Consider the following 57,671-nt stretch of genomic DNA (forward strand, 5'->3'; position numbering starts at 1 on the left):
TAGTCAGTGAGAGGAGTGAAAATAAATGGAAATCGTTAAAACGATTTTAAGACGAGTATCAATGACGGCTTTGTTTAGTCTTGCGTTATTTACAACATTTGAATCAATCTCAGGAGTGAGTGCAAATCAGTTAGCAAATTGGGGTGCACTAGATAGTTATTCATTTCCTATTAAAGCAGAGGAAGAAAAAAATAGTTTTAATGCCAACTTGAAGAAATTTACGATGAGATTTAGAAGTTTGCCGATGTTCAGTGATGAATCAAAGATGTTAAGTAGTCAAGAAGTAGTAGAATCTGCTCCATTGTCTTTAGAGGAAGCTATCGATTGGAGCCAATATCCATCAAAGAAAGTAGTAGCTACTGGCTATACGGCCGGTTTTGAGTCGACTGGGAAACGGCCTGGTCACCCTGGCTATGGGATAACTTTCTCGGGAGTAACTGTAAAACGTGATTTATATTCAACCATTGCTGCGGATACGAGAGTGTTTCCAATCGGATCGATCCTCTTCATTCCTGGTTATGGATACGGAGTTGTCGCTGATACAGGATCCGCAATTAAAGGGAATAAAATAGACCTATATTACGAAACAGTTCAAGATGTTTTTCAGCAATGGGGCAAAAAAGAAGTAGAAGTATATATTGTTGAAGAAGGTACAGGTCGTTTAACAAATGAACAATTACAAAATTTAAATGAAGCCGAAGCAGTTCAAGTATTTCGTAGACAATTATCGTTCGCGAATTAAAATGAATCGCTAAGAAGAGAATACTACTTAAAGTTAAAGTGAGCCTGCCCCTTAACTAGGGGGCAGGCTCTTTATCTAGTTTAATATTTGCACTAATTTTTTAATTCCTTCAATAAGTCTTGGTGAAGGTCTGCAAAATAATGATTCTTCTAGGATGTAAAGATTATGATTTTTTACGGCATTAATTTGTGTTGCACTTTCGCGTTTTAGTAATGCGTTCATATTCATTTTTGCTTCTTTCACTCCAACCCACACCATACAAATGTGGTCAGGATTTTTTTGGACAACTTCCTCCCAATTTATTTGAACGCTTGCCTGTTCGTAATGGTCAAAACAATTAGTTCCCCCAACAATTTCACTTACTTCTGTTAACCAATTTGTTTTCCCAGGTGTAAAAATTGGTTTCGGCCACCATTCCCAATAAATACTTCCTTTGTTTTGAGTTCTGTTTTGTTCTTTATAATAATTTACATCCTGCAGGAATTGTTCAGCTACTTCCTTCGCTCGATCAGAGCAACCAGTTTTTTCACCAACAATCAGAAAATCTTCGTATATGTCTACTAACGAATTGGGATTTAAGACAATATGAGGGATGTTTCGCTCCTGTAATTGTTCAATGTTCTTTTCCATACCTGGTACGCTTAAGGATGCAAGAACTAGGTCTGGGCTGAGTTGTTCAACCAGGTCCATATTAATGTTTAAATCAGGCCCTAAACGCGGTAGATTTTTCACAGCATTTGGCCAATCAGAATAATCATCGACGGCTACTAGTTTGTCTATTAATCCTAAGTAAGCAAGCATCTCTGTATTGCTAGGGCATATTGAAATAAGTCTCATGACTTTCCTCCTATTTCTTTTGTGGGCTTTAAAGGATAAAAAAATAACATGGAGTACATCTAATGATGGTCCATGTCGCAGTTGTCATTACGTTATAAGATTAGAATATTAATGCGTGTAATAATAAAGTTAATAATATCCCTGTTAATCCACCGAAAAACACTTCGATGGGTTGGTGACCTAATAATTCTTTAAGTTCTTTTTGTTTTTCTTTTTCTTCTTTTTCTGGCCAGGTTTTCACTTCTTCGACGAGTTTATAGAAATCATCAACTAAACGGTTAAGTACAGTAGCTTGTTCACCGGCATGTCTACGGACACCTGATGCATCAAACATTACGATAATTCCAAATATCGCCGAAATTGCAAAGTAAGGTGAGCCTAAGCCTTCCTCAAGAGCAATGCCTGTAGCTAACGCAGTTACTGCGCCAGAATGAGAACTAGGCATTCCGCCTGTACTTGTTAAAAGCGACCAATCAAATCGCTTCGTTGCAAGATACTGCAGAGGTACTTTAATAAATTGTGCAAAGCCAATCGCTATTAATGCAGCCCATAATGGGAAATTCATTAGTAATTCCATAATAGCTTCCTTTCTAATTCACTCAAGTAGATACTGTTATTGTACCCGTTTCTGAAATTTGTTTCTATACTATTTTTTCTTACCCGTAAATCAAATAGAGTAATCCTAGTTTAAAACGTAATGAAAAAAGATTTTTATTTGAGTAGAATGGAAGAAAATTCATTAGTTAAAAGTGTAAAAGTTGCTTACATTATAACAGATAATTTCTCAGTATAAACATTAGATACTCGAAATAAATAGTTAGACAAGCTATAATGATAAGTGGAAGATTATTCTGAAAAGAGGAGTGGAGTTATGCAATATAAAGTTAAAGATGGAGACATTTTAGGTAAAAAGCTAGGCGCGATCGTTGTTGGTCTTTTTGAAGATGATAAAAAACCGGAGGGGCTAGTCAAAGAGATTGATAAAAAGTTGGATGGTTATCTAGTTGAGCTAGTGGCAGAAAAACAACTATCGGCATCTTTTAAAAAGGTTAACAAAATACATACTCTAGGAAAGCTTGAGGCGAAAGCTATTTATTTCGTTGGCCTTGGAAAAAAAGCAGAGTTAACGTTTGATAAAGTGCGTGAAGCGTTTGCGGTTGTTGCTAAAGTCTTGGCAAAAGAAGAGCAAGAAGAAGTTGCTTTTGCCCTAGATACATTTTTAACTGGCGAAAATGCTGGTGAACTTTTTGCGAAGGCATTAGCTGAGGCGATTGGCTTAACAAGCTACCGAACTGAAACTTATAAACAAAAGAAAGAATCAACATCAGCAATTGAAAAAGTTGTTGTTTATACAGAACTAAACCAAGACATGGTGGAAGAAGCTCTTACTGTCGGTTACACGTATAGTGCGGGAACAAATTTAGCTCGTGCCCTTGTGAATGCTCCAGGTAATTATATGACACCAACGGATTTAGCTGCAAAAGCAAAAGAAATTGCTGATCGATATGGGATGGATTATTCAGTGCTTGAGCGAGAAGAGATGAAAAAACTTGGGATGGGTGCGCTTTTAGCTGTTGCTGAAGGGTCTGACCAACCACCAAAAATGATCGTACTTAAGTATCGCGGCAAAGAAAAGTGGGAAAATGTATTAAGTTTTGTTGGGAAAGGCTTAACATTTGATGCTGGCGGAATTTCGATCAAACCGGCATTGAACATGCATGAAATGAAGATGGACATGGGAGGAGCTGCTACAGTTCTTGGAGCAATGGAAGTAATTGGAGCTCTAAAACCTGACGTCAACGTCATGGCGGTAATCCCTTCGACTGAGAATCTTATTAATGGTAGCGCCTTAAAACCAGGTGATGTCATTACCTCGTTAAGTGGTAGAACTATTGAGGTTCGAAATACAGATGCAGAAGGCCGCTTAATCTTAGCTGATGCTGTGACTTACGCGAAACAATTAGGCGCAGATTACCTTGTCGATGTTGCAACTTTAACGGGAGCAGTAATTGTTGCTTTAGCTGGAGTTTCTACAGGCGCTGTAACGAATGATGAGGAACTGATGGAAGACGTTTTATTAGCAGCGGGTGAAGCAGGTGAATATTTATGGAGATTGCCAAACTTTGAACCGTACAAAGAAATGTTACGCTCAAGTGATGTTGCTGACTTAAACAATTCGCCAGGTCGTGAAGGTGGAAGTATTACGGCAGGATTATTTATTGGTGAATTCGCCGAAGACACACCGTGGGTTCATTTAGATATTGCGGGAACGGCTTGGTCTAGAAGTGATAGTGTTTTTGGTCCTAAAGGTGGAACTGGTGCCATGGTACGTACACTTGCAACCTTAGCGAGAAATTTTTAATAAAAAAATGAAACAACGTTAGGAACTTCTATTCCTAACGTTGTTTTTATTTAAAGATTAAGAATGTATAAAATTTCAACGTAATAACTGTCTAGCTCCAAGACACATCAATGAGGTTACTTCATTGCAGGTTTTGCGACGAGTAAACGTAGTGACGCAGGAGCAGCGCCCAGCCCCTCGAAGAACATTTGCTAGTCGGGGCTTAACAGGGCGCCTTGCGCTTTTCTTATGTAGCGCAGAGATGTTTAGGATATGGGAGGACTTGGGAGGATCTTTCTATCTAAGCTTTATCATGACAGTTAACAGCAAAATACCAATTTATATCCAAAAAAATGGGCGGATATCATGTTTGAGTGGATAAAAATAATGGGATAAGATGGATATACGGACTTTATGGGGAAAAAATCGTGAAAATGTTTTGTTAACTGAATGAATTATACATTTCCCCAACACTAGGAACGACTTGATGCTGAATAAATGAAATTATGAAATCGCTCAAAAAAACTGTTCGTCAAATAAGTATTAAACCGACTAAAAAGGGATGGATAGTTGTATTAAAGGAGGTGCTAATTTGTTTGTTTTAAAAAAGTTGGACCAGTTCATTATGAAAGTTGAAACGTTTATTTTGAGTTATGCAATTATACTAATAGCAGTCATGGTTGTAGGAAACGTCTTAAGTAGGGCTTTGATTGGGAAGAGTTGGTCTTTCTCTGCAGAGATTAGTCAATTTGCAGTGATTATCGCCACCTTTATGGGGATAAGTTATGCAGCGAGAAAAGGAAGACATATTAGGATGAGTGCATTTTTTGACTTAGCTCCAAAGGTAGTAAAAAGATTTTGACGATTGTGATCTCGTTTGTAACGGCGGGTGTTTTACTTGTCTTGGCATACTTTGCCTTTCAATATGCTGTTTGGATTAAAGATATGGGAAGAGTCACGACAGCTCTACAAGTTCCAGCGTATTTCCTAGTAGCGATTATCCCAGTTGGTTTAACACTTGGTGCTATTCAATTTTTAAGAAACCTATGGATTAACATTAAAGAGGAAGAAGTATACATTGCAACAGACAAAAAAGATTTTTCAGAACAAGGTCCAGTAACTGAAAAAATTTCATAGAGGGGAATTACATATATGGTTGCAACATTGTTAATTATCATGGTTGTATTACTTTTACTAGGATTTCCAATGATGATACCGTTAATCGCAGCTCCGTTAGTCGTGTTATTCATTTACTTTCCGAATATTGACCCAATTTTTATGATCCAACAAATGATGGAAGGGATAAGTGGTTATGTTCTACTAGCGGTTCCGCTGTTTATCTTTGCAGCAGATATCATGTCTACGGGACAAACATCGAAACGGCTACTAGATTTTGTTGGATCTTTTGTTGGGCACGTCAGAGGTGGCTATGCCATCACAACTGCAGCTGCTTGTACTTTGTTTGGTTCAATTTCAGGTTCAACTCAGGCAACAGTTGTTGCTGTAGGGAAACCGATGCGGCAGCGATTACTTTCAATTGGATATAAGGATTCCCATGCGATTGCGTTAATCATCAATTCTAGTGACGTTGCTTTATTAATTCCGCCGAGTATTGGAATGATCGTTTATGCGGTCGTTTCTGGAACATCAGTTGGTGAGCTATTTATTGCTGGAATAGGTCCGGGTGTCCTGATTTTCATGTTTTTTGCGATTTATAGTTATCTATATGCAAAGCGCAAGAACATCCCATTAGCTGAAAAAGCGACTTGGAAAGAGCGATTTGATTTCACTAAAAAAGCGTTACTTCCATTAGGTTTTCCGATAATAATTATTGGTGGAATTTATTCAGGGGTATTTACGCCTACTGAAGCAGCTGGGATATCTGTTTTATATGCATTAATTTTAGAAGTACTAGTGTTTCGTTCGATAAGGATGAAAGAAGTTCCTAACATTGCTCTCTCCACAGGTCTAGTGACCTCAGCTGTTTTTGTACTGGTGGCAGGGGGGCAGGCATTTTCTTGGGTGATTTCGTATGCCAGAATACCACAAATGGTTACTAATGCCGTGTTACCAGCAGACCCAACGGCACTTCATGTCCTTATTATTGTAGCGATTTTCTTTTTTATTGGCTGTATGTTTGTTGATCCAATCGTCGTTATTTTAATTTTGACGCCAATTTTTTATCCGGTTGCCATGGCAGCTGGGGTGGATCCAGTTCATCTAGGAGTTGTCATTACATTCCAGGCGGCGTTAGGTTCAGCGACACCACCTTTTGGTGTTGATATATTTACGGCAAGTGCGGTCTTTAATAGGTCATATTTAGATGTTATTAGAGGGACTCCACCCTATATTGTCATGCTGATTATTGTAGCGATTTTGGTTATCCTGTTTGAAGAAATTTCATTGTTTTATCGTTACTTAATTTAATTCTCCGGATTTTTCCGGTGTAATAAAAAAATAAGATGGGGGTATTTGATGATTTTTAAAAGGAAGAATATATGTCTACTAGTTTTAGCTTTAGTACTTAGTATGGTTATGGTTGCCTGTGGAAGTGATTCAACAGGTGGTGAAGGTACGTATAATTGGAAGTTTGTTACGGAAGAACAGCAAGGTCAGGTGCAATATGAATACGCACAAGAATTTGCTAATCGTCTTCATGAAAAATCTGGCGGACAAATCAATATGGAAGTATATGAGTTTGGTGGTTTAGGTAGTGAAGTGAACCAAGTGGAATTATTGCAAAGTGGTGGTGTTGAATTTGCCATCGTATCTCCTGGATTTACTGGAACGATGGTCAGTGAAGGACAATTGTTTGCATTACACTTTCTATTTACGGATGACATGGAACTAAATCAAAAAATCTTAGATGAAAGTGAAGCGTTAAATGTTCATTTAACAGACAAATATGAGCAGTATAATATTAAACCGCTAGCCTATTGGACAGAAGGAGCGATGCAATGGACAGGGGATCGCCCGTTGACAACCCCTGAAGATTTCCAAGGATTTAAAATGAGAACACAAACATCACCTCTCATTCTTCGTTCATATGAAGCGTATGGTGCGAGTCCAACAGAGTTAAGTTGGGGAGAATTATATACAAGTCTTCAGCAAGGAGTTGTTCAAGGTCAAGAAAACCCAATCTTCTTTATAGAAGATGCAAACTTCCATGAGGTACAAGATTATATGATGATCTCTGAACATAATATTTACGTTGCGATGACAACGGTAAATACAGACTTTTTTGCAGATCTACCTAGTGAAATTCAAGAGATGATCCTAGAAACTGTGGAAGAAATGCGTCCAGTAGCATATGAAATGCAAGAAAGAATGAATGACGAGCTTTTAGGTGCGATTGAAACCAATGACCGCCATCCAACTGAAATTATCGAATTAACAGCAGAACAACGGGAAGCATTCCGTGAAAAAGCTTTACCAGTTCGAGACTTCTTTATTAATGAGGTAGGAGAAGATGGCAAAAAAATCTTAGAAATGCTTGTGGAAGAAATCGATGCAGCAACAAACTAAACGATAAAAGTAAACCTAGTTAAGTGGATAAAACTTAACTAGGTTTTTTCATTTCTTAAGGCGATTTTCGTAAACAGTGTGGCTTTATCATTTACAATATAGGATCCGATTTTTTTGAAAATCCTTTCTAAATAAAAATTCAAGAGATCATACTGCTACGACTATGTTTTTTATAAAAATAATATATTGACATAATAGTAGCTTTAATGCTAAATTAGTTTAATAATTTACCACGTTATCAATTTAGAGAGATAAAGCGAAAGAGGAGATAGATATTTATGAATGCTGTTATAATTGCAGTTGCTGTTATGCTTTTACTAAGTCTACTTCGGGTTCATGTTGTCATTGCGTTACTAGTAGGAGCGATTATTGGAGGTTTCGTCGGAGGGTTTTCTGTTACAGAAACTATGACTATTTTTACTGAAGGGCTTGGTGGTAGTGCCACGGTAGCGTTAAGCTATGCGTTATTAGGTGGATTTGCGATTGCGATATCAAAAACAGGATTACCAAGAGTGGTAGTTGATTTTGCTATCAAAATCGTCGGGAAAGAAGGCGAAAGTAGAAAGAAAAGTCTTTCTAAGGTGTTGCTACTTCTCGTCATTTTAATAATTTCAAGTTTTTCACAAAATGTGATCCCGATCCATATTGCGTTTATACCTATTTTAATTCCGCCATTAGTACAAGTATTTAATGAGCTGAAGTTAGATCGTCGAGCCGTTGCGACAGCGATTACCTTTGGTCTAAAGGCGCCATACATTCTTATTCCGGCAGGCTTTGGGTTAATTTTTCATGAAATTATCCAAATTAACATGGCTGAAAGTGGTTTAGAAATTCAGATGGTTGATATTCCAAAGGCATTATTGTTACCTACTTTAGGTATGGTGCTAGGATTATTGATTGCTTTATTTGTTACGTATCGAAAAAATCGAACATACAAAAATGGTACAGTCAATGAAGAGGTTGCTGTCACTGAAGAACCTATATCAAGACGCGCGGTAATGATAGCTTTACTAGCCATCATTGGGGCGTTAGTCGTCCAATATGAAACGAAGTCAATGATCTTAAGTGCATTATTTGGGCTAGTGATCCTCCTGTTAAGTGGAAAAATGAATGTAAAGAGTGCTGATGAATATCTAACTGACGGTATGCGAATGATGGCGTTCATAGGTTTTGTTATGATTACAGCCTCAGGGTTTGCTGCTGTCATTCGCGAGACGGGACATGTTGCTTTACTTGTAGAACAATCAGCTGAATTAATTGGAAATAACAAAGGGATTGCAGCACTACTTATGTTACTAGTAGGGTTGTTTATAACGATGGGAATTGGTTCTTCGTTCTCAACGATCCCTATTATAGCCACCTTGTTTGTTCCACTTTCATTAGCTATCGGATTTAGTCCACTAGCTACAATTGCTTTAATTGGGACAGCGGGTGCCTTGGGTGATGCAGGTTCTCCTGCTTCTGATAGCACCTTAGGACCGACAGCTGGTTTAAATGTTGATGGTCAGCATCATCACATTTGGGATACTTGTGTACCGACATTCATTCATTTCAACTTACCGCTTATATTATTTGGATGGATTGCAGCGATGGTTTTATAATTTTTGACGGAAGAATGTTTCCTTATAATTTGATTTAATTAAAATGATAGAACGAAAATAGACCTACATTATTCTGTTCGTGGAATTTTGTAGGTCTATTTTTATTGAAAAATAGTTGCTAGTTTTAACTTTATCGAGAGGGGAATAAGAAAAATAGTTTGGTTATTAAAAAAATTGAAACTTTTCTTTTTGAATTTCGTCTAATAGATAGAGAGTAGGGGGTGTTATTTTGAAAAAAATGGGTGCTTGGATAGTAGTTATTATGTTCCTCTTCCTTATAACAGTCGTGGGTAAGGATATATTTAATGAGGAAAAACTAAAAGCTGACTACTACGAATTGATTGTAGCGGTAAGTGAGCTGTTTAAAGACCATGCTCAAGAAGAAGAGTATTTTTATAACCGTTCATATTCTAATCAAGAAGCAATCGCCAAACTGTTAAATGGTAAAGTAACAGAAAATGGTTTTTTCTTAGTGGTAGAAACACTGTTTGAGGAGTACGATGATTTATTCGTATATAAGCCTAAGTACCAAGACTATATTAGTGACACTCGAGACTTTAGATACCCCCAAAGGGAAACTAGCTTCTATGAAACAGTGAGAAATACGCTTTTGAACCCGGCAATAGGTTTAATTCCGTTTAATGAACTAGATATTGAGAGAGAAAAAAATCGAATTACGATCGCAGCCCAAGAAATAAAGGTAAGGTTTTATGGGGATGAAGAGCGTTTAGCTGAATATCATCAGTATGCCAGATTTGGATTCCCTCCAAAGGATTATATAAGTTTTACACTGTCATTCATTTTGAAGATGGGAAGTACTTATTAGATGATTTTAAGGTTGGTAGGAATGATAAATTGTAAAAAGGTCTACCGCAGTTCTAGCGATAGACCTTTTACAATTAATTTAAGAATTTAAGCTGCGGGTTTAGAAGTGTGTTGGATTGATTTATTAACAACCTTATATATTTTTGGACATAGTAAGGAAGCGAGAATTGTTACAACGATATCTTTATAGAGGAAGATGAGCATCAGTTTCCAAGCGCCTACATAGGTTAAGTCTTCCATACCTAAAAAGTACTTTAAAGAAGCAAATAGATAGGTTGTACCAATTACGTAGTTAAGAATTAAACCGACAAAACAGGCGACGAAGAATGTGATTAATGTTGGTTTTGGCTTTAATTCGATTATTTTCCCAGTAACGTATGCAAGGATAATGAATGAAATAATAAAACCGAAAGATGGTTTTGTTATAGCTGTAAATCCATTATGTAATTGCGCAAATACAGGGACTCCAATAAAGCCAACTAGTGTATACACGAACATCGACAAGCTTCCTAGGCGTGAACCTAACAGGGCGCCTGCTAAAATTGCAAAAAATGTTTGTAAAGTTAATGGGATTGTGCCAATCATGATAAAGGAAGTTAGATTTGCTCCAATGGCCATTAATGCAGCGAACATTGCTACATAGGTAATATCTACTGCACGAAACTTTTGGTTCTTCATTTAATTGTCCACCTCTCCGAGAAATAAGTTTACATTTATCATAAAAAACAGACAATTCATTGTCAACTATAAAATAAATTAAGTTAACAAATGGACAAGGAAATTAATTTATAATGAAGGAAAGTCACTTCGGTTAGGAAAATAACCTGCTTAGCGTGGCGGAAGATAAATCTTTTGAATAAACAGTTAGAAATATAGAGAGACTTAAACTGTTTCCTCAAAAGTAGTTAAAAATATTAACAAAGAACATATTGACTTCAAAACTAAAAGAAGGTAGAATAAATTTCTGTTAGCAAGAACGACAAATTAAGACAAAAAATATTTAAAAAAAGTTCTTGTCAACAAAAAGTTATTGTGGTATATTAATAAATGTCGCTGCTAGCGACGAAAAAGTATTTCAAAAAAAGTAATTGACACTAACTTGTTAATTATGTTATGATTAAAATCCTGTTGTTTAGAAACGACAGTGACATTGCTCCTGCGGTTACTTGTTGCAAAAAATTGCACGATGTACTTTCAGATAGTGATATTGTTCTTTGAAAACTGAACACACAGCCAAGCGAATTAAAGAGATAGTAAATATCTCGTCAATGTAACAAAATTTTTGAGCTATATCAAACACTTTTATGGAGAGTTTGATCCTGGCTCAGGACGAACGCTGGCGGCGTGCCTAATACATGCAAGTCGAGCGGACAATTGAGAGCTTGCTCTCAATTGTTAGCGGCGGACGGGTGAGTAACACGTGGGCAACCTGCCCTGTAGACTGGGATAACTTCGGGAAACCGAAGCTAATACCGGATAATCTTTTGAGTCACATGGCTCGAAAGTAAAAGTTGGGTTTACCTAACACTACAGGATGGGCCCGCGGCGCATTAGCTAGTTGGTAAGGTAATGGCTTACCAAGGCGACGATGCGTAGCCGACCTGAGAGGGTGATCGGCCACACTGGGACTGAGACACGGCCCAGACTCCTACGGGAGGCAGCAGTAGGGAATCTTCCGCAATGGACGAAAGTCTGACGGAGCAACGCCGCGTGAACGATGAAGGCCTTCGGGTCGTAAAGTTCTGTTGTTAGGGAAGAACAAGTACCGTTCAAATAGGGCGGTACCTTGACGGTACCTAACCAGAAAGCCACGGCTAACTACGTGCCAGCAGCCGCGGTAATACGTAGGTGGCAAGCGTTGTCCGGAATTATTGGGCGTAAAGCGCGCGCAGGCGGTCTCTTAAGTCTGATGTGAAAGCCCACGGCTCAACCGTGGAGGGTCATTGGAAACTGGGAAACTTGAGTGCAGAAGAGGAGAGTGGAATTCCATGTGTAGCGGTGAAATGCGTAGATATATGGAGGAACACCAGTGGCGAAGGCGACTCTCTGGTCTGTAACTGACGCTGAGGCGCGAAAGCGTGGGGAGCAAACAGGATTAGATACCCTGGTAGTCCACGCCGTAAACGATGAGTGCTAGGTGTTAGGGGTTTCGATGCCCTTAGTGCCGAAGTTAACACATTAAGCACTCCGCCTGGGGAGTACGACCGCAAGGTTGAAACTCAAAGGAATTGACGGGGGCCCGCACAAGCAGTGGAGCATGTGGTTTAATTCGAAGCAACGCGAAGAACCTTACCAGGTCTTGACATCCTTTGACAACCCTAGAGATAGGGATTTCCCCTTCGGGGGACAAAGTGACAGGTGGTGCATGGTTGTCGTCAGCTCGTGTCGTGAGATGTTGGGTTAAGTCCCGCAACGAGCGCAACCCTTGATCTTAGTTGCCAGCATTCAGTTGGGCACTCTAAGGTGACTGCCGGTGACAAACCGGAGGAAGGTGGGGATGACGTCAAATCATCATGCCCCTTATGACCTGGGCTACACACGTGCTACAATGGATGGTACAAAGGGCAGCAAAACCGCGAGGTTGAGCCAATCCCATAAAGCCATTCTCAGTTCGGATTGTAGGCTGCAACTCGCCTACATGAAGCCGGAATTGCTAGTAATCGCGGATCAGCATGCCGCGGTGAATACGTTCCCGGGCCTTGTACACACCGCCCGTCACACCACGAGAGTTTGTAACACCCGAAGTCGGTGGGGTAACGCAATATGCGAGCCAGCCGCCTAAGGTGGGACAGATGATTGGGGTGAAGTCGTAACAAGGTAGCCGTATCGGAAGGTGCGGCTGGATCACCTCCTTTCTATGGAGTTAAAACTCTAGTCGATGCTTTTCTTAGGGAAAGTACGCTGACGCTGTGTTTCAGTTTTGAGAGAATGATCTCTCAACTAAATAGTTTAGAGTGTATAGTTTAAAGTTTTGAGTTGTGAAAGCAATTCGTAATGAAGCTTTAAATAAGTTACGACTTTAAGCCGGAGGCAATTTAGAAGCAAGAAGTTCGAGGAAGCGAACGAGACAATCACCGGAGTGTACATAGACGTACATGAGGATGATTGACGAGTGAAGCTGACGAAGAAATTCGCCGCTTATCAATTGCCGACTTGTTCCTTGAAAACTAGATAACAACTAACACATTTAAGTTTTACCGGAAAGTTTGTAAAAACTTTATGAGTAAACTTGAGTAGTCAAGAATTCAATTCGACGTAAAATCCTTATAACTAGGTATTTTTTCGAGAGAAGCGTAAGCTGATTGAAGAAAAAATTAGGTTAAGTTAGAAAGGGCGCACGGTGGATGCCTTGGCACTAGGAGCCGAAGAAGGACGTGACGAACAACGATATGCCTCGGGGAGCTGTAAGTAAGCTTTGATCCGGGGATTTCCGAATGGGGGAACCCACCATCCGTAATGGGGTGGTACCCATAGCTGAATACATAGGCTATGAGGAGGCAGACCTGGGGAACTGAAACATCTAAGTACCCAGAGGAAGAGAAAGAAATTATCGATTTCCTGAGTAGCGGCGAGCGAAACGGAAACAGCCCAAACCAAGGGGCTTGCCCCTTGGGGTTGTAGGACACTCTACACGGAGTTACAAAGAAACGAAGTAGACGAAGCGATCTGGAAAGGTCCGCGAAACAAGGTAACAGCCCTGTAATCGAAACTTCGTTTCCTCCAGAGTGTATCCTGAGTACGGCGGGACACGTGAAACCCCGTCGGAATCCGGGAGGACCATCTCCCAAGGCTAAATACTTCCTAGTGACCGATAGTGAACCAGTACCGTGAGGGAAAGGTGAAAAGCACCCCGGGAGGGGAGTGAAAGAGATCCTGAAACCGTGTGCCTACAAGTAGTTGGAGCCCATTTACGGGTGACAGCGTGCCTTTTGTAGAATGAACCGGCGAGTTACGATTACGTGCAAGGTTAAGCTGAAGAGGCGGAGCCGCAGCGAAAGCGAGTCTGAATAGGGCGAATGAGTACGTGGTCGTAGACCCGAAACCGTGTGATCTACCCATGTCCAGGGTGAAGTTCAGGTAACACTGAATGGAGGCCCGAACCCACGCACGTTGAAAAGTGCGGGGATGAGGTGTGGGTAGGGGTGAAATGCCAATCGAACTCGGAGATAGCTGGTTCTCCCCGAAATAGCTTTAGGGCTAGCCTCGAGGGAAGAGTATTGGAGGTAGAGCACTGATTGGACTAGGGGTCCCCACAGGATTACCGAATTCAGTCAAACTCCGAATGCCAAATACTTATCCTCGGGAGTCAGACTGCGAGTGCTAAGATCCGTAGTCAAGAGGGAAACAGCCCAGACCATCAGCTAAGGTCCCAAAGTATACGTTAAGTGGAGAAGGATGTGGAGTTGCCCAGACAACCAGGATGTTGGCTTAGAAGCAGCCACCATTTAAAGAGTGCGTAATAGCTCACTGGTCGAGTGACTCTGCGCCGAAAATGTACCGGGGCTAAACGTATCACCGAAGCTATGGATTGACACCTTAGGTGTCAGTGGTAGGGGAGCGTTCTAAGTGCAGCGAAGTCAGACCGGAAGGACTGGTGGAGCGCTTAGAAGTGAGAATGCCGGTATGAGTAGCGAAAAGAGGGGTGAGAATCCCCTCCGTCGAAAGCCCAAGGTTTCCTGAGGAAGGCTCGTCCGCTCAGGGTAAGTCGGGACCTAAGCCGAGGCTGAAAAGCGTAGGCGATGGACAACAGGTTGAAATTCCTGTACCACCTCCTCACCGTTTGAGCAATGGGGGGACGCAGAAAGGTAGGGTAAGCGCACTGATGGATATGTGCGTCCAAGCAGTTAGGCTGAGAAGTAGGCAAATCCGCTTCTCGTGAAGGCTGAGCTGTGATGGCGAGCGAAATTTAAGTAGCGAAGTTCCTGATCCTACACTGCCAAGAAAAGCCTCTAGCGAGGTGAGAGGTGCCCGTACCGCAAACCGACACAGGTAGGCGAGAAGAGAATTCTAAGACGCTCGGGAGAACTCTCGTTAAGGAACTCGGCAAAATGACCCCGTAACTTCGGGAGAAGGGGTGCTCTGATAGGGTGTTAAAGCCCGAGAGAGCCGCAGTGAATAGATCCAAGCGACTGTTTAGCAAAAACACAGGTCTCTGCGAAGCCGCAAGGCGAAGTATAGGGGCTGACACCTGCCCGGTGCTGGAAGGTTAAGAGGAGGGGTTATCCGTAAGGAGAAGCTCTGAATTGAAGCCCCAGTAAACGGCGGCCGTAACTATAACGGTCCTAAGGTAGCGAAATTCCTTGTCGGGTAAGTTCCGACCCGCACGAATGGTGTAACGATTTGGATACTGTCTCAACGAGAGACCCGGTGAAATTATATTACCTGTGAAGATGCAGGTTACCCGCGACAGGACGGAAAGACCCCATGGAGCTTTACTGTAGCTTGATATTGGATTTTGGTACAATTTGTACAGGATAGGTAGGAGCCTGAGAACCCGGAGCGCCAGCTTCGGTGGAGGCGTCGGTGGGATACTACCCTGATTGTATTGAAATTCTAACCTAGGACCGTGATCCGGTTCGGGGACAGTGTCAGGTGGGCAGTTTGACTGGGGCGGTCGCCTCCTAAACAGTAACGGAGGCGCCCAAAGGTTCCCTCAGAATGGTTGGAAATCATTCGTAGAGTGCAAAGGCAAAAGGGAGCTTGACTGCGAGACCTACAAGTCGAGCAGGGACGAAAGTCGGGCTTAGTGATCCGGTGGTTCCGCATGGAAGGGCCATCGCTCAACGGATAAAAGCTACCCTGGGGATAACAGGCTTATCTCCCCCAAGAGTCCACATCGACGGGGAGGTTTGGCACCTCGATGTCGGCTCATCGCATCCTGGGGCTGAAGTAGGTCCCAAGGGTTGGGCTGTTCGCCCATTAAAGCGGTACGCGAGCTGGGTTCAGAACGTCGTGAGACAGTTCGGTCCCTATCCGTCGCGGGCGTAGGAAATTTGAGAGGAGCTGTCCTTAGTACGAGAGGACCGGGATGGACACACCGCTGGTGTACCAGTTGTTCCGCCAGGAGCATAGCTGGGTAGCTACGTGTGGAAGGGATAAGTGCTGAAAGCATCTAAGCATGAAGCCCCCCTCGAGATGAGATTTCCCTTGGAGTTAATCCAGTAAGACCCCTTAAAGATGATGAGGTTGATAGGTCTCGGGTGGAAGCACGGCGACGTGTGGAGCTGAGAGATACTAATCGGTCGAGGACTTATCCTATAAATAGTTTAGAGTTATGATTGTTGAGTTTTGAGTTGCGTGAGTAACTCGAAGCAGTAAATACCAAATTCTAAATAAACGGATTGAATTTTACTCAAGTCTTAAATGTGTGTTATCTAGTTTTGAAGGAATGAACTTTCTTCATATAATCTAGTAGCGATAGCGAAGAGGTCACACTCGTTCCCATGCCGAACACGACCGTTAAGCTCTTCAGCGCCGATGGTAGTTGGGGGTTTCCCCCTGTGAGAGTAGGACGTTGCTAGATTATTAATTAATTTGGGGCCTTAGCTCAGCTGGGAGAGCGCCTGCCTTGCACGCAGGAGGTCAGCGGTTCGATCCCGCTAGGCTCCACCATATTAATTAATCGTAAATTTATTTTTCATGGCGGCGTGGCTCAGCTGGCTAGAGCGTACGGTTCATACCCGTGAGGTCGGGGGTTCGACTCCCTCCGCCGCTACCAATTTAGTTTTTTTATATGACATGGAGGAATACTCAAGTGGTTGAAGAGTTCGGTCTTGAAAACCGATAGGTCGTGAAAGCGGCGCGGGGGTTCGAATCCCTCTTCCTCCTCCATATAAACCTGGACCCGTGGTGTAGCGGTTAACATGCCTGCCTGTCACGCAGGAGATCGCCGGTTCGATCCCGGTCGGGTCCGCCATTTTTTTGAACTTATATCAATACTAACTATATGTGGAGGGGTAGCGAAGTGGCTAAACGCGGCGGACTGTAAATCCGCTCCCTCCGGGTTCGGCGGTTCGAATCCGTCCCCCTCCACCATTTATAATTAACTGCCTTTAGGGGCATAGTTTAACGGTAGAACAGAGGTCTCCAAAACCTCCAGTGTGGGTTCGATTCCTACTGCCCCTGCCAAAAAAAATAAAATTATGGCGGTCGTGGCGAAGTGGTGAACGCACCGGATTGTGGCTCCGGCATTCGAGGGTTCGATTCCCTTCGATCGCCCCATAATTATCTTTAAAGTATTGGGCTATAGCCAAGCGGTAAGGCAACGGACTTTGACTCCGTCATTCTCTGGTTCGAATCCAGATAGCCCAGCCATTTATATGCGGAAGTAGTTCAGTGGTAGAACACCACCTTGCCAAGGTGGGGGTCGCGAGTTCGAACCTCGTCTTCCGCTCCAATATTATCAATTTTATATTGAGCAATAGAGTGCTTGGCGGCATAGCCAAGTGGTAAGGCACGGGTCTGCAAAACCCTTATCCCCCGGTTCGAATCCGGGTGCCGCCTCCAAGAGCTCATATAAGTCGTTTTGTTATGCCGGGGTGGTGGAATTGGCAGACACACAGGACTTAAAATCCTGCGGTAGGTGACTATCGTGCCGGTTCAAGTCCGGCCCTCGGTACTTTAATTTTATATGCGCCCTTAGCTCAGCTGGATAGAGTGTTTGACTACGAATCAAAAGGTCGGGAGTTCGAATCTCTCAGGGCGCACCAAACCAACTACCTCGAATAAACTTCACTGCAGGTTTGCGACGAGCAAACGAAGTGGCGCAGGAGCATTTTTGGTTGGTTAGTAAAACTAATTTTTATCTCGGGAAGTGGCTCAGCTTGGTAGAGCACCTGGTTTGGGACCAGGGGGTCGCAGGTTCAAATCCTGTCTTCCCGACCATTTATTTTAATCATGCGGGTGTAGTTTAGTGGTAAAACCTCAGCCACGAGCGAAACATCTCAGAAAATGCTACGAGTTGCCTCGACGGATACACTCCTATGAGTAATCTTGAAGAGGAAGAGGCATGATAGAAGGCGTTTAATTTTAAGTTAACTTTATTTAGATAACGCGGGTGTAGTTTAGTGGTAAAACCTCAGCCTTCCAAGCTGATGTTGTGAGTTCGATTCTCATCACCCGCTCCAAATCTACTACGTCGAATAAGCATCTTCGCAGATTTAAGTAGATGTATTATTTTGGACAAGTATTTATTAAATCAATGTATGGGCCTATAGCTCAGCTGGTTAGAGCGCACGCCTGATAAGCGTGAGGTCGGTGGTTCGAGTCCACTTAGGCCCACCATACTTTTATTAATATTCCACAGTAGCTCAGTGGTAGAGCAATCGGCTGTTAACCGATCGGTCGTAGGTTCGAGTCCTACCTGTGGAGCCATTTTTATTTGGGGAAGTACTCAAGAGGCTGAAGAGGCGCCCCTGCTAAGGGTGTAGGTCGTGTGAGCGGCGCGAGGGTTCAAATCCCTCCTTCTCCGCCAGGAAACTTAAAAAAATGGCCCGTTGGTCAAGCGGTTAAGACACCGCCCTTTCACGGCGGTAACACGGGTTCGAATCCCGTACGGGTCACCATTTTACTTTAAATAACATCAATACATCGGAGGATTAGCTCAGCTGGGAGAGCACCTGCCTTACAAGCAGGGGGTCGGCGGTTCGAACCCGTCATCCTCCACCAAAGTTTTTTGCGCAACAAAGTGGAGCAAAATAACTTACCTTATTATGCCGGCCTAGCTCAATTGGTAGAGCAACTGACTTGTAATCAGTAGGTTGGGGGTTCAAGTCCTCTGGCCGGCACTCGTAGTCTTTTTTACTAAGAGCCATTAGCTCAGTTGGTAGAGCATCTGACTTTTAATCAGAGGGTCGAAGGTTCGAATCCTTCATGGCTCACCATTGTTTTTTGCATATGCGGGTGTGGCGGAATTGGCAGACGCGCTAGACTTAGGATCTAGTGTCTTTGACGTGGGGGTTCGAGTCCCTTCACCCGCATTATTCAATTCATAAGTTGAAACGTATGTTACTTTTTAAAAAGTAACATACGTTTTTTTTATTTGTAATCCGAACAATTAAATGGAATATAAAGAGGCTGAAGGTATATGGTAACGGGTTCAGTTTTGGGAGAGAAAATAACAAATGACATTAGAAAAAGAACAAGCGTACAAATTATCAGTGATTTTGTACGCTTGTTTTTTATTGGTACGTCTTGGTACGTCAATGTTTGATTAGAATTCAACCTAAAATTAGCAGTTTTATCATACCTATTGGTGAAACCCCATAGACTTATGTTCCCCGTTTATTTCATACGCTAAAAGTTATGCTGATTATTTTGTTAGTTTTGGGGTTATTAATATTCGTAGGAATTTTGGAATTTAATGTTAAAATAAGTATAAAGAAATTCTTTGTTCAACGAGCAGAAGTGTGTTGTTTACTTTTTGTTCAACAGTGGGGACATTTTGAGGAAAAGGGCTCATTGGATTAAGCAACATTTCTTCTTTTAGATAAAGTCGTAAACAGGTTTGCCGCATTTTGAAGGAGAAAAAGTAGAGGAATTACTAGAAGACAAATAAACAGCCCTGTTGTTTCTAAAGAATGAAATTAACAAGGCTGTTTTTTTACCAGAAAATTTACATAGGTTACGATAAAGAAAGAAAAAAAAATAAACGGGTCAAAACCACCGTTACATTCGTCTAATTTTTGGAAGGGAGGTTGAACGGTGTTTACTCAAGTAAGTAATGATATAGAAAAAAATAAGGATGTCCTCTTGTATCAGTTAATGCAGAAGTATGGATCAGAGTTAAAACGGATCGCCTATTTGTATGTAAACGATAAAGAAGAATGTGAAGATATTATTCAGGAAGTTTTTATTTCTTGTTATCAAAACTTAGACCAGTTTCGGAATGAAGCTAGTTATAAGACTTGGCTTATACGAATCACCATTAACAAATGTAAAGATTATCGGAAGCGATGGAGCATTAAGAATTTAATTTTTAAACCAGAAATCAATCCATTGAATACAAGTCAATCAACCGAAAAAGAGTATATTCAGCAACACAATTCCGATGAGATAATTGAACAAATTGCTAGTCTTTCAGGAAAATACAAAGAAGTTCTCATTCTATATTTCTATCAGGAAATGAATATGAAGGAAATAAGCGATGTCCTCAATATTAGTATAAATACGGTTAAATCAAGACTGTTACGCGGAAAAGATGCTCTAAAAAGAAAACTTGAAAGGGGGTGTAAACTTGAATAACACTGATAAGAAGATATCAGAAAAAGTGAAAAGTTATTTAGATAAGAATGTTGAATTTACGACTGAAGAAAGCGAAAAGATTCAAATGAAAATTCAACAAGGTATTCATAAATCAAGAAAGTTTAATCGGTTCTATTGGACAGCATTGGCTTCTGCTGCTGCTATTTTTCTTATATTAAGTATATCTTTTCTAAATGGTCCCCTTTTAGGTCCGGAAAACGAGCAGGCTGTACAGAGTTCTGGTAATGAAGGTGAAGAATTATCCGTAGACCTGTCTGACATTCCACATATGAATATAGGTTCCGAAATGCCCCGACTTTTATTTGCCGATGACAACATAGCGGTTATTCAAGGTACATTTGGAGTCATTGTATATAATATGCAGGATTCAATGGTTACAAATCGAATTTCATATGAAGTTATGAAGGCATATGACATCTCTATGATGTTGGCATCTGTATCTCAAGATGGTACAACAATCTATATTGGAAATGAGGATATGTCTATGTCTAATGAATTTATATATACTCACCAATACAATATTAGTACTAGAGTAATAACAAAAACTACACAACAGCCATCAGGCTTGTATAGTCCTATAAATATCGAAACACCTGGTTACAATGAGCAATACGATAAATATTTCGATTTACTATATCTTACGGGTGACAAAATTGCAGAATTGGATAATTCTTTTATATACCTACGCTCTTCAGACTGGAATATAAAAATCTACAAATCGTTATTTGCCAGTATGAAGATGGTGAAAGCCAAGTTTTTGATGTGTTCAAATGAGAATTATAGTTGGCTGTTACATTATTCTTAAATATGGATTAATTTCATTATTAAGAGACCTTGCTGGAATAACTAAAATGACAACGATAAACTAAAGTGATCTTTATGCTTTTTGGTCCCCGAAAATGAAATACCTATTTTTGCTTCATTCGCTTTAAAGTAGTTTCAAATTATGCAGCAACTGCGCATCCTTTACTTCGTAGGTCAACAAATAGAGTAAAGAAGAGAAGGTGCTTTTTGAAATAACGGAAGCTTAAGTGGAACAACAGGAACAGTCAAAAGAATGGTTTTTCCTGTTTACTTTTATTCAACTCTTGAAGCAGGATTGTTGAAGAAGGATAACATATGGAAATAGACTAACTTAAGCAAGAACAGAATTGGAGATGTCTTTTGGTTTTATTAAAACTCCCCCCTATTCGCTGGACAATTTTTTGTGTGATTATTTTAGCACTATTATTTTCAAATTATTTAGGTGTTTTCACTTTTTTTGTATTAAGTGCAGGATTTTCAGTTTTAGAGATTTATTTATTAACTAAAAAGAACTTTGATAAAAAGACAGGTAACAAGATATTTGATTATGGATGGATTGTTTTTTACCTAATTACATTAACTATTGTACTAATCTTCTTTAAGTAATCGGATAGAATGTGAAGCTTTTCCTTTCCAATTATAATTATTTGAGTATATAATCCTTCTTTTAGACGTAGCCAAGCTCATGCTTGGCTTTTCACGCAGAGCGTGAAACTTTTGAGAATAAAATGACCCAGAGACAAATGAATTTGTTTCTCAAAGCTCATTTTATTCTCAAAAGACGATCTAAAAGAAACATTTCTATTATATATATCTATCCAAATCTCTTTTTATATTTGTAACAAATTGGTTAGAAAAGTCGACTAACAATAGAAAGGGGGCATTTCTATGATTAAAATGATTTTACTACTAATTATTAGTAGTCTATTAGTTTCATGTGGTCAAATAAATTCAGAGTTAAAACCAACACTGTCTTTCACAAATGAGGATGTACATAACGAGGTTGTTACTAATACGAATGAATTTGCTTTTCAGCTATTAAAAAGCTTAAAGGAAAGAGACGAAAGTATTTTGATTTCACCATTTAGTATTTCATTAGCATTAGCTATGACGGTTAATGGTGCAGATGGTGATACAAAAACGGCAATGATTGAGGCAATGCAACAAACTAGTGTTCCTTTAGAAGAAATTAACCAATCGTTCCAAGCATTAATGAACATCATGACAAATGCTGATCCGAAAGTACAACTTTCAATTGCGAACTCACTGTGGGGTCGAGAGGATAAGAATTTCTATGAGGACTTTGTAGCTACGAATAAGGATTTTTATGATGCCAAGTTAACTTTACTCGATTTCCAGGCAGCAGATGCAGTAGAGACAATAAACAAGTGGGTTAACCAAGAAACGAGTGGGAAAATAGAAAAAATTATTGAGGACCCAATCGACCATGATACAGTTTTATTTTTAGTAAATGCAATCTATTTTAAAGGAGATTGGAAACTACCATTCAGTAAAAATCGTACAGTTGATAAACCATTCTTTACAAAGGATGGTAAGCAGCAAACGGTTAAGATGATGTCAAATGAGGGTGCTTTTCAATACTTCGATAAAAACGGTCTTCAGGGAATACGCCTTCCATATGGTGATGGAAGGTTCGCCATGGATTTGTTTTTACCAACTCAATCGATGGATCAATTCTTAGAAAACACCACAAAGGACGAATGGTTAAAGTGGATGACAAGTTTTCAAACGATGAATGGTTATTTGGAAATGCCACGTTTTTCGCTTGAATATGAAAATAGTTTAGTAGAAGTCTTAAAGACCTTTGGTATGGAAGTTGCATTCGATGAACACAAGGCGAATTTAAGCAAAATCGCACCAGTACCTCCAAACCTATACATTAGTGAGGTTCTTCATAAGACCTTTATTGATGTAAATGAAGAAGGGGCTGAGGCTGCCGCAGTGACATCTGTTGAAGTGAAAGAGGAGTCTGCCCCGATGTACGATTTTTATATGGAAGTTAATCGACCATTTTTATATGTTATACACGATACTGAGACTCAGGCCATATTATTTATTGGAGTTACAGAAGAAATAAACGAATAATAGTGCCTATGTACGGGAAAAGGTTTCTTTGCTATAGTAGCTGTTGTAGGATGCCACAAACATGTGAAGGAGAAGGTTCATTTCCTTTTCTTAGAATTATATATGTTTTTAATCTTTATCTTTCTATCCCTGGATAAAACGCAGTCACGCAGTAAACTATGGCAATGAAATTGAAACTTTTGGAAATTACTCACGTAGATATGTCTGAAGTCAAAATTTTGGAGGACAATTTTATGTTTAAAAGTTTGAAAGTATTTGCGGTTTCTTTAATCTTTCTGTTAATGTTAGCTGCATGTAATGAGGAAGTTGCTACGAATTTAACGGATGCTGAAGAAATTCTTAAGCAATCGTTAGAGGCAATGGAAGGATTAAATAGTTATTCAATGAAGATGGAAACTGAACAAACAATGACCATTAACGATATGGAAACTATTAATCTAACTATGGGCATTGACGCAGATATGACGTTAGAACCAATGGCGTTTTATCAAAAGCTTTCAATGGAAAGTGATATGGAAATGATGGGCAAATATGAAACGGAAATGTATTTGGTTGGAGATCAAATTTTTATGTTTGAACCAATGATGAATGAGTGGATGGAGCTTCCACTTGAGTTAGTTGGAGATATTGGTGCTTTATCGGAAATGCAGATCAGCCCTGATCAACAGTTATTATTATTACGAAGCTTTTTGGATGATATTGAGCTATCAGAGAATGGGAATGAATATGTGTTAAAACTTACGGGTGAGGGTTCAGAATTCATGGAAATAGCGCAATTCTTTGGTGGTGCAGGAAATGAGCTTGAAGCGATGTTTGAACTTTTTTCAGAGCTTCAGTTAAATAAAATAGAGTATGAAATTTTTATTGATAAAGAGACGCTCTATCAAACTAAACTTAACATGACAATGGATCTCACAATGGAAATGGAAGGTGAGAAGATCCATACTTTCCAATCAATAAGAGCAACCATTAGTGGTTATAATGAGATCGGAGAAATTAAGCTACCTGACGAAGTAGTTGTTAACTAAATTCCTAAAGGACATCCGCTTTGGATGTCCTTTTCATTTTAACGAATTTTTTGTGAGATTGGTCACCGAAATAACAAGAGGATTTTATTATAATATAAAGGTTTCCCTTTAGTTACAGGGACGTAAATTGTTTAACTGAAAGGGCGGCTTTGTATTGTATATACCATCAAGGTTTAATGTGGTTACTGAAACAGAAGCAAAAGAGTTACTTATTTACAATAGCTACACAGGTGCTATTGCACTATTTGATATAGAAGAAGCTGAAGTAGTGAGGAAGGTTTTGGCCAACATCTTAGACATTGACGGCGTCTTAGAAGAACAATTAGTCACTCATGGATTTCTAGTCAGCAATGAGGTTGATGAAAAAGCAAGGGCAACCTTTTTACATCAATCACTGCATCGAAATGATTCCCTCCATTTAGTTATTTTGCCGACAGAAGCCTGTAATTTTCGTTGTACATATTGTTATGAGAATTTTCCAAGGGGAAAAATGACGGAGAGTGCAATAGAAGGTCTTAAATCCTATATTCAGAAGCAAGGAAAGTCATTAAATCAACTAACAGTAAGCTGGTTTGGTGGAGAGCCGCTTTTAGCAGCTGACGTGGTTAATGAGCTTTCAACTGTCTTTTTAGAGGTGGCAAACCGCCATAAGATAAATTATTCTGCAGAGATTGCGACAAATGGGTATTTATTGACAAAGGAATTATTTCAACAAATGCTTGCCAATGGGATCCGTCAATTCATGATTACGATCGACGGACAAGCAGATGACCATAATAAAAAGCGAAAGCTAGCCAACGGGGAAGCAACGTTTCAGCAGATTATCGATAACCTTAGTGACATTAAAGAAATCGAAGGAGATTTTGAAATCACACTTCGAACAAATTTTGATGAAGAAAATTTAAAGAGGATTCCAGAGTTCATCTTAGGCTTGAAAGAATTATTTGGTGATGACCCGCGTTTTAAACCATTTTTCCGTCCAGTTTCGCGTTGGGGTGGAACTAATGATGAGTGCCTAGCAATCTGTGATCAACGAACAGTAGATCAGAAGATTTGGGAGTTTAGTGAGAGAGCAATCGATGCCGGATTATCTATGAGTTCTCTGATCACTGCGACCTTACAGCCAACCGCCTCAGTTTGCTACGCAGCAAAACCAAATTCATTTATTGTAGCGAGCAATGGTAGCCTTCATAAGTGTACATTGGCATTTGATGATGAGGACAACCAACTCGGTAATCTTAATCGGGATGGTACACTTCAGATTGATTACGATAAATTAGCGAAATGGACAACATCAGGAGAAGAAACTGATGAAAATTGTCAATCTTGTTTCTTTCGCCCTGCTTGTCAAGGTAACCATTGTCCATACTATCGCAAAACAACAGGAGACCGGCCATGTTCTCATGAAAAGCGCAATATTAAGAAGGTACTTCGGTTAATTGCGAAGGAAAATGTAAAGTGTAAAATGTAGAATGCAAAATGACGCGAGTAATACTTCGAAGCTAAACGTAAAACAATTATACATTCTACATTCTGAATTCTACATTTTAATAGGGAGGTGACAAAGATGAAAGTCATTCAACAAGGTGTTTCACCACTTTCAGCAACAACGAAAGGACAAGTGATCAAATCAGTTCCAGGTAGTTTAAGATAATAAGAAACGACAGCCTTAGTTTGGCTGTCGTTTTTAAATTTTTTAGTAGAATTTCTAATTATTCATTTAAGTTATCAATAATTTCATTGGTCCAACTAATCGACTTTTCGTAGTAAGATGCTATTTCTGTCGGAGAGCTACCTTCTAAATGAGCGTTAAGTTTTTCCCAATCAGCTTTCTCAATCGCTTCGATAACCTCGATAATTACTCGTAATTCACTAGTCTCTTTTACTAATGCATTTTTTACTGCATCTGATAAAGGAAGAGTCTCTAAAACATTTTCCATTGGCCTTTGTAAAATTGCATCAAGTAGCGAAAACATTCCTAACATAAAACATTCAGCTTTTCGACGATCACCGAAAAGCTTTGAACCAAATTGCTCCGCAAACTTCCCACGAATAAGTGATTGAGCCAGGATTTCTTTGGCTAATGGTGTTTTCGATTGTTGCTCCTTTAACGAGATAATAGTAAACCAACGAACTAATTCATTTAAGCCTAAAATGATAATTGCTTGTTTAATAGAGGTGATTTTCACCTTCGTGTAATAGGCTAATGTATTGACGATTTTCAAGATTTTGTACGACAGTGAAAGGTCGTATTCTATTAAAGAAACTATTTTATCAATGTCTGGTTCAGGTTTATTTAGTTCTTTTAATATTTTGAAATGCCCATAAGCTTGAAACGGGATATCCGTAGTCGATACAACCATTGGTTTACTAAAGAAATATCCTTGAAAGTATTCAAAACCCTCTTCAAGTGCTACCTCAAAATCTTCCCTTGTTTCAATTTTTTCAGCCAACAACTTAGCTTTGTATAACTTCGCAATTTTACCAATAGATTGCCGTTGTTTCTTAGTTGTCGTGAGAAAATCAATTTTGATGATGTCGGCGTAAGGAAGCAAGTTGATGTTAGATTCTTTTAGAAGATAATCATCTAGTGCAATTGTATAACCAAGTTTCTTAAGTTCAGCTATTTTAGCGATTATTTCCTCGTCACCTTCAATATCTTCCAACACTTCAATAATAATCTTCTCTGGTGAAAATAAGGTTGGGACTTTTTTTAATAGCAGGTTTCTAGTGAAATTAATAAAGAGCTTCTTTCCACTAGATAGTTGTTCATTACCTATACCTAAGAAACTATTTAATAACACGTCGGTTGTAGCTACATCACCATCTATTTCGCTAAAATAGTTTTGTTCACTGTTGCGGTATAGAAGTTCATAGCCGATTACGTTTTCCTCTTTCGTTAAAATCGGTTGCCTAGCAACGAAAATATCCATCAGTTCACCTCGGGTAGCAAATTAAAAATGTCAATTGGTTCTAAAAATTACGAAATAAGTACTTAGGAAAATATATGGAATATTAAATTCATGTAGAATTTTGCTAACTTTTAAGTAATTATGTATATTTTACCATAGAGTGTTGTTTGAAGGACATGGAATAATAATAAAATTTTATGGGGTAAATGACATTATTATTAAAATGTTACATATTTGGTAACTGTTGTTATTTGTTATCAAAAATGAAACTAAAAATATCATAATCACGTATAATTGTAATGAAATCTTTTTATATATGATGAGGGGATGTGGAGTAATGGATTTAACCATTAACTGGGCATTGATTGCCCCAATTATTGTCATTCAGCTTATATTAATGATTATTGCTCTTATCGATTGTGTGAGAATTGAAAAGACGAATGGATCAAAAGTCATGTGGATCTTTATTATTATCCTTTTTAGCATGATTGGACCAATAGCTTACTTCTTGTTCGGAAGGAGGGCAGATTGATGGCATTAGTAACGATTACTGGCTTAACGAAAAAATTTAAAAGTAACGTTGCCGTAAACCACTTGGACCTAGAATTGCAAAAAGGCATTTGTACGGCTTTATTAGGACCAAACGGTGCGGGGAAAACAACTACATTAAGTATGTTAGCTGGAATTATGAAACAAACTGCTGGATCAATTTCTTTTTCTGGGGCATCTAGTGAAGATTTCCGTCAGTACATTGGCTATTTGCCACAATATCCAGTTTTCTATGGTTGGATGACAGGGAAGGAATACTTACAATATGTAGGTCAACTAGCATCATTATCTAAAAAAGAAGCGTCAATGAAGGCTGATGAATTATTAGAACTTGTTGGAATAGCAGAGGCAAAAAAACGAAAAATAAGTGGATATTCTGGTGGTATGAAACAACGTCTAGGGATTGCCCAAGCGTTAATTAATGATCCACTCCTACTCATTCTAGATGAACCAGTGTCAGCGCTAGATCCAATTGGGCGTAGAGAAGTACTGACCTTGATGAAGAAGTTAAAAGAGAAAACAACCATTTTGTTTTCGACTCATGTTCTTCACGATGCCGAAGAGATTTGTGATTATATCTATATCATTAAGCAGGGCGAAATGGCTATTAAGGGAACGCTAGAAGAATTGCAAACAGAACACCAGCAGCCAACGATCTATATTGAAGGAGAAAAGGAATTAGAGGATTGGATTTCGACGATAGAACAATACCCTTTTGTTTCTGAGATAGTATCGAATTCATCTAAATCATTAACGATAACAGTCACAGATGTGGATACTGCAAGAAGAGAACTCTTAACCTATTTTGGAAATGTAAATGTTCCAATTCGGAAGTTCGAGCTTGTTAGAACCTCTTTAGAGGATCTTTTCTTAAAGGTGGCGAAAAAATGAAAATGAAACAGTGGTTAATTCTATTCTCAAAAGAACAAAAGGAAATGTTGAAAAATTTCAAATGGATCTGGGTACCACTCGTCTTTTTGATATTAGGTATGATGCAACCAATTACCTCTTACTATCTTCCTGAACTACTTGAAAAATTGGGAGGTTTACCTGAAGGTGCTGTATTTGAAATCCCTGTACCAACCGCTCCAGAAGTATTAATGGCTACCTTAGGACAGTTTTCTCAAATAGGTATTTTAATTTTAGTACTAGCGACAATGGGGGTTGTTTCGAGTGAACGGAGCTCTGGCTCATATGTGATGATCCTAGTTAAGCCAGTTTCATTTACGTCCTATATCACAGCAAAATGGGCAAGTATCTCCCTGTTTGCGATCGCAAGCTTTTTTCTTGGCTATTTGTTTTCTGGTTACTACACGTACATACTAATGGGGGAATTTGTAGTGGTAGATATGCTAGTGGCAGCAGGTGTTTACGCAATTTGGCTCACATTTATCATGACTCTTGTCTTGTTGTTTAGTTCAATAATGAAGAGTATTGGGGCAATTGCATTCTTAACTCTAGGAACAACGATGCTTCTTTCAATCATAACTAGCCTCTTTAGTAAGGTGATGTACTGGAGCCCAGCTCGTTTATCGACTCATAGTAATTCAATCTTGCTAACAAGTAGTGGTGCTGACCATTTTTGGTTAAACCTAGCAGTAACAATTTCCCTCATAGTCATTCTTTTACTAGTAACTATTCAATTGTTTAAAAAGAAAGAGTTGGTTAGTTAGTTGGTTGGTTTAACAAAAAAATTATACTAGAAAATCTTTTTCGAAGCAGGATTTCGTACAGTGGTGCTAAGGTGAAATTAAAACTGATGATGAAAACGGTCTTTGGGAAAGATGATGATGTATCTAATTGTTTGAGGAGGCTAATTGTGAAGGGTGTAATCGATCGAATTGTTGATAGCAAATGGGCAGTTATTCTAGTAGGAGAGGAAGAAGTTGAGCATAATGTGCCAATAGACAAGTTACCAGCAGATAGTAGAGAAGGTAGTATTGTCGAGGTTGAACTCTTAAATGGCACTATTGTTAATGTGATAAATTTACCGAATGAAACCGCTATTCAGCAGGCACAAATTACGGATAAAATGAATTTACTAAAATCACGAAAGCGAAGCAATTTTAAACGAAACTAAAAGCAGGTTTCAGCGTGGATAAGCCTGCTTATTTCTTTAGGTCCCCGAGGAAAAGCTGCAAGTAGTAACTCTAGAAGTAACACATGTTTTGAACGAGGTCAGTAGCTTTTGTCGGGGCTAAACGGGGAAAAAAGTATCCTTTTTCCTAGGTCGCTTGCGCTTTTCTAAATAGACAAACGATTTCGAATACTTTATAATATTAATGTGATAAAGTAATTTTAAAGGGACGTGATGCGAAAATGCCTTCAGTAGAAAGTTTTGAATTAGATCATAATCTTGTGAAAGCTCCATTTGTGAGACATTGTGGGACCCATAAAGTTGGAGTTGATGGTGTTGTGAATAAGTTTGACCTACGCTTTTGTCAACCAAATAAACAAGCAATGCAACCTGAAGCAATACATACGCTTGAGCATTTACTTGCGATAAATATCCGACGTTTTACAGAAAAATACGATCATTTTGATGTTATTGATGTTTCCCCAATGGGGTGCCAAACTGGCTTTTATTTGATTGTGAGTGGAGCACCAGCTGTTAATGAGGTTATCGATGTTATGGAGGCTGCGCTTACATATAGCCTTTCAATAGAAGTAGTACCAGCCGCAACAGAAAAAGAGTGTGGTCAAGCAAAACTGCATGATTTAGAAGGAGCAAAGAGGTTAATGAAGTTTTGGCTTAATCATGACAAGGAAACACTTCGTACTGTTTTTTAGTTCACTATTGTTTAAGTTTCTCGAATAAAGAGAGGTTTTTTGGCATATTTTTTACAAGTTAAAAGACTAGTAGTAAAGAGGCTTCTAAGATTAGAAGCCTTTTTTATTTTAAAAAAAGCTTTTTTGTAGTTTAAGAAAGCGTAAAATTTCAACGTAATAACTGTCTAGCTCCACCGCCCAGCCCCTCGAGGTCAAATAACCTTCGAGAATAAAAGTGAAAGAGCACACTTTTTTTCTCGAAGAACATTTGCTTGTCGGGGCTCCCAGGGCGCTTGCGCTTTTCTTAATAGGTTCTTCACGCTTTATGTAAAGTTATTGAGAAGAAAGGGTCTATGATAAAAAGTACACAAAATAGACATAATTTCACCTATTCTAAACAATTATATTTTAAAACTAATAAAACCTTATTTATTGGGGTTAAGGCTGTAAAAGAGATGTTTGGAAACTGAGTTTTTGAAAAAATATTATATAAATGTAGGATTAATATTTGCAAAACTGTTAATCGCTACAATTTATGGTTGTTGAAATGCAGTAAATTTGGTATAAATAAACTAAGTAATCGCTTACAAAACCAATTTTGAATGTCTTGTAGCCTTTTAAGTGTAAATATTGGTAGTGAATGATCTTATTGCACTTACTAGAATACTAGCGATTTCTTCATGGGGTTGACATATTTAATCATACCCTGAAAGGAAGACTTGTTGTTTTCCTTCCTGTTTAATTAAAAAATATGATTTATACGGCTGGGAGGAGGTTAGCAGCTAGAGAGATTTTAACGACCCTCGTATATAGTATTGGTCACAGAACATTGGAACACAGTTTAGATTGATGAGCAATCGATCAATCAATTTCAACATGAAAAAGTAAGTGAACTACTGAACTTACTTATACAACACGAACTTTTCGTACTATCAATTAATTACTAGATTGGTAGTATAGAGTAACATTGTTTTTGCTTCCGAAGTGCTTTAAAAAAATCTTTATTTAACAGAGTGAATTTCCTTAATTAAGCTATATCAAACTATATGCAGTTACGAATGGTTTTACGCAACTACATATAGAACATAATAGCGAAAATAATGGATGATGAAATTCATTAAACAACTAAATATATTAAATAAGGTAAGTACACGTTAGGAGTGTGAGTCAATGCATATAGTCGTTTGTATTAAGCAAGTACCAGATACAAAGATTATTAAAGTTAACCCAAAAACGAACACGCTAGATCGTTCAAGTGCACCTGCTATCTTAAATCCTTATGATGCTCATGCAGTTGAAGAAGCGGTACGTTTGAGACAACAACACGGTGGAAAGGTTACAGTTCTTTCAATGGGACCACCTCAAGCTGTGAATGCGATAAAGAAGTGTGTTGAAATTGGTGCTGATGAAGGTATTCTTATTTCTGACAGGGCCTTTGCAGGAGCAGACACATTAGCAACAAGTTACGCTCTAACAAAGGCGATTGAAAAAATCCAAAAGCAAGAACCGATCTCTTTAGTTTTATGTGGAAAGCACGCAATTGATGGTGATACAGGTCAAGTAGGTCCTGGTATTGCACGTCGTATGTCCATTCCACCAATAACAAATGTTATTAAGATTGAGAATGTAGATGTTAAAGAAGGAAAGGTTGAAATTCGCCGTAAAATTGAAAACGGCTATGAAATTATTCAATCACAAACTCCTTGTTTACTAACAGTAGAAAAAGAGATAAACGAAGTCTCTTATTCACCTATGCCTAATATGATAAAAGCTGCTAGATACCAGCCAACGGTTTGGATGGTTAAAGATCTTGATGATGTTGATATGAATCAGCTTGGTATGAAAGGTTCTCCAACAATCGTAGGGAAAATGTGGCCACCTGCAAAAAGTGAAGGAGCAAAGCTAATTGAAGGCGATGCAAAGTCACAGGTAAAGCAACTTGTTTCAGTAGTTCTTGAAAAACGTGAGCTATTTGAACAGAAAGGTGGTAGGTAATATGAACATTGAAGAATACAAAGGCGTCTGGGTATTTATTGAACAAATTGAAGGTAATGTTGTTGGAGTTTCATTAGAATTACTTGGAGCGGGTCGTGCTTTAGCTGATAAGCTTGAGGTTGATCTTTGTGGAGTACTACTAGGTGAGAATGTGAAAGAAATTCCTGCAGAACTTTTTGAGTATGGCGCGGATAAGGTCTATATGATCGACGACCCAATTCTGAAAGATTACCGTTCTGAAACCTATATGAAGGCAGTAGGGGATCTTGTTCGAAAGTATAAGCCAGAAATTTTCTTATATGGTGCAACTGCTAACGGGAAAGATTTAGCTAGTGCGGTAGCGACAGAAGTTATGACCGGTCTTACTGCGGATACAACAATGCTTGATATTGATTTAGATAAGCGTTTATTTGAAGCAAGCCGCCCAGCATTTGGTGGAAACATCATGGCTACTATTCTTTGTAAAAAGCACCGTCCGCAAATGGCAACGGTTCGTTCGAAAGTAATGAAGGCGTTAGAGCCACAACCTGGTCGTACAGGTGAAGTGATTGAAGAAACAATTACGTTAAAAGAAGAAGACTTAAGAACAAAAGTTTTACAGATTGTTCGTGATACGAGCAAAAAGGTAAATTTAGCAGACGCTGAAATTATTGTTGCTGCAGGTAAGGGAGTAAAGGATGCAAAGGGCTTTAAGCTCGTTTGTGACTTAGCTGATGTTCTTAACGCAACAGTTGGTGCAAGTCGTGACGTTGTTGAAGCTGGACTAATTGGTCATGCTCATCAAGTTGGGCAAACTGGTGAAACAGTGACTCCGAAACTCTACTTTGCCATAGGTATTTCTGGAGCTGTTCAGCACGTTGTTGGAATGAATAACTCTGAAACGATCGTTGCCATTAACAACGACCCAGAAGCGCAAATTTTTAACGCTGCCCATTATGGATTAGTCGGTGATTTATTTGAAATCGTACCACTTCTAACAGAAGAGTTTAAAGCAGCATTAAAAGAAGTCGGAGGTGTCAAAGTCCATGCCTGAAAAATTTGATGTAATCGTCGTAGGAGCGGGCCCAGCAGGAGCAGCTTGTGCAAATGTTTGTGCTAAAAATGGTTTAAAAGTATTACTAATCGAACGCGGTGAATATCCTGGATCTAAAAACGTTATGGGTGGTATATTGTATCGCAAGCAAACGGAGGAAATCGTTCCTGAATTTTGGAAGGAAGCACCGATTGAAAGACCAGTCGTTGAGCAGCGCTTTTGGTTATTAGAAAAAGAATCAATGGTGTCTATGGGCTATAAAGGCAAAGAATGGGCTCAAGAACCTTACAATAACTTTACCGTTCTTCGTGCACAGTTTGACCAATGGTTTGCCAAAAAGGCTGTTGAGCAAGGCGCATTATTAATTAATGAAACCGTTGTTTTAGAGTGTATTGTTGAAGGTGGAAAAGTAGTGGGAGTTCGTACTGACCGTCCAGATGGAGACATCTATGCTGACGTTGTCGTATTAGCAGATGGGGTTAACTCATTACTTGCTAAATCTTTAGGCTTCCATAAAGAATTTAAGCCAGATCAAGTAGCTCTATGTGCTATGGAAGTATTGAATATGCCAAAAGGTAAGATTAACGACCGTTTTGGTTTAGAAGGAAATGAAGGTTGTTCAGTTGAAATTTTTGGAGATGCAACCCAAGGCCAATTAGGAACTGCATTCTTGTATACAAATAAAGATAGCATTAACATCGGTGTAGGAACGACACTTTCTGGAATGATCCGTGCGAAAGTTAAACCTTATGAATTACTTGAGTATGTGAAAAATCATCCAATGATTCGTCCTTATATTCATGATGGCGAGCCAGCTGAGTATTTAGCTCACTTAATTCCTGAAGGTGGGTATTATGCAATTCCGAAGTTAACAGGCAACGGAGTTCTTGTTATTGGTGATGCAGCGCAACTAGTAAATGCTATTCACCGTGAAGGATCAAACATGGCGATGTCTTCTGGTAAAATGGCAGCAGAAGCCATTATTAAAGCTAAGCAAAACAATGATTTCTCTGAAGTTGGCTTAGATTCTTATCGCACAAGCATCTATGATAGCTTTATTGGGAAAGACTTAAAGAAATACAAGGATCTTACTCATACGTTTGAGGCAAATCCTCAATATCTAAATGAGTATATTCCGTTAATGAATCGTGCAGCTAGCCAATTCTTTACAATTGACGGCACACCTAAACGTGAAAAGCAAGCGAAAATTATGCAATCCTTCACAGCAGGCCGAGGCAAGTTAGGCGTTGTTAAAGATATGTATCAAGCTTGGAAGGTGATGAAATAATGGCTAAAACAATTGAAGAAAAACAGTATCTCGTCCGTTATAAAGCAGACAAAAAGTCACACTTAACAATTTTAAATCATGAAAAATGTGCGACTGAATGCGAAGGACAAATTTGCACACTCTTCTGTCCAGGAGATGTATACAAATGGGAAGGCGACAGAATGTTTGTAGGCTATGAAGGTTGCCATGAGTGTGGAAGCTGTCGTATCGGCTGTCCAAATGATAACATCAAATGGGAGTATCCATTAGGCGGTCACGGCATCGTTTTCCGCTTAGCCTAATAGATAATTGTTTATAGACAAAATAGTAAACCTCAGGGAACCACGAATTCCTTGGGGTTTTTTATACTTTAGATACACGGCTAAAGTATAACCGAATATACTTTCACATTAGTAAACATATTCGTATTTATACTATCATTATAGTGTAAAATGACTAAGTTGCCAATAAAAAAGTTCGTTTTTTTAGGCTCTTTTCGTAAACATTGCTCCTGCGGTTACTCGTCGCACAAAAAAACTTGCTCCTGCGGTTACTCGTCGCACAAAAAAACTTGTTACTTTTTAACCGAAATAATAAAAAAAAAACTTAGATGAAGAATTGACCAAGTAGAATAAGTAAGAAAAGAGCAATGCTTACTAAATAAGTAGTGATATCTTAGTGTTTACTTAAGCAACAAACTTTATGAAAACAGCTTTTTTTTACAGCCTTTCCTGAACGGGAAAGCCCACTCCTTCAGGTGTGGGATGAAAGTGAAGTCAAATACGGAGTGCCACTGGTAAACCGAAGGTTTGTGGTGCTTCAAGTATTTGAAAGTTTAATTCTTTTTCTGAATTTCCGTTGCAGTTAAAAAGATAAACTGATACGATATTATTATGAATAATTATAGAAAAACAAACACAACTGTCTCATTAATTAACTATCATTTTGTATTTTGTCCTAGATATAGAAGGAAAATATTCCTACAAACAAATGTAGAAGAACGTTTTAAAGAGTTGGTGCGAGAAATATGTGCCGATTTAGAGATAATCATTGTTGCATTAGAATGCGATAAAGACCATACACACATGTTCCTAAATGCACTACCAACACTTAGTCCTGCTGATATTATGGCAAAAATTAAAGGAGTGACTTCAAAAAAGTTAAGAGAGGAATTCCCTCACCTTCAACATTTGCCTAGCTTATGGACGCGATCCTACTTTGTATCTACCGCAGGAAACGTATCGAGTGAAACAATTAAACAATACGTTGAAAATCAAAAAAAACGACAATAGGAAGGAGTTCAAACCTATGACAAGAAAAAGTACACCAAGCTATACAATTGAGTTCCCTTTGCACATACCCGTTTGGCAACAGAACCGTTTAGAAAAGAGATTCAAGATCGCTAGAGTGGTCTACAATTCTTGTCTAGGTGAAGCTCTTAAAAGACACAAAACTGTAAAATTAGATAAAAAATATCGTTTTCTCCTTAGCGAGCCTAAATCAAAAGAACGTGACAAGCAACTAGCAGAAATACGGTTAACCTTTGGTTTTTCTGAATATAGAATGCATCATTTTGTAAAATCGGTTCAACAAAAATTCAAAGAGAACATTGGTAGTTTAGAAGCGCAAAAGCTTGCTACTAGGGCTTTTGAGGCAGTCGAGAAACTTCATTATGGTAAAGCGAAAAGAGTTCATTTTAAATCATTTCATGATGATATTTCTGTTGAAAACAAATCCAATTCTACTGGGTTGCGATATTTGGATGGAAATATTCTTTGGGGAGATAAACCAACAAAGAAAAATCCTAAACCGAAAAAATGGCTTTGTATGCCTATTGAACCGAAAGTCGACGATGAATATGCTCATTTAGCTCTATTGGATAAGACAAAATATGTACGCATTCTAAAACGTGAAGTCCGTGGTAAGGTTCGATACTATGTACAACTCGTTCAAGAAGGATACCCACCTAAAAAACGCAACCGAGAGGTTGCTGATGATGAAACCAAACGAATTGGTATCGACATTGGTACATCAACTATTGCAATTAGTTCAGAAGATAAGGTGGAACTTCGTGAACTTGCACCAGAATGTAATACCGATGAAAGAGACCTTCGTCGCATTCAACGCAAAATGGACCGTTCGAAACGAACTACTAATCCTAATAATTTCAAAATCAATAGAACAGTTAAGAAAGGTAAATTAACCTGGTACTATTCCAATCAATACAAAAAAATGCGTCAAAAACGAAAAGAATTATATCGAAAAATCACTATTAAACGAAAAACAGCGCACGAAATTTTAGCAAATGATATTCTAACTCTCGGTTCTGATATTCGAGTAGAAACCATGCGGTTTCAGTCACTGCAAAAACGCGCGAAAAACACTAGTAGAAATAAGAAGAACGGAAAAATCAATCGTAAAAAACGATTTGGTAAATCAATTGCGAACCGTGCTCCTGCCATGCTACTCACAATCATTGACCGAAAACTTGCGTATCTGGGACGGTCTATTAAGAAAATAGATACTTATGCTACAAAAGCAAGTCAGTTCAATCATATAACTAACGAATACAACAAAAAACAACTTTCGGAGCGTTGGAATGATTTTGGTGAACTTGTCATCCAACGCGATTTATATAGTGCTTTTTTAATAGGTAACACAAATGAAACTCTTAATTCTGTTGATGTGGACCTTTGCAATGCGCAATGGGATAACTTTGTTAAGTTGCACGAACGTGAGATTGCACGACTAAAACAATCATCAAACAAAACATTGCGGTGGTTTGTCGCGTAAAATACAAACCTGATTGGTCGTGATAACGCCCAAGAGAAGTCGGAACGATAAGCACATCAAGAGTCTTTTAAGGCTTGTTGAGAGAAGTGCCTTGCTATACGCAATACGTCCGTTAATGTTCTAGGAGAACGTACACCAGTGTTTTGGCAGAAACTCTTTCCGCAAGGAAAGATAAGGGTGCTATTAAGAAGTGTACTAGAATCTATTAAGGTTCCATGTTTTTATGTATCTTAGAACCCCACTCCTTCAGGGGTGGGAGTTATCAGAAGTTTATAAGATGAGAAGGGGTCGTATCAGCCTTGAGAACAGTTTCCATTTGTTCTAGGGCAGCTCTGTTTGCCTCTATCGTGTTTGATGCCAGGCAATCAGAAGGAATATGAAGCTTGTATTTTAACATGAAAGCGTCATTGGCAGTGAATTGCACACACATGTTTCCGGCAATACCTGTGATGATGACGATCTTAACATTTAGATACTCAAGCAACAAATGCAGCGGTGTCGCGTAAAATCCAGAGTAAGAAGGTTTTAGGATATGGTAATCACCTTTTTCAGGTTTTAATAACTCGACAAACTCTTTTCCAACGTTATCTTCCTTTAAACATTCCAAGACAAGGTCTTTAAAGTCTGCCTGCCAATTCTTAAAGTTATCGTTAACGTAAATAACTGGTATTTTATGTTTGTTTGCCCGTTTTTTTAAGTTAGCAATGTTTTGCGCAATTGGTATTGTTTGTTCATATAGTTTCTCACCATCATCGAATTGAAAATGATTCACGACATCGATCAGTAATAGAGCGGTGTTTTCTTTTTGTTTCAAAAAAATCCCTCCTGGTTTTATTGTTTACAATAAATACTAAGTTCATCTATTTTTCCAGTGAAAAATTAAGGTTTAAAATTTCTGAATAGAAATATTATTTAGTCGTTGGTTATGGTATGATATTCTGCATAAAATATTTTCAGTTGTTGATATGGGGGGACTTCTCTTGAAGGAAAAAAAGCTTGAAATTCTACATTTGATTGAGGGAAATGCAAGGATTTCTGTTGAGATATTGGCAAAAATGGTTGATCTGTCTGTTGAAGAAACTGAGGCCATTATTAAGGAATTAGAAGAACAAAAGGTCATATTAGGCTACTCAGCCGTTATCGATTGGCCAAAAATTACAAGTGCAGAAACAGTAACGGCGATGATTGATGTGAAAGTAACCCCGAAACGTGGCGTAGGGTTTGATGATGTGGCTGAACGAATTTATCGTTTTCCCGAGGTAAGAGCCCTCTATTTAATGTCTGGTGCCTATGATCTATCTGTCGTGATTGAAGGAAAGACAATGAATGAGGTAGCTAGTTTTGTTTCACAAAAGCTTTCAACTCTAGATTCAGTCATCTCGACAACTACTCATTTTCAATTGAAAAAATACAAGCATGATGGAGTTGTATTTAGTGATGGTGAAGAAGATCATAGGATCGTGATTACTCCATGACATCTTGCACAAAAGGAAGAACTTCAAAGCTAGTTAACGCAATCCAACCATCAGGGATTCGTAGATTTTTTGATTTAGCCTCATCGATGGATAACATTATTTCTTTAGGAGTTGGAGAGCCGGACTTTATCACACCTTGGGTAGTACGTGAAGCCTGTATCTCCTCATTAGAGAGAGGATATACAGCCTATACAGCAAATGCTGGTATGCTGGAGCTCCGCGTCGAAATTGCGAATTACTTAGAGAAACAATTTCAATTGTCATATCATCCAAAAGACGAAATCATTGTAACTGTCGGCGCTAGTGAAGCGTTAGATATTGCTTTACGGGCTATTGTAGATCCTGGTGATGAAGTCATCGTCGTTGAACCTACCTTTGTTTCATATGCCCCACTAGTCACGTTAGCTGGAGGTAAGCCTATACCCGTTGGAACAACGGTTGAGACAAACTTTCGGTTAATGCCTGAGCAACTCAGAAAGGCGATTACCCCTAAGACGAAGGCAATTATGCTTAGTTTTCCTAATAATCCGACAGGCTCAACAATGTCTAAGGCTGAACTCGAAGCGATAGCCAAAATTGTTGAAGAGCATGACTTACTCGTTCTTTCGGATGAGATCTACGCTGAAATGACCTATGACCAGGAACACTCGAGTATTGCAAATATTGCTGGTATGAGAGATAGAACGATTATTATATCCGGTTTTTCAAAAGCCTTTGCGATGACTGGTTGGCGTTTAGGTTTTGTAACAGCACCAAGTGATATCACGAGTGCGATGTTGAAAATTCATCAATACACGATGATGTGCGCATCTACAATGGCTCAGCATGCGGCAATTGAAGCGCTGCAAAATGGAATGGATGATGTAAAAAAGATGGTGCAAAGCTACAAGCAACGCCGTAACTTTATTGTAAAATCATTTGCAGAAATTGGTCTTCCTTGCCACAACCCCGGAGGTGCGTTTTATGCGTTTCCTTCTATAAAAACAACAGGTCTTACTTCAGAACAATTTGCTGAAAAACTGCTCCTATCTGAACGAGTAGCTGTTGTACCAGGAAATGTCTTTGGTAGCGGAGGAGAAGGTCATATAAGATGCTCATACGCTACTTCCTTAGATAACCTAAAAGAAGCAGTAACGAGGATTGAACGGTTTATGAAAAACTTATAGCAACTAAAAACGACTAGCTTAAAAGCTAGTCGTTTTATGATTTTAAGTTTAGAAAATAGTCGAGTTTTAATGATATTTCTTGCTGAAAGTTCCTTCAAAGTTTCAGCTTACAAAAAAATAGATGAAACTCTAAGGGGAATTGTCATCTTTAAATAGAGCTGAAACACTTATCAAAAAAAAATAGACGAAACTCTATTGAGTTTCGTCTTTAAATAGGGGGAATACTAAATTGTATACATCTATATCTTTTCCTCAAAAAATGATTTTATTCATGTTTTATTAAAATTTTTGAAAAGATAGAGAATGGAAAGTTACCAATTTTTAATTACGTTTGTTTCTTAGTGAAGTTTTAGGTATAGTAACAAGTAGATTGAAACCACGGATTGAAAGGTGAATGCAATGGAAAATGGATTTATGCAGTTCGAACTTGCTCCTTTTTTACAAAAAGGATTAGAAAAAATGCAGATTACAACCCCGACACAAATACAAAGTGAAGCTATCCCAAAGATATTAGAGGGTAACAATGTTGTTGGTAGGTCAAAAACAGGTTCTGGAAAAACGTTAGCGTATTTACTGCCTCTTTTGACAAAGATGGATGAAAACAATAAAGAGCTACAAGGAATGGTGCTAGCTCCAACCCATGAATTAGCGATGCAAATTTATCGTGTCATGGAGGAGCTAGTGGCTGAAACGAATTTCCAAATAGATGTTTTTATTGGGAGTGCAAATGTTAAAAGGCAACTTGAGAAGCTTAAAAAACAAAAACCACAAATCATTGTTGGAACTCCGGGACGAATTTTAGAATTAGCTCAACAAAAAAAGTTGAAGATTCATCAATGTAAGATGGTAGTGGTTGATGAGGCAGATCGAATGCTGCAAGAGCGCGAAACGAGACAATCATTTGTGGAGATATCAAAACGAATGGATAAAGAAACGAACTATATGTTCTTCTCAGCGACAATTCCAGGGAGTTTATTGGATGATATCGAAACGCTTATTCGTGGCACCGTCACTTTGGTGTCTAGCGATGAGAAACTTGAGACTGAAAAAGTAGAACATGCCTTTTTGAAATGTGAAGACCGTGAGCGAATTGATGTTGCCAGAAGACTTGTGCATAGTTTGAAAATTAAACGTGGGATCATCTTTGTTAACCACTTGGATAAAGTAGCTGAAACAACTGAGAAGTTTTTATTTAAAGGAATGAAAGCTGCCGCACTTTCAAGTGACAGTGATAAACATCAGCGCGCAAAAGTCTTACAACAATTACAAACGGGAGAAATTGAAGTAATTGTTGCCTCGGATGTTGCAGCTAGAGGTCTTGATGTTGACGACGTAACCCATATTATTAATCTTCATCCACCTGTAGACGCTGATGCATATGTTCATCGTGCCGGAAGGACTGGACGCATGGGGAAAAAAGGTGTAGTTATTACGCTAGTAACCCATAAGGAATTTTTTATCATTGATAAATTCCAAAAGAAATTAGGATTAAAAATGACGGAAAAAGAACTGGCATTTGGAAAGGTCTCGGACAAATAGTATTAATAAATGGCATAAAGAGAAGATGGTACTAACTATATGTTAGTGCCATCTTTTTGGCTTCACTGGGTCTGGCATAGGTTGTTTTAAAAGATTAATCTAGCAAAAGCGTAAAATTACACTTCAAATTTAATCATAATTATAGATGGGCTCTATCAAATTGAAAATGAACTTTGTAAGAAAAGTACCAAATCCCCATTGTTTTCGATACCAATTATGTTATAATTTTCCTTGTAAGCGCTTTAGAGGTTAGACCTCTTACATCATTCGGTTCTAATCTACCGTTTTTAACTAACATTACAAAGGAGGGTGAGAGGTAAGTATTTTCTTAGATTTTGAGATATTATGAGGAGGAATTATATGTTTATTCGAAAACACAAAAGGCATGTTTCACTATTCTTAATTTTTATCCTTTTATTTTCGCAATTTTTTACTTTTCCAGTTGGACAAGCTTCGGCAGAAAACAGCAATTATGTTTTAAAGGTGCTTCATACCAATGATACTCATTCCAAAATCGACGGACTGGGCAAAGCGGCTGCTTACTTAAAGGCAGAGCGCGCTAAAGTACAACACTCACTTTACTTAGATGCAGGAGATATATTTAGTGGTAACCCTGTTGTCGACTTGCAAAATGGGAAACCAATTGTCGAAATATTAAACAAAATGGATGTAGCTGCGATGGCCATTGGTAATCATGAATTTGACTACGGCCAAGCGGCATTTGCTGCAAATGAAGAGTTATCTAACTTTCCTTGGTTAAGCGCCAATATGAAAGTTATCGATCAAACTATTCCTATTAAACAACCAGAACCTTATATAATAAAAGATATGGGAGAGTTTAAAGTAGGAATTTTATCTTTAACTCAAGCTCCACCAGCAACAGCGCCAGCAGGTGTTGTTGGAATAGAGTTTCATCCTTATAACCAAACTGTTGAGCAGTATAAATTTTTACGCCAAGAGGTAGATGTGTTTATCGCGTTAACTCACATTGGCTATCCTGATGACCGTAAACTTGCACAGGACTTTCCGGGTTTATTTGATGTTATCATTGGTGGTCATTCTCATACACAATTGAATACACCAAATACTGACTTCGGTACGCCAATTGCTCAAGCAGGTGGAAACCTTAGTCATATAGGGAATTTAACAATTGAGATTGATAAAGACACTAAGAAGGTAGTTAAGGTTAATGGTCATTTACAAGCTGTTTCTGCTCTTACTGACACTGACGCAGAAATTCAAGCTTTAATCAACAAATATAACGAAGAAAGCAACGAGCTACTGGGTGTTAAGATTGGTTATACAAACACTGGCCTTAATCGATCTGGAAGCGGAGACGTTACATTAGGGAATTTCTGGACAGATGCAATGCGCGACTTTACAGATGCAGACATTGCTTTAACAAATAGCGGAGGCCTTCGTGCAAACATAGAACCAGGTGATATCACGAAACGTGACATTTACACTATTGAGCCTTTTGCAAATGAGATTATGGTTATTGAAATGACAGGTGCAGCTCTCAAAAATGTCATTCATTATTCATATACGAGATCAAATCGTAACCGTATTGACCTGCAATCATCTGGCTTACATTACACAATTAAAACAGATGCAGCAGGTGGTTACCTAGATTCAGAGCTTTTCGTTGCTGGAGAGCCGGTTAACCCTACTAATCTGTATAAAGTAGCTGTAGGCGATTATATTGGAACCGGTGGTTCAGGTTACAACTTCGAAGGAACTGTTTTATCAGGGCTATCAGGATTTATGACTGATGCAATGATTAACTTTGCCGAGAAACTAACAGCCCAAGGAAAGGCAATAGACTATACAGTTGAAGGCCGTATTAAAGTTATTATTGATTCAAATGCACCAGTACCTGGTACTGTAATTGGAACAACTACAAATGGTTTATTTTCTCAAAATAAAGATAAAGTCGATGTTGGTTTAGGAAACCTATATACTGACTCAATTCGTGCAATAGGAAATACCGAAATTGGTATGCTAAATGCGTCATCAGTTAATGGTGAAATTCCAGCAGGAAATATTACCGATAAACAAATTGAGAGTTTAGATCAATATGCAAACGAAGTTGTTGTTGTAAATGCGAAAGGTGAAGACATTGAGAAAGTAATTCTTTCACAATCCAATCACCATAAACGTGTAGATTTACAAGTTTCGGGATTGAAATATAAACTTATTGAAAACGAAGAACCTACTCCTAAGTATAGTGGAGTGGAAATCGTTCTCGCAGACGGAACAGCATTCGATAAAAATGCTGTATACAAAGTTGCTTATAACAACTACATGCACGGAACAACATTTTATGGTTTAGGTTCTGACGTAGTTAGTGAAAACGGGAAGGTTTGGGAAGCTGTTGTTGAGTATGTTAAAGCTCAAACTAGTGCAATAGATTATGTTGAGGGAGAAAGGATAACAATTCAAAGTGCGGGTGGAGTAGTAGATCCTGACCCAATTAATCCAGATTATTTAACAGTTGCACAAGCGATAGCTAACAATAGTGGGAAAGGAACTGTTAGAGGTTATGTAATTGGGCATACGACTTTAGGTCCTAACTTCCACTTTACACCTCCATTTGCTGATAATAACAACTTAATTTTAGCAGATAGTCCTGACGAGCGGGATCCAAGTAAATTCTTACTCGTTCAAATTACAGCAGGATTTAGAACTGAATTTGGTCTTTTGACGAATCCAGAGATTATTGGTGGGAAAATTGAAGTAACTGGTAATCTAGAAGCCTACTTCTCAAGACCAGGCTTAAGATCTCCTACTTCTTTTGAATTTGTTGTAGAAGCTCCAAGCCAACATGAATTAGTGATCATGGGTACAACGGACATTCATGCCCATATCATGCCATACGACTACATGGCTGATGCAGTGGACCAAAAATTTGGTTTAGCAAAAGTGTACACATTAGTGAAACAATTAAGAGAGCAACACAACAATACGTTACTAGTTGATAATGGAGACATCATTCAAGGAAGTATCTTAGGCTACATTGAAGCAGTGGTAGATCCTCAAGAGAAAAACTCAATCATTGAAGCAATGAACATGATGGGTTATGATGCTGGAACAATCGGTAACCATGAGTATAACTTTGGTTTACCATTCCTTGATGGCGTTGTTGAGGCTTCAAACTTCCCATGGTTAAGTGCCAACACGTACAATGTAAGTGATGACAAACACCGTTACGAGCCATATGTCATCCTTGATAGAATGGTAGATGGCAAGCCAATTAAGATTGGTGTCATTGGGTTTGTCCCACCACAAGTTATGATTTGGGATAAAATGCATTTAAACGGCAACATCTATGTAAATGAAATCGTAGAATCAGCGAAAAAATATGTTCCTGAAATGAAAGCAAAAGGCGCAGATGTAATCGTGGTTACTGCACACTCAGGATTTGACTTATCTGAGAATGCAAGTGAAAATGCATCTTACCAATTAAGCCAAATTGAAGGAATTAACGCATTAGTTACAGGACACCAACACTATGTGTTCCCAAGCTCTAGATACGCAGATACACCAGGGGCTGATCTTGCAAAAGGAACACTAAATGGCGTACCAACAGTTATGCCAGGTGCATGGGGAGATCATTTAGGGGTTATTACACTAGAACTTCAAAATGACAACGGTACATGGACAGTGGTTGATGGCGGAGCGAAAGCAATGCCAACAGTTAGCTATCAAGCAGATCCTGAAATGGTTGCTTTAGTAAAAGATCGTCATGAACAAACGATTGAGTATGTAAACAACCCAGTAGGTAAAACGGCAACACCGTTAAATACGTTCTTCTCGCGTGTCGCACCAAACAAGGTTGTCCAATTAGTGAATGATGCTCAAATCGAGTTCGCTACTAAGCATTTTGCAGGAACAGAGTATGAAAATATGCCACTTCTTTCTGCAGCAGCACCATTTAAAGCAGGACGTCATGGCGCTTCATACTTCACAAATGTAGAAGATGGAATTGCGATTAAAGATATCGCAGATATCTACATCTACAACAACACATTACAAATTGTAAAAGTAGATGGAACAGACTTATTGAGATGGTTAGAAGGAAACGCAAATAACTTTAACCAAATCGATCCGAATAAAACGGAAGATCAAACTTTACTGGATTATAACTTCCGCGGCTTTAACTTTGATACGATTGCAGGAATTGAGTATCAAATTGATGTAACAAAACCAAAAGGACACCGTATTGTTAATGTCACGTACGAAGGAAAGCCAGTGACAGCGGATATGGAATTCTTAGTTGTGGCAAATAACTACCGTGCTTCTGGTGGTGGAGATCATCTTCTAAACGCACCAAGCGTAGAGATCGTATACTCCGGAACAGAAGAAAACCGTGAAGTTATCATTGACTATGTAAGCTCTCGTGATGTCATTAATGTAGAGTTAGTGAACAACTGGTCAATCGTTCCGGTAGAAACAAAAGGAAATGTCGTTTTCAGAAGCTCACCTCTAGGAAAAGATTATATTGAAGCAAATAACTTAACATTTGTATCATATATCGGTGAAGGTACAGATGGTTGGGCAATGTATAAGTTTAACTTTGAATTCCCGAAACCAACAACTCACGAACTAGTCATCATGGGTACAACAGACATTCATGCTCACATCATGCCTTACGATTACATGGCAGATGCAGTGGACCAAAAATTTGGTTTAGCAAAAGTGTACACATTAGTTAAACAATTAAGAGAGCAGCACAACAATACGTTACTAGTTGATAATGGAGACATCATCCAAGGAAGTATCTTAGGCTACATTGAAGCAGTGGTAGATCCTCAAGAGAAAAACTCAATCATTGAAGCAATGAACATGATGGGTTATGATGCTGGAACAATCGGTAACCATGAGTATAACTTTGGTTTACCATTCCTTGATGGCGTTGTTGAGGCTTCAAACTTCCCATGGTTAAGTGCCAACACGTACAATGTAAGTGATGACAAACACCGTTACGAACCATATGTCATCCTTGATAGAATGGTAGATGGCAAGCCAATTAAGATTGGTGTCATTGGGTTTGTCCCACCACAAGTTATGATTTGGGATAAAATGCATTTAAACGGCAACATCTATGTAAATGAAATCGTAGAATCAGCGAAAAAATATGTTCCTGAAATGAAAGCAAAAGGCGCAGATGTAATCGTGGTTACTGCACACTCAGGATTTGACTTATCTGAGAATGCAAGTGAAAATGCATCTTACCAATTAAGCCAAATTGAAGGAATTAACGCATTAGTTACAGGACACCAACACTATGTGTTCCCAAGCTCTAGATACGCAGATACACCAGGGGCTGATCTTGCAAAAGGAACACTAAATGGCGTACCAACAGTTATGCCAGGTGCATGGGGAGATCATTTAGGGGTTATTACACTAGAGCTTCAAAATGACAACGGTACATGGACAGTGGTTGATGGCGGAGCGAAAGCAATGCCAACAGTTAGCTATCAAGCAGATCCTGAAATGGTTGCTTTAGTAAAAGATCGTCATGAACAAACCGTTGCTTATGTAAACAATCCAGTTGGTGCAACAGCTACACCGTTAAACACATTCTTCTCACGTGTAGCACCAAACAAGGTTGTCCAATTAGTGAATGATGCTCAAATCGAGTTCGCTACTAAGCATTTTGCAGGAACAGAATATGAAAATATGCCGCTTCTTTCTGCAGCAGCACCATTTAAAGCAGGACGTCACGGCGCTTCCTACTTCACAAATGTAGAAGATGGTATTGCGATCAAAGATATCGCTGATATCTACATCTACAACAACACATTACAAATCGTCAAAGTAAATGGTTCAGACTTATTAGGTTGGTTAGAAGTAAATGCATATAACTTTAACCAAATTGATCCGGAAAAAGAGGAAGATCAAGTTCTACTTGATTATAATTTCCGTGGCTTTAACTTCGATACAATTACAGGAATTGAGTATCAAATCGATGTAACACAACCAAAAGGACAACGCATTGTCAATGTAACGTACCAAGGCCAACCGGTAACAGCGGGGATGGAATTCTTAGTCGTTACAAACAATTACCGCGCTTCTGGCGGTGGGGATCACCTCCTTAACGCACCAAGCGTAGAAGTTGTGTACTCAGGAACGGAAGAAAACCGTGAGGTCCTCATCGACTATGTAAGTTCACGTGACTTAATTGACGTTCAACTAGTGAACAACTGGTCTCTTGTCCCTGTAGAAACAAAAGGAAATGTAGTCTTCAGAAGTTCTCCACAAGGAAAAGACTATATGGACGCAAATGACTTAACATATGTATCTTATCTTGGTGAGGGTGTAGATGGTTGGGCTATGTATAGCTTCAACTTTGCAGGACAAGTATTCCCAGGAGATGGCGAACCAGGAGATGGCAAACCAGGAGACGGCGAACCAGGAGATGGAGAACCAGGAGATGGAGAACCAGGAGACGGCGAACCAGGAGATGGCGAAACAACACCTGGAACTAAGAAACCTGTGAAGAAAGAAAAAGATAAAGAAAAGAAAGAGAAAAAAGGCGAGAAGCTTCCAAATACAGCAACGAATAATATGAATTTATTATCAGGCGGTATTTTATTAGTCGCAATTTCTTTCCTTCTTTATGGCATTCGTAGAAAAAGACGTTTTGGCGTAAATTAACTTTAAAGAGGATGACCCAATAGGGAGGAACCTTTTCCCTATTGGTCATCTTTTTCTCTTTATATCTTACATATAATCGTAGTAAGCATCTAAGATATAATAATCTTTAGAGATATAGAAGTTGTGCTCAACAAACTAAAAAAGGGGGAACAAGATGGTAAAAGCCTTTGTAAATAATATTGAAGTTGAATTATTTTATGGTGCAACTTTGAAACATGCCATACTGAGGGCAAATGAAAGTCTGTATAAAAAGGTAATAAAAGGTCAGGCAATAATTAAAGATCAAGAAGGTAATGTAGTAGATATTGGAGGGAGTTTAGGGGAAGGTTTTCGATATTTTGTTGAAGAGACAGAATAATGTTCGGAAAAATACAATGATAAATTTCCTCTTGAAATCTAAAAAGTACAATTATTAAAAAAAGGGTGCTAACATTTTGTTGGCACTATTTTATTTTTTTACCACTTTAGCAAACGTCCAACTCCGAATTCTTGTTAGAAAAATAGTGGTGAGTAGTTAGAAGTTTAAACACTAAAAAATCTATTAAAATGAATTGTGGAATGTGATGAATTATAATCAATTAATGTTGGTACATAATTCAACAAATTATGATTTAAAAAACTTCGATATATGCTATAATTTACCTTGTAAGCGCTATTATTGGTTAGACATCTTACATCATGAGATGAAAGTTTGTTCTTTAATCAATTGATAATAATAAAGGAGGCGAGGCTAAATATAGTAGTTTCTCATATTTAAATATGAGGGAGCTATTTGCACAAGAGATAAAAGAGAAGTTTTCAGTTATTGCGAGAAATTTGTAGAACAAAAACAGTAAAAATGTTACAATTTGGTGACAAAAGTGTTATGTTAATTTTAGCTTACTGGAAATGCTTTAAAAATAGCTTGCATATTATTTATATAAATTTTGTACATGCTATTTTAAGAGATTTACAAGGTAATATTTTAAGAGTTTACATTTGTATTTTTATTAATATATTTCCTTTTCGTTAAGCTAATAGATTTTAATCATAAGGAGGAAGTCTTTTGAAAATTTTTAAGAATAAGATGTTTATTTTAACAACAATTTTTCTCATGCTTTTCAATTATGTAGTACCGGTTATGTCAATTGCTTCTGCATCTTCTGTGGTTCCTAACCTAGAAGAAGTTCAAGCAAATGTTGAAGTAACAAATGCGGAAGATCTATTTACTTTATCGATCATGCATACCAATGATACGCATGCTCATGTTGAGGGTTACCCGCGTTTATTTACGGCAGTAAATGAAATTCGTGGCAAAAAAGAGAATACACTACTAGTCGATGCTGGTGACGTTTTCTCAGGTACGCTTTATTTTAACAAGTATTTAGGACAAGCTGACTTATATTTTATGAATCTACTTGGTTATGACGCAATGACTTTCGGAAACCATGAATTTGATAAAGATTCTGCTATTCTTGCAAACTTTGTTAAAAACATGGAATTTCCAATGGTATCCTCTAACGTAAACGTGAAGGCAGATACTGAATTAGGTCCATTGTTTAAAGATGAAATTGGTACCCCTGGTGATGGCGGTAGTATTTATCCTGCAATTATTAAAGAGTTTGATGGGGAGAAGGTAGGAATTTTCGGATTAACAACCGAAGATACAGCATTCCTTGCAAGCCCTGGGGAAAATGTCATTTTTGAAGACGCGATTGAAAAATCAAAACAAACAGTTGCAATGCTTCAAGCTGAAGGAGTAAACAAAATTATTGCTCTTTCACACTTAGGTTACACACCAGATGTACAATTAGCGAATGCAGTTGAAGGCATAGACGTAATCGTTGGTGGTCATTCTCATATTCGATTAAATGCACCAGTTGTCATTAATAACAGTGAGCCAACAATTATCGTTCAAGCTGGTGAATACTTACAACATTTAGGGCTACTAGATGTAACTTTTGATGCAGATGGGGTTGTTACAAGTCAAAATGGTCAACTAATTGCTTTGGCTGGCTATGAAGAAGATGCAGCAACAAAAACAAAAGTATTAGAATATAAAGCTCCACTTGAAGAACTAAGACAACAAGTAGTTGGAAGTTCTCTAGTTGATCTTAACGGAGCTCGTAACGACGTTCGGACGAAAGAAACAAATTTAGGTAACTTAATCGCAGATGGAATGGTTGCTAAAGCTAATGAATCAGTTAAAACACATATTGCACTTCAAAACGGTGGTGGAATTCGCGAATCGTTTCCAGCAGGAGACATCACATTAGGACAAGTTCTTACAGTACTTCCATTTGGAAACAACCTTGTAACACTAGACTTAACAGGGGCAGAACTTTTAGCAGCTCTAGAGCATAGTGTAAGTGAAGTAGAAACAGCACAAGGCAAATTCTCACAAGTATCGGGAATTAAGTTTAAGTACGATATCAACAAACCGGCTGGTCAAAGAGTGTGGTTCGTAGAAGCTAAAACCGATAACGGATTTGAGGTTCTTGATTTATCGAAAACGTATAGAATTGCTACAAATGCCTTCGCAGCTGATGGTGGAGACGGCTTCACAATGTTTAAAAAAGCAAAAGATGAAGGACGAATGACAGAACTATTTGTAGTTGATTTTGAGGTGTTTACATCTTATTTAGAAAAACATAGTCCTGTTTCACCTGCAGTTGAAGGAAGAATTGTTCAGGCTGTTAACCCAGACGAGCCAAGCAAACATGAGCTAGTCATCATGGGTACCACTGATATCCATGCACATATCATGCCTTATGACTACATGGCTGATGCAGTTAACCAAAACTTTGGATTAGCGAAAGTGTACACACTAGTACAACAATTAAGAGCACAACATCCAAATACATTATTAGTAGATAATGGAGACATTATCCAAGGAAGTATTTTAGGTGATATTGAAGCAGTGGTGGATCCTCGTAAAGAAGGAGAAACGCATTCGATCATTGCAGCGATGAACATGATGGGCTATGATGCAGCTGCAATTGGAAACCATGAATATAACTTTGGTTTACCGTTCTTAGATGGAGTTGTAGCAGAATCTAACTTCCCATGGTTAAGTGCCAACACGTATAACGTAAGTAACAACGAACACCGTTATGAGCCGTACGTGATTTTAGATCGTGAAGTTGATGGCAAGCCAATTAAGATTGGTGTCATCGGTTTTGTTCCACCACAAGTAGTGATCTGGGACAAAATCCACTTAAACGGTAACGTGTATGTTAACGAAATCGTTGAAACAGCGAAAAAATATGTACCAGAAATGAAAGAAAAAGGTGCGGATGTCATCGTCGTTGCTTCTCACTCAGGTTTTGACCTTTCTGAGAATGCAAGTGAAAATGCATCTTACCAATTAAGTCAAGTTGAAGGCATTAATGCGTTAATTACAGGTCACCAGCACTATGTGTTCCCAAGTGCTAGATACGAAACAACACCAGGCGCAGATATCGAAAAAGGAACGTTAAACGGCGTACCAACAGTGATGCCAGGGGCATGGGGAGATCATTTAGGTGTAATCAAGCTTCAATTAGCAAATGAGAATGGAAGCTGGACAGTAATTGATGGTGGCTCACAAGCACTACCAACAAAAGACTTTGAAGCAGATGTGGATATGGTTGCGTTAATCAAAGACCGCCATGAACAAACAATTGCTTATGTAAACAGCCCGGTTGGCTCAACAGCAACACCGCTAAATACATTCTTCTCACGTGTTGCACCAAACAAAGTTGTTCAATTGATCAACGATGCTCAACTAGAGTTTGCAGGCAATTATTTTGCAGGAACAGAGTATGAAAATATTCCACTTCTTTCTGCAGCAGCACCATTTAAAGCAGGACGTAACGGAGTTTCATATTTACGAATGTAGAAGATGGCATTGCGATCAAAGATATAGCCGATATCTACATTTACAACAACACATTACAAGTAGTAAAAGTTAATGGCTCAGACTTATTAGGTTGGTTAGAAGTAAATGCGTACAACTTTAACCAGATTGACCCAGAAAAAGAGGAAGATCAAATCTTAATCGATTACAACTTCCGTGGCTTTAACTTCGATACAATTGCAGGAATCGAGTATCAAATTGATGTAACAAAACCAAAAGGTCAACGTATTGTCAACGTAACATACCAAGGCCAACCTGTCACAGAAGGTATGGAATTCTTAGTTGTTACAAATAACTATCGTGCTTCTGGTGGCGGAGACCACATCCTAAATGCACCAAGTGCAGAAGTAGTCTACTCAGCAACAGAAGAAAATCGTGAAGTATTAATTAATTACGTTCGTAACCGTGAAACAATTGATGTTCAATTAGAAAGCAACTGGTCAATCGTGCCTGTAGAAACAAAAGGGAATGTTGTCTTCAGAAGTTCTCCACTAGGAAAAGACTACATTGAAGCAAACGATTTAACGTATGTTTCATATCATGGAGAAGGTGAAGATGGTTGGGCTATGTACAGCTTCAACTTTGCAGGACAAGTATTCCCAGGAGATGGCGAACCAGGGGACGGTGAACCAGGAGACGGTGAACCAGGAGATGGCGAAACAACACCTGGAACTAAGAAACCTGTGAAGGAAGAAAAAGATAAAGAAAAAGATAAAGAAAAGATAAAGAAAAAGATAAAGAAAAGAAAGAGAAAAAAGGCGAGAAGCTTCCAAATACAGCAACGAATAATATGAATTTATTGTCAGGCGGTATTTTATTAGTCGCAATTTCTTTCCTTCTTTATGGCATTCGTAGAAAAAGACGTTTTGGCGTGAATTAATGTTAACCAGATGACTCATCAGGGATGTTCCCTATGAGTCATCTTTCTTTTTGATTGAAAACGAAAAAAACAACAAGGGATATTTGAGACTGCTTGTTGTTTAGATTAAGAACACAAATAAGAGCAAAGTAACAATAGAGGTTGCTAACTGAATGCTAGCAACCTCTTTTTAAGCAAGATTTGTATCTTATAAAATTCCCAACGCATGCAAAATACCAAGGTAATTGCAGTAGGAGTTACATATCGAATTAAAAAGAACCAGACGTTAAACAGGCGATAAGGTACAGTAGAGCCTTCAGACATTTCTTTGTATAGCTTTTCCTTAGGGATTTTCAAGGTTATAAAGATAGCAATTAGTAATGCCCCTAATGGTAGTAAATAGTTACTAACAAGGAAATCCATGAGATCAAAGAATGTTCTCCCATAAATCATATACTCTCCTAATAAACCGAAGGAAAGGGCTGAGGGAATACCTAAAATGAATATAAACATTCCTGATGTCCATGCTGTTTTCTGACGTAGTTCATGTCGTCCTTTAGTGAGTGAAGCGACGATAATTTCTAGTAATGAAATCGACGAGGTAATAGTTGCAAATAAAAGTAAAGCTAGAAATAAAACGACAAAGATTGCACCGAAAGCCATCTCATTAAAAACGGCGGGTAAAACGGTGAAAATAAGGCTTGGACCTTCGGCAGGTTCAAATCCTAAGGCAAAAACAGCTGGAAATATGGCTAATCCGGCTAAAATTGAGATCAATATCGTTAAGCCTACAACTGAAAACATCGACCTAGGTAAACTTTCCCCCTTTGCAAGTAAGAGCTATAGGTGACCATTGTTGACAACCCAAGACTCAAAGCAAAAAATGCTTGTCCCATAGCGAATAAAATCGTTTCAGAAGTCACAGCTGAAAAATCAGGCTTTAAGAAAAAGCTAACACCTTCCATCGCTCCTTCTAATGTTAGCGAACGGATCACTAAAACAATAAATAATAGAAAAAGTGAGGGCATCATAATTCGCGTAACTCGCTCGATCCCCTTTTGGACTCCACCTTGAACGATTAGAATCGTTAAAAATATGAAAATAAAGTGCGCTCCTACTGCCTGAGCAGGGTTTGAAATAATCGTTCCAAACATTTGTTGATACTCTTCAAGCTCAAGACCAGTTAGCCCTCCTGTGAGGCTTCGTAAAAAGTAGTTGACAATCCATCCGCCAACAACACTATAAAAAGATAATAAAATAATCGACGTTCCAACTCCTAATTTACCAACCCAAGTCCAGTTAGAATTAGGGGCTATACTTCTGTAAGCAGAAATGGCTTCTTTCTGAGTACTTCTTCCAATAATAAATTCCGAAATAAGCAGAGGTGCTCCTAAAAACACGATAAACAGTAGGTAAATTAAGAAAAATGCCCCGCCACCGCTTGTCCCAGCTACATAAGGAAGCTTCCAAATTGCTCCTAATCCAATCGCAGACCCTGCTGCCGCTAAAATAAATCCAATCTTTGATGACCATTGATTTTTTGACATTCACAAACGCCCTTTTTTAAAAGTAATGTCAACTACTATAAGGTGAACTAATTGACTTGTCAATTGTTACTTTTTCCTACTAGTATGAAAAATACTACAATTACGATTCTGTATGCGCAGTAAAGTTATCAAAAATGCGACCAAAACCTAGCATGAAACGAAATTTTATATTATTATTAGTAGTCGATGAATTTAAAGGGCGGAAAAAGGAGTTTTTATTTTGAAACGCAATCATGGAAAAAAGAACAATCGAAAAAAGTCACAATTAGCAAGTGCAAACCAACGATTAGTTAATTTTCAGAAGAATTCCCCACAGAAATTTAAACTAGTATTTGATCACTACCAACAAGGCCAACGTGAATTACAAGTAGGGGCCATTAGCGAAGCAAAAATAAGTTTTGAAAATGCTCTGAGGTTTTACCCCGAGTATATTCCAGCACTAAATAATATAGCGGTCATTTATGGTCTTAAAGGGAACTATAGAGAAGCCTTCTTATATGTAAAAAAAGTCATTAAACTTGATGAGCATGAAGTGTTCGCGCTCATACAAGGGGCTATATTCTTATACCGTCTACAAAGAGAAAAGGAAGCGGAAGTTTTTGCAGATAAAGCCTTCGTTTCTTTTGAACAACGAGAAGGAATTGATCCATATCATGACTATGATATGTTACAAAAGCTAGCGGAAATGCTCTCTGTCCTTCAACTTGATGATAAACTTTCAAGATTATATATGACGAAAAAAGCCCAGCTTGCTCCAATCTCAATATATCGTTCGGCATTAGCACTTAGTAATCAAGAATTATATGAAGAAGCCTGCACTGCTTTTACCTATATTACAGATGCCTCACTCAAAGAAAAAAGTATGTATTTACACACAAGTCTAGAATTATTCCTACAAGAAAACTTATCTGTGCCAAAGTTTTATGCAGAGGAAGAAAGCGGATTTGAGCAATTGATGGCTATCCGAGCACTTTTTATTGGGGACGAGCAGCAGAAGCATGCTAGCCTTAGTTACTTAAAAGAAACAAAGACAAAATGGACGGTAGATGTGGTCAAACAATCGCTGCTATCGGAAAAACTTAAAGATTGGCTTAAGAAATCACTCCTATCAATTTTGGCTGACTGGGGCGAAGCTGAAAAGCCAGTTCCGATTTTAATAGATGGGGAACTACAACATATTTCTTTGCAACCAATTGAAGTGTCATTAAATGAAGAAATGACAATCCTCTTTGGGGAAGCCAAGATGAATATCGCTAAGGGTAAAGTTGCTGAAAGCATTTCTACATTGAAAATAGTTCATGAAGCTGTACCGACGTATATACCGGTGTATCTTGAATTGGCCAATGCATATGTAGCTCTACGAGACTTTACTAAAGCAGAAATCTACTTAAAAGAAGCATTGAAGATTACACCACTTGCAAGTGTTTTCTTAGGGTTTGCAAAGTTTTATAAAACAACCGGTGAACTTGTAAAATCACTTGAAAACTTGATGAACTTTGATACAAGACAGTTAGAAACTGCTGCTGAAGTGTATGAAGCGATTGAGTTAAAGGTAGAACTCACTAACGAACAATTAGGCAGTGAAAAAGCTCTTACTGTATTTTTTGACGAAAAAGAAAAATACAAATCTGTTCTAGCTGATTGGGAGGTTTTTGAAGATAAACTTAAACCAATTCTTGAATCTGAAGTAACAGAAGATAGTACTGAAGAAACTGAGGATGAAATTTCCCAATTAGAAAAATACACAAAAGACAAGCTCGTTGCTATAGCTAAATCAAATAACCTTCGAGGATACTCAAAGTTTAATAAAAAAGACTTAATTCAATTTCTTAAAATAGAGCTCTTTGATAAAGAACTTTTAAAATTGTAGCAGTTTTAGCCTAAATGTATGAATGGGTTTCATATTTTAGTTAAAAATAACAAAGTATCTCAATTGTGTATAAATCAGTGTCTTTGTTTATTGTGACAATCTATGCTATACTTAATAAGTTAAAAAATAGTTAGGAGTTGTTTTCATGTCAGGTCAATTAGAAGTAGGAAGTGTAGTAGAAGGAAAGGTTACAGGAATTAAGCCTTTTGGGGCTTTTGTAGCTATCGATGAAGAAAAACAAGGATTAGTTCATATTTCTCAAGTAGCGCACGGATTTGTTAAAGATATTAACGACCACCTTTCAGTAGGTGATGAAGTAAAAGTAAAAGTTATGTCAATTGACAGTGAAACTGGAAAAATTTCTCTTTCAATTCGTGAAACAGTAGCTGCACCAGAAAAGCCAGCTAGACCAGCAAAACCACGTGTTGAAAGACCAAGAAAAGTTGAAGCTGCAACTCAAGAAAAGAGCCAAGGTTTTAACACTCTTGAAGAAAAATTAAAAGGCTGGTTAAAACAGTCAAATGAAATTCAAGCTGATTTAAACAAGCGTACAAAGAAATAACTAAAAGTAGCAATCGATCTGTAGTCGGTTGCTTTTTTGTTTGTTCAAAAGCATTCTAAGACAAATATTTGTCTAATTTGTGTCGAAACAAACCGTTCTTTCCATTATATCCACCAAAAATGACAAATTATTCCCTAGGAAATGAGAAAAGAGGCTGACTTTGTAAATGTCAGTCGTCCTAGGGGAAAACAGTACATCTACAAGCCAGCCTCACTAGCTAGAAAGAGCTTATCTTTCAGTTTGTGGGCTTCTTTCTAATTCTTCATCAGGTTTGAAAAGGATGGAGATACAATATAAACCTGCAAGTCCGACTAATGCATAAATAAATCTTGAAAATCCAGCAGCTTGACCACCAAAGATGGCAGCAACTAAATCGAAGCGAAAGAACCCAATTAAGCCCCAATTAATCGCACCAATAATTGCAAGTACTAAAGCAAAGCGTTGAATTCCGCTCATTCCTCTCACCTCCTTAAACGGGGGATTCGTAAGTAATAGAAGAGCCTGCTCGTCAAAGTAGAGTGACAAGTCAAGTTTTCTTATCTATCCAATTAAAGAATAGTATAAGAAGCTAACCTTCTACTGTTAGAATGACAAAGTAAGTAGATATTTATACATTTTGGCAATTAAAAAGTAGAATTTAAAATGTAAAATGTAGAATTTTATAAAGATATGCTTTACTTTCACTTATTTCATCATTTAAAATTGCTTTTGCTTTACGAAAAGGCT

Annotated in this window: 38 protein-coding genes, 22 tRNA genes, 3 rRNA genes and 2 pseudogenes; 58 read left to right on the forward strand and 7 right to left on the reverse strand. The window is 38.4% G+C overall.

The window, feature by feature from the left end; all coding sequences use genetic code 11:
• Positions 1–25: 25 nt before the first annotated feature.
• Positions 26–742, forward strand: a complete 717-nt coding sequence (locus H1D32_RS24270; RefSeq protein ID WP_314733498.1) for a 3D domain-containing protein — start codon at positions 26–28, stop codon at positions 740–742.
• 75 nt (positions 743–817) lie between these two features.
• On the opposite strand, the gene H1D32_RS24275 is transcribed toward H1D32_RS24270, so the two are convergent.
• Together H1D32_RS24275 and H1D32_RS24280 are read right to left on the reverse strand one after the other, a co-directional pair.
• The gene (locus H1D32_RS24275; protein WP_261180766.1) at positions 818–1,579 is read right to left on the reverse strand and encodes a cobalamin-binding protein; all 762 of its coding nucleotides are present in this window, start codon (positions 1,577–1,579) and stop codon (positions 818–820) included.
• A gap of 100 nt (positions 1,580–1,679) precedes the next feature.
• Entirely contained in the window at positions 1,680–2,156 is a 477-nt protein-coding gene (locus tag H1D32_RS24280; RefSeq protein WP_261180767.1) for a divergent PAP2 family protein, read from the reverse strand.
• 294 nt (positions 2,157–2,450) lie between these two features.
• Between H1D32_RS24280 and H1D32_RS24285 the strand changes: the two genes are divergently transcribed.
• From H1D32_RS24285 to H1D32_RS24310, 6 genes and pseudogenes are all read left to right on the forward strand, one after another.
• The gene (locus tag H1D32_RS24285; RefSeq protein WP_261180768.1) at positions 2,451–3,941 is read left to right on the forward strand and encodes a leucyl aminopeptidase; all 1,491 of its coding nucleotides are present in this window, start codon (positions 2,451–2,453) and stop codon (positions 3,939–3,941) included.
• A gap of 655 nt (positions 3,942–4,596) precedes the next feature.
• Positions 4,597–5,057: pseudogene (locus H1D32_RS24290) on the forward strand (TRAP transporter small permease).
• A 15-nt stretch (positions 5,058–5,072) separates the two neighbouring features.
• On the forward strand, positions 5,073–6,347 hold the full coding sequence (locus tag H1D32_RS24295; RefSeq protein ID WP_261180769.1) for a TRAP transporter large permease: 1,275 nt from the start codon (positions 5,073–5,075) through the stop codon (positions 6,345–6,347).
• A 48-nt stretch (positions 6,348–6,395) separates the two neighbouring features.
• The gene (locus H1D32_RS24300) at positions 6,396–7,445 is read left to right on the forward strand and encodes a TRAP transporter substrate-binding protein (RefSeq protein WP_261180770.1); all 1,050 of its coding nucleotides are present in this window, start codon (positions 6,396–6,398) and stop codon (positions 7,443–7,445) included.
• 278 nt (positions 7,446–7,723) lie between these two features.
• The gene (locus tag H1D32_RS24305) at positions 7,724–9,046 is read left to right on the forward strand and encodes a Na+/H+ antiporter family protein (protein ID WP_261180771.1); all 1,323 of its coding nucleotides are present in this window, start codon (positions 7,724–7,726) and stop codon (positions 9,044–9,046) included.
• 229 nt (positions 9,047–9,275) lie between these two features.
• Positions 9,276–9,872, forward strand: a complete 597-nt coding sequence (locus tag H1D32_RS24310) for a hypothetical protein (protein ID WP_261180772.1) — start codon at positions 9,276–9,278, stop codon at positions 9,870–9,872.
• Between the two features lie 86 nt (positions 9,873–9,958).
• Here the strand turns inward: H1D32_RS24310 and H1D32_RS24315 are convergent, their stop codons facing one another.
• A complete protein-coding gene (locus H1D32_RS24315; protein ID WP_261180773.1) occupies positions 9,959–10,549 on the reverse strand; it encodes a biotin transporter BioY in 591 nt (196 codons plus the stop codon).
• A 623-nt stretch (positions 10,550–11,172) separates the two neighbouring features.
• Between H1D32_RS24315 and H1D32_RS24320 the strand changes: the two genes are divergently transcribed.
• From H1D32_RS24320 to H1D32_RS24465, 30 genes are all read left to right on the forward strand, one after another.
• A 16S ribosomal RNA gene (locus H1D32_RS24320) occupies positions 11,173–12,726 on the forward strand.
• 462 nt (positions 12,727–13,188) lie between these two features.
• Positions 13,189–16,129: ribosomal RNA gene (locus tag H1D32_RS24325) — 23S ribosomal RNA — on the forward strand.
• Between the two features lie 149 nt (positions 16,130–16,278).
• Positions 16,279–16,394: ribosomal RNA gene (gene rrf, locus H1D32_RS24330) — 5S ribosomal RNA — on the forward strand.
• Together the 16S, 23S and 5S rRNA genes with 22 tRNA genes alongside form the textbook arrangement of a ribosomal RNA operon.
• A 13-nt stretch (positions 16,395–16,407) precedes the next feature.
• A tRNA-Ala gene (locus H1D32_RS24335) sits at positions 16,408–16,483 on the forward strand.
• Positions 16,484–16,512: 29 nt separating this feature from the next.
• Positions 16,513–16,589 (forward strand) — tRNA-Met (locus H1D32_RS24340).
• A gap of 22 nt (positions 16,590–16,611) precedes the next feature.
• Positions 16,612–16,702: transfer RNA gene (locus tag H1D32_RS24345), tRNA-Ser, on the forward strand.
• Positions 16,703–16,711: 9 nt separating this feature from the next.
• Positions 16,712–16,787: transfer RNA gene (locus tag H1D32_RS24350), tRNA-Asp, on the forward strand.
• A gap of 34 nt (positions 16,788–16,821) precedes the next feature.
• Positions 16,822–16,906 (forward strand) — tRNA-Tyr (locus H1D32_RS24355).
• Positions 16,907–16,925: 19 nt separating this feature from the next.
• Positions 16,926–16,999: transfer RNA gene (locus H1D32_RS24360), tRNA-Trp, on the forward strand.
• A 17-nt stretch (positions 17,000–17,016) separates the two neighbouring features.
• Positions 17,017–17,092 (forward strand) — tRNA-His (locus H1D32_RS24365).
• 18 nt (positions 17,093–17,110) lie between these two features.
• Positions 17,111–17,185, forward strand: a tRNA-Gln gene (locus H1D32_RS24370).
• Between the two features lie 7 nt (positions 17,186–17,192).
• A tRNA-Gly gene (locus tag H1D32_RS24375) sits at positions 17,193–17,267 on the forward strand.
• Between the two features lie 35 nt (positions 17,268–17,302).
• Positions 17,303–17,377 (forward strand) — tRNA-Cys (locus H1D32_RS24380).
• 26 nt (positions 17,378–17,403) lie between these two features.
• Positions 17,404–17,489: transfer RNA gene (locus H1D32_RS24385), tRNA-Leu, on the forward strand.
• A 14-nt stretch (positions 17,490–17,503) separates the two neighbouring features.
• A tRNA-Arg gene (locus tag H1D32_RS24390) sits at positions 17,504–17,580 on the forward strand.
• A 98-nt stretch (positions 17,581–17,678) separates the two neighbouring features.
• Positions 17,679–17,755 (forward strand) — tRNA-Pro (locus H1D32_RS24395).
• 168 nt (positions 17,756–17,923) lie between these two features.
• Positions 17,924–17,997: transfer RNA gene (locus tag H1D32_RS24400), tRNA-Gly, on the forward strand.
• 80 nt (positions 17,998–18,077) lie between these two features.
• A tRNA-Ile gene (locus H1D32_RS24405) sits at positions 18,078–18,154 on the forward strand.
• A gap of 15 nt (positions 18,155–18,169) precedes the next feature.
• Positions 18,170–18,244, forward strand: a tRNA-Asn gene (locus tag H1D32_RS24410).
• A 9-nt stretch (positions 18,245–18,253) separates the two neighbouring features.
• Positions 18,254–18,344: transfer RNA gene (locus tag H1D32_RS24415), tRNA-Ser, on the forward strand.
• A gap of 16 nt (positions 18,345–18,360) precedes the next feature.
• Positions 18,361–18,435 (forward strand) — tRNA-Glu (locus H1D32_RS24420).
• A 27-nt stretch (positions 18,436–18,462) separates the two neighbouring features.
• A tRNA-Val gene (locus H1D32_RS24425) sits at positions 18,463–18,538 on the forward strand.
• A gap of 46 nt (positions 18,539–18,584) precedes the next feature.
• Positions 18,585–18,657, forward strand: a tRNA-Thr gene (locus tag H1D32_RS24430).
• 20 nt (positions 18,658–18,677) lie between these two features.
• Positions 18,678–18,753 (forward strand) — tRNA-Lys (locus H1D32_RS24435).
• 15 nt (positions 18,754–18,768) lie between these two features.
• Positions 18,769–18,849 (forward strand) — tRNA-Leu (locus H1D32_RS24440).
• Positions 18,850–19,573: 724 nt separating this feature from the next.
• Positions 19,574–20,113, forward strand: coding sequence for a sigma-70 family RNA polymerase sigma factor (locus H1D32_RS24445; protein ID WP_261180774.1), 540 nt, complete (start codon positions 19,574–19,576; stop codon positions 20,111–20,113).
• Positions 20,106–20,939 (forward strand): hypothetical protein, encoded by an 834-nt coding sequence (locus H1D32_RS24450; protein ID WP_261180775.1) that lies wholly within the window; start codon positions 20,106–20,108, stop codon positions 20,937–20,939. Before H1D32_RS24445 ends, H1D32_RS24450 begins: the two co-directional genes overlap by 8 nt.
• Positions 20,940–21,826: 887 nt before the next feature.
• The gene (locus H1D32_RS24455) at positions 21,827–23,044 is read left to right on the forward strand and encodes a serpin family protein (protein WP_261180776.1); all 1,218 of its coding nucleotides are present in this window, start codon (positions 21,827–21,829) and stop codon (positions 23,042–23,044) included.
• A 233-nt stretch (positions 23,045–23,277) separates the two neighbouring features.
• The gene (locus H1D32_RS24460; RefSeq protein ID WP_261180777.1) at positions 23,278–24,072 is read left to right on the forward strand and encodes a DUF6612 family protein; all 795 of its coding nucleotides are present in this window, start codon (positions 23,278–23,280) and stop codon (positions 24,070–24,072) included.
• A 154-nt stretch (positions 24,073–24,226) separates the two neighbouring features.
• Positions 24,227–25,543 (forward strand): radical SAM/SPASM domain-containing protein, encoded by a 1,317-nt coding sequence (locus H1D32_RS24465; protein WP_261180778.1) that lies wholly within the window; start codon positions 24,227–24,229, stop codon positions 25,541–25,543.
• 241 nt (positions 25,544–25,784) lie between these two features.
• Here H1D32_RS24465 and H1D32_RS24470 read toward each other — a convergent pair whose 3' ends face one another.
• The gene (locus H1D32_RS24470; RefSeq protein WP_261180779.1) at positions 25,785–27,005 is read right to left on the reverse strand and encodes an EAL and HDOD domain-containing protein; all 1,221 of its coding nucleotides are present in this window, start codon (positions 27,003–27,005) and stop codon (positions 25,785–25,787) included.
• 316 nt (positions 27,006–27,321) lie between these two features.
• Between H1D32_RS24470 and H1D32_RS24475 the strand changes: the two genes are divergently transcribed.
• The 11 genes from H1D32_RS24475 (at position 27,322) to H1D32_RS24525 (ending at position 37,390) form a co-directional block, all read left to right on the forward strand.
• Positions 27,322–27,516, forward strand: coding sequence for a PLD nuclease N-terminal domain-containing protein (locus H1D32_RS24475; protein WP_261180780.1), 195 nt, complete (start codon positions 27,322–27,324; stop codon positions 27,514–27,516).
• On the forward strand, positions 27,516–28,424 hold the full coding sequence (locus tag H1D32_RS24480; protein WP_261180781.1) for an ABC transporter ATP-binding protein: 909 nt from the start codon (positions 27,516–27,518) through the stop codon (positions 28,422–28,424). Before H1D32_RS24475 ends, H1D32_RS24480 begins: the two co-directional genes overlap by 1 nt.
• Entirely contained in the window at positions 28,421–29,206 is a 786-nt protein-coding gene (locus H1D32_RS24485; protein WP_261180782.1) for an ABC transporter permease, read from the forward strand. The genes H1D32_RS24480 and H1D32_RS24485 overlap by 4 nt, the downstream gene beginning before the upstream one ends.
• Before the next feature lie 146 nt (positions 29,207–29,352).
• Positions 29,353–29,613, forward strand: a complete 261-nt coding sequence (locus tag H1D32_RS24490; RefSeq protein WP_261180783.1) for a DUF3006 domain-containing protein — start codon at positions 29,353–29,355, stop codon at positions 29,611–29,613.
• A gap of 239 nt (positions 29,614–29,852) precedes the next feature.
• Positions 29,853–30,323, forward strand: a complete 471-nt coding sequence (locus H1D32_RS24495; RefSeq protein WP_261180784.1) for an S-ribosylhomocysteine lyase — start codon at positions 29,853–29,855, stop codon at positions 30,321–30,323.
• A 1,149-nt stretch (positions 30,324–31,472) separates the two neighbouring features.
• Positions 31,473–32,297: an electron transfer flavoprotein subunit beta/FixA family protein gene (locus H1D32_RS24500; RefSeq protein WP_261180785.1), complete on the forward strand. Its 825-nt coding sequence runs from the start codon at positions 31,473–31,475 to the stop codon at positions 32,295–32,297.
• Between the two features lies 1 nt (position 32,298).
• Entirely contained in the window at positions 32,299–33,330 is a 1,032-nt protein-coding gene (locus H1D32_RS24505) for an electron transfer flavoprotein subunit alpha/FixB family protein (RefSeq protein WP_261180786.1), read from the forward strand.
• Positions 33,323–34,618, forward strand: a complete 1,296-nt coding sequence (locus H1D32_RS24510; protein WP_261180787.1) for an FAD-dependent oxidoreductase — start codon at positions 33,323–33,325, stop codon at positions 34,616–34,618. Before H1D32_RS24505 ends, H1D32_RS24510 begins: the two co-directional genes overlap by 8 nt.
• The gene (locus H1D32_RS24515) at positions 34,618–34,899 is read left to right on the forward strand and encodes a ferredoxin family protein (protein ID WP_261180788.1); all 282 of its coding nucleotides are present in this window, start codon (positions 34,618–34,620) and stop codon (positions 34,897–34,899) included. Before H1D32_RS24510 ends, H1D32_RS24515 begins: the two co-directional genes overlap by 1 nt.
• 588 nt (positions 34,900–35,487) lie before the next feature.
• On the forward strand, positions 35,488–35,889 hold the full coding sequence (tnpA, locus tag H1D32_RS24520) for an IS200/IS605 family transposase (RefSeq protein WP_261180802.1): 402 nt from the start codon (positions 35,488–35,490) through the stop codon (positions 35,887–35,889).
• Positions 35,890–35,905: 16 nt separating this feature from the next.
• Entirely contained in the window at positions 35,906–37,390 is a 1,485-nt protein-coding gene (locus H1D32_RS24525) for a transposase (RefSeq protein WP_261180789.1), read from the forward strand.
• A gap of 262 nt (positions 37,391–37,652) precedes the next feature.
• Here the strand turns inward: H1D32_RS24525 and H1D32_RS24530 are convergent, their stop codons facing one another.
• Positions 37,653–38,204 (reverse strand): cysteine hydrolase family protein, encoded by a 552-nt coding sequence (locus tag H1D32_RS24530; protein ID WP_261180790.1) that lies wholly within the window; start codon positions 38,202–38,204, stop codon positions 37,653–37,655.
• 151 nt (positions 38,205–38,355) lie between these two features.
• Between H1D32_RS24530 and H1D32_RS24535 the strand changes: the two genes are divergently transcribed.
• The 8 genes from H1D32_RS24535 (at position 38,356) to H1D32_RS25605 (ending at position 52,987) form a co-directional block, all read left to right on the forward strand.
• A complete protein-coding gene (locus H1D32_RS24535) occupies positions 38,356–38,865 on the forward strand; it encodes an Lrp/AsnC family transcriptional regulator (RefSeq protein WP_261180791.1) in 510 nt (169 codons plus the stop codon).
• Positions 38,862–40,031, forward strand: a complete 1,170-nt coding sequence (locus H1D32_RS24540; RefSeq protein ID WP_261180792.1) for an aminotransferase — start codon at positions 38,862–38,864, stop codon at positions 40,029–40,031. The genes H1D32_RS24535 and H1D32_RS24540 overlap by 4 nt, the downstream gene beginning before the upstream one ends.
• A gap of 399 nt (positions 40,032–40,430) precedes the next feature.
• Positions 40,431–41,570, forward strand: a complete 1,140-nt coding sequence (locus H1D32_RS24545) for a DEAD/DEAH box helicase (RefSeq protein ID WP_261180793.1) — start codon at positions 40,431–40,433, stop codon at positions 41,568–41,570.
• 360 nt (positions 41,571–41,930) lie between these two features.
• Entirely contained in the window at positions 41,931–48,230 is a 6,300-nt protein-coding gene (locus H1D32_RS24550; protein ID WP_261180794.1) for a bifunctional 2',3'-cyclic-nucleotide 2'-phosphodiesterase/3'-nucleotidase, read from the forward strand.
• A 154-nt stretch (positions 48,231–48,384) separates the two neighbouring features.
• Positions 48,385–48,588 (forward strand): hypothetical protein, encoded by a 204-nt coding sequence (locus tag H1D32_RS24555; protein ID WP_261180795.1) that lies wholly within the window; start codon positions 48,385–48,387, stop codon positions 48,586–48,588.
• Positions 48,589–49,275: 687 nt separating this feature from the next.
• Positions 49,276–52,089 (forward strand): 5'-nucleotidase C-terminal domain-containing protein, encoded by a 2,814-nt coding sequence (locus H1D32_RS24560; RefSeq protein ID WP_261180796.1) that lies wholly within the window; start codon positions 49,276–49,278, stop codon positions 52,087–52,089.
• Positions 52,090–52,103: 14 nt separating this feature from the next.
• The gene (locus H1D32_RS24565) at positions 52,104–52,901 is read left to right on the forward strand and encodes a 5'-nucleotidase C-terminal domain-containing protein (protein ID WP_261180803.1); all 798 of its coding nucleotides are present in this window, start codon (positions 52,104–52,106) and stop codon (positions 52,899–52,901) included.
• On the forward strand, positions 52,898–52,987 hold the full coding sequence (locus H1D32_RS25605) for a hypothetical protein (protein ID WP_396126338.1): 90 nt from the start codon (positions 52,898–52,900) through the stop codon (positions 52,985–52,987). The genes H1D32_RS24565 and H1D32_RS25605 overlap by 4 nt, the downstream gene beginning before the upstream one ends.
• A 187-nt stretch (positions 52,988–53,174) precedes the next feature.
• Here H1D32_RS25605 and H1D32_RS24570 read toward each other — a convergent pair.
• Positions 53,175–54,513, reverse strand: a pseudogene (locus H1D32_RS24570) (sodium-dependent transporter).
• A 220-nt stretch (positions 54,514–54,733) separates the two neighbouring features.
• Here H1D32_RS24570 and H1D32_RS24575 point away from each other — a divergent pair.
• Entirely contained in the window at positions 54,734–56,383 is a 1,650-nt protein-coding gene (locus H1D32_RS24575; protein ID WP_261180797.1) for a hypothetical protein, read from the forward strand.
• A 145-nt stretch (positions 56,384–56,528) separates the two neighbouring features.
• Positions 56,529–56,945, forward strand: a complete 417-nt coding sequence (gene yugI / locus H1D32_RS24580; protein ID WP_261180798.1) for a S1 domain-containing post-transcriptional regulator GSP13 — start codon at positions 56,529–56,531, stop codon at positions 56,943–56,945.
• A 228-nt stretch (positions 56,946–57,173) separates the two neighbouring features.
• On the opposite strand, the gene H1D32_RS24585 is transcribed toward yugI, so the two are convergent.
• Positions 57,174–57,401 (reverse strand): DUF378 domain-containing protein, encoded by a 228-nt coding sequence (locus H1D32_RS24585; protein ID WP_071317845.1) that lies wholly within the window; start codon positions 57,399–57,401, stop codon positions 57,174–57,176.
• Between the last annotated feature and the right edge of the window lie 270 nt (positions 57,402–57,671).

This window comes from Anaerobacillus sp. CMMVII, assembly GCF_025377685.1.
Classification (GTDB): domain Bacteria; phylum Bacillota; class Bacilli; order Bacillales; family Anaerobacillaceae; genus Anaerobacillus.

Excerpts from the sequence above, each read along its gene's own strand:
- H1D32_RS24535 (WP_261180791.1), top strand. The coding sequence starts at position 38,356 with ATGGGGGGACTTCTCTTGAAGGAAAAAAAGCTTGAAATTCTACATTTG.
- H1D32_RS24300 (WP_261180770.1), top strand. The coding sequence starts at position 6,396 with ATGATTTTTAAAAGGAAGAATATATGTCTACTAGTTTTAGCTTTAGTA.
- H1D32_RS24280 (WP_261180767.1), bottom strand. The coding sequence starts at position 2,156 with ATGGAATTACTAATGAATTTCCCATTATGGGCTGCATTAATAGCGATT.
- H1D32_RS24500 (WP_261180785.1), top strand. The coding sequence starts at position 31,473 with ATGCATATAGTCGTTTGTATTAAGCAAGTACCAGATACAAAGATTATT.
- H1D32_RS24515 (WP_261180788.1), top strand. The coding sequence starts at position 34,618 with ATGGCTAAAACAATTGAAGAAAAACAGTATCTCGTCCGTTATAAAGCA.
- H1D32_RS24475 (WP_261180780.1), top strand. The coding sequence starts at position 27,322 with ATGGATTTAACCATTAACTGGGCATTGATTGCCCCAATTATTGTCATT.
- H1D32_RS24270 (WP_314733498.1), top strand. The coding sequence starts at position 26 with ATGGAAATCGTTAAAACGATTTTAAGACGAGTATCAATGACGGCTTTG.
- H1D32_RS24510 (WP_261180787.1), top strand. The coding sequence starts at position 33,323 with ATGCCTGAAAAATTTGATGTAATCGTCGTAGGAGCGGGCCCAGCAGGA.
- H1D32_RS24315 (WP_261180773.1), bottom strand. The coding sequence starts at position 10,549 with ATGAAGAACCAAAAGTTTCGTGCAGTAGATATTACCTATGTAGCAATG.
- H1D32_RS24550 (WP_261180794.1), top strand. The coding sequence starts at position 41,931 with ATGTTTATTCGAAAACACAAAAGGCATGTTTCACTATTCTTAATTTTT.
- H1D32_RS24305 (WP_261180771.1), top strand. The coding sequence starts at position 7,724 with ATGAATGCTGTTATAATTGCAGTTGCTGTTATGCTTTTACTAAGTCTA.
- H1D32_RS24505 (WP_261180786.1), top strand. The coding sequence starts at position 32,299 with ATGAACATTGAAGAATACAAAGGCGTCTGGGTATTTATTGAACAAATT.
- H1D32_RS24555 (WP_261180795.1), top strand. The coding sequence starts at position 48,385 with ATGGTAAAAGCCTTTGTAAATAATATTGAAGTTGAATTATTTTATGGT.
- H1D32_RS24585 (WP_071317845.1), bottom strand. The coding sequence starts at position 57,401 with ATGAGCGGAATTCAACGCTTTGCTTTAGTACTTGCAATTATTGGTGCG.
- yugI (WP_261180798.1), top strand. The coding sequence starts at position 56,529 with ATGTCAGGTCAATTAGAAGTAGGAAGTGTAGTAGAAGGAAAGGTTACA.
- H1D32_RS24460 (WP_261180777.1), top strand. The coding sequence starts at position 23,278 with ATGTTTAAAAGTTTGAAAGTATTTGCGGTTTCTTTAATCTTTCTGTTA.
- H1D32_RS24295 (WP_261180769.1), top strand. The coding sequence starts at position 5,073 with ATGGTTGCAACATTGTTAATTATCATGGTTGTATTACTTTTACTAGGA.
- H1D32_RS24470 (WP_261180779.1), bottom strand. The coding sequence starts at position 27,005 with ATGGATATTTTCGTTGCTAGGCAACCGATTTTAACGAAAGAGGAAAAC.
- H1D32_RS24540 (WP_261180792.1), top strand. The coding sequence starts at position 38,862 with ATGACATCTTGCACAAAAGGAAGAACTTCAAAGCTAGTTAACGCAATC.
- H1D32_RS25605 (WP_396126338.1), top strand. The coding sequence starts at position 52,898 with ATGAATTTATTGTCAGGCGGTATTTTATTAGTCGCAATTTCTTTCCTT.
- H1D32_RS24495 (WP_261180784.1), top strand. The coding sequence starts at position 29,853 with ATGCCTTCAGTAGAAAGTTTTGAATTAGATCATAATCTTGTGAAAGCT.
- H1D32_RS24525 (WP_261180789.1), top strand. The coding sequence starts at position 35,906 with ATGACAAGAAAAAGTACACCAAGCTATACAATTGAGTTCCCTTTGCAC.
- H1D32_RS24545 (WP_261180793.1), top strand. The coding sequence starts at position 40,431 with ATGGAAAATGGATTTATGCAGTTCGAACTTGCTCCTTTTTTACAAAAA.
- H1D32_RS24275 (WP_261180766.1), bottom strand. The coding sequence starts at position 1,579 with ATGAGACTTATTTCAATATGCCCTAGCAATACAGAGATGCTTGCTTAC.
- H1D32_RS24285 (WP_261180768.1), top strand. The coding sequence starts at position 2,451 with ATGCAATATAAAGTTAAAGATGGAGACATTTTAGGTAAAAAGCTAGGC.
- H1D32_RS24485 (WP_261180782.1), top strand. The coding sequence starts at position 28,421 with ATGAAAATGAAACAGTGGTTAATTCTATTCTCAAAAGAACAAAAGGAA.
- H1D32_RS24480 (WP_261180781.1), top strand. The coding sequence starts at position 27,516 with ATGGCATTAGTAACGATTACTGGCTTAACGAAAAAATTTAAAAGTAAC.
- H1D32_RS24455 (WP_261180776.1), top strand. The coding sequence starts at position 21,827 with ATGATTAAAATGATTTTACTACTAATTATTAGTAGTCTATTAGTTTCA.